We start from the raw sequence: 57,164 nt of genomic DNA on the forward strand, positions 1-57,164 counted from the left end.
GGCGTGATCAGCACCTCGATCGTGCCGCCGCAGGTCAGCCCCACGGCGAAGGCGTCGTCGTCGCTGTAGCCGAAGCGCTCGGTGAGGGCCTCGCCGGTCCGGAGCGCCTCCTGGCACAGGTCGTAGACCGCGCCCTCGACGCAGCCGCCGGAGACCGAGCCGACGACGGTGCCCGCGCCGTCGACCGCGAGGGCGGCGCCGGGGCCGCGCGGCGCGCTGCCGCCCACCGCGAGCACGGTGGCCACGGCGAAGTCCCGGCCCTCCGCGGTCCAGCGCAGCAGCTCCTCGGCGACGTCAAGCACCGGGGGCTCCCTCCTCGATGACGCGGTCCGGCCGGATCGGCAGGGCCCGGTGGCGTACACCGGTCGCGTGCCAGACCGCGTTGGCGACGGCGGCCGCCGCGCCGACGATGCCGATCTCGCCGATGCCCTTGATCCCGACGGGGTCGCTCGGGTCGTGGTCCTCGATCCAGTCGGCCTCCACGAAGGGCACGTCGGCGTTCGTGGCCACGTGGTAGCCGGCGAGGTCGGCGCCCACGTGACCGCCCGAGGCGCGGTCCCTGACGGCCTCCTCGTGCAGGGCCATGGAGATGCCCCAGATCATGCCGCCCGTGAACTGGCCGCGCGCGGTGAGCGGGTTGACGATCCGGCCCGCGGCGAAGATGCCGAGCATCCGCCGCACGCGCACCTCGCCGGTGGCCACGTCGACGGCCACCTCGGCGAACTGCGCCCCGTAGGAGTGGCGTTCGGCGGCGGACAGGGCGCCGATGGCCGCGGTGGTGTCCGACCGCACCGTGATCCCGTCGGCGGGGATCTCGGCGCCGAGCGCCAGCCGGTCGCGCAGTTCGTCGGCCGCGGCGGTGACCGCCCAGGACCAGGAGCGGGTGCCCATGGAACCGCCCGCGATCATGGCGGGCCCGAAGTCGCTGTCACCGATGCGGACTTGGACCCGGTCCGGGGTGGTGTGCAGGGCGTCCGCCGCCACCAGGGTGAGGGCCGTACGGGCGCCGGTGCCGATGTCGGCCGCGGAGATCCTGACGGTGTAGGTGCCGTCCGGGTGGGCGGTCACGGCGGCCGTGGACGGCGCGGCGCCCGCCGGGAAGGAGGCGGCGGCGGTGCCGGTGCCGAGCAGCCAGCGGCCGTCCCGGCGCTGCCGGGGGCGCGGGTCCCGGTCCGCCCAGCCGAACCTGCGGGCGCCCTCGCGGAAGCAGGCGGGCAGGTTGCGGCCGGCGAACGGCAGACCGGAGACCGGGCCCCGGTCGGGCTCGTTGCGCAGGCGCAGCTCGATCGGGTCGAGGCCGCACTTCTCGGCGAGTTCGTCGAACGCCGACTCCAGCGCGAAAGACCCCGGCGCCTCGCCCGGCGCCCGCATCCAGGTCGGGGTCGGCACGTCGAGCCGTACGACGCGGTTGGCCGTGTGGTGGGCGTCGGCGTCGTACATCGCCCGGGACGCCCCGGCGCTCGACTCGATGAACTCGTGCACGGTGGAGGTGACGCTCAGCGAGCGGTGCTCCAGGGCGCGCAGCCGTCCGTCGGCGTCGGCGCCGAGCCTGAGGCGCTGGGTGGTGGGGCTGCGGTAACCGGCCAGGGAGAACATCTGGCGGCGGGTCAGGACCACCCGGACCGGGCGCCGCAGGACGGTCGCGGCCATCACGGCGGTCACCTGGTGGACGCGGACGCCCTTGCTGCCGAAGCCGCCGCCGACGTGCTCGGAGCGTACGCGCACGGAGGCCGGGTCGAGCGAGAAGAGTTTGGCGAGTTCACCGACGACCCAGGTGGCGCCCTGGTTGGAGTCGACCAGTTCGAGCCGGCCGTCCTCCCAGCGGGCGGTGGCCGCGTGCGGCTCCATCATGTTGTGGTGCTCTTCGGGGGTGCTGTACTCGGCGTCGACGACCACGGCGGAGGCGGCCAGTTCGGCGTCGAGGTCGCCCTTGCCGGTGACCGCGGGGCCGTGGTTGTCCAGCGGGTAGGCGTCCGGGTGGTCGCCGGTGAAGTCGACGTCGTGGGGCTCCTGTTCGTAGTGCACCACGAGGGATTCGGCGGCTTCCCTGGCCTGTTCGGACGTCTCGGCGACGACCAGTGCCACGGGCCAGCCCAGGTACGGCACCCGGTCGTGCTGGAAGGCGGCGCAGGTCGGGTCCGGGCGCGTGCCCAGCAGGCCGATGTAGTCGGTGTCGACGCGGGGGGCGTTGCGGTGGTCCAGGACGGCGAGGACGCCCGGCATGGCGAGGACGGGCTCGGTGTCGAGGGCGGTGATGCGGCCGCGGGCGACGGTGGACAGCACCAGCCAGCCGTGCGCGAGGTCGGCGAAGGGGATCTCCCCGGCGTAGCGGGCCGCGCCGGTGACCTTGTCCCGGCCCTCCACCCGGGTGTGGCCGGTGCCGACGGAGCGCGTCGGCGCGGCCGTCGCGGTGGTGGTGGTCATCGGGCGGCCTCCTCGGCGAGTTCGGTGAGCACGGCCACCAGGAGATTGCGCATGAGGGTCACCTTGTATCCGTTGTGCGGCAGCGGCCGGGCCGCGGCGAGTTCGGCGTCCGCGGCTGCGGCGAAGGTGGCGGCGTCGGCCGGCGCGCCGGTCAGGACGCGTTCGGCGGCCAGGGCGCGCCACGGGTGGGAGGCGACGGCGCCGAGGGCCAGGCGAGCGTCGCGGACGGTGCCGTCGTGGACGTCGAGCGCGGCGGCGACGGAGCCGATGGCGAAGGCGTATGAGGCGCGCTCGCGGACCTTGCGGTAGCGGGAGCGGGCGGCGACCGGGGCGGGCGGCAGGACGACTCCGGTGATCAGCGCGCCCGGCGGCAGGGCCGTCTCGATGTGCGGGGTGTCGCCGACGGGCAGGTAGAAGGCGCTGATCGGTGATGCGCCCGGTCCCTCGGCCGTCTCGTAGTGGACGACGGCGTCGAAGGCGGCGAGAGCGACGCCCATGTCCGAGGGATGTACGGCCACGCAGTGGTCGCTCGCGCCGAGGATCGCGTGGTTGTGGTGCTCGCCCTGGACGGCCGGGCAACCGCTGCCGGGGGCGCGCTTGTTGCAGGGTTTGGTGATGTCGGTGAAGTAGCCGCAGCGGGTGCGCTGCAGCAGGTTGCCGCCGACCGTGGCCATGTTGCGCAGCTGCCCCGAGGCGCCGGCGAGCACCGCCTGGGCGAGCGCCGGGTAGCGGCGCCTGACCTCGGGGTGGGCGGCCAGGTCGCCGTTGGTGACCGTGGCGCCGATGCGCAGGCCGCCCTCAGGCGTCGACTCGATCTCGTCGAGCGGGAGTTCGCGGATGTCGACGAGCCTGGCGGGGCGTTCCACGCCGGTCTTCATGAGGTCGACGAGGTTGGTGCCGCCGCCGAGGAAGCGGGTGTCCGGGTCCGCGCCCAGCAGCGCGACGGCGCCGGCGACGTCGTGGGCACGCTCGTAGTCGAACTCCCTCATGCCACGGCCTCCTCGCCCTGCGTGGCGGATCCGCCGTGCGCCGCCGCACTCCCCGCCGTCGCGGCCGCCGCCCGGGCCACCGCCTCGACGATGGAGACGTAGGCGCCGCAGCGGCACAGGTTGCCGCTCATCCGCTCGCGGATCTCCTCGGCGGTCAGGGGTGGTGGCCCCGCCTCGGGCCGGACGTCGCCGGTGGCGGCGCTGGGCCAGCCGGCCGCGTGTTCCTCGATCATCCCGATGGCCGAACAGATCTGACCAGGTGTGCAGTAGCCGCACTGGAAGCCGTCCAGATCGAGGAACGCCTCCTGCACCGGGTGCAGTCGGTCGCCGTCGGCCACGCCCTCGATGGTGGTGATCTCCCGGCCCTCGGCGGCCACGGCCAGTTGCAGGCAGGCGACGGACCTGCGCCCGTCGAGCAGCACGGTGCAGGCGCCGCACTGCCCTTGGTCGCAGCCCTTCTTGGTGCCGGTCAGATCGAGGCGCTCGCGCAGCGCGTCGAGCAGCGTGGTGCGGTGGTCGACGGGCAGTGTGAACTTCTCTCCGTTGATGTTCAGGGTGATGACACTGGACGTCGATCGGGCCATGAGCAGCTTCTTTCGCGTTTCCAGGACAGATGGGGGGTTGTCCGGCGGTCCGGTGTGCCGGTCTTCCGTGGACGGTGCGGGAGCGAAACGGCTGTGCGCGGTGCGGTGCGGGGGCCGAGGGGGCAGCCGACGGCTGCCGCGGGGCCGTGTCCACGGCTATCGTGGACGTATCCGGACAGCTGTCCGTTACCCGGAAACCTACCGGACAGCTGTCCGCTTAGCAAGGACAGGGTTCGGCCACGGACCCGCGAGGAGGACGAGTGCAGCAGAAGAAGGGCGCACCCCTGCGCTCGGACGCCCAGCGCAACCGTGAGCGCATCCTGGACGTGGCACTCACCGAGCTGACCCGCTGCGCCGGCGCCCCTCTGAGCACGATCGCCAAGAAGGCGGGCGTCGGGCAGGGCACGTTCTACCGCAACTTCCCCAACCGCGAGGCGCTCGTCCTGGAGATCTACCGGCACGAGATGCAGCAGGTCGCCGACGCCGCGCCCCTGCTGCTCGGCACCCGGCCGCCCGACCTCGCCCTGCGCGCCTGGATGGACCGGCTCGCCGAGTTCGCCATGGCCAAGGCCGGTCTCGCCGACGCGATACGACTGGTCACCGGCGCCCCCGGCGGACCGGCGAAGCCCTCCCCCACACCGGTGGCCGCCGCGGCCGGACTCCTGCTCCGCGCCAACGAGGAGGCCGGCACCATCCGCCCCGGCGTCACCGCCGAGGACTTCCTCATCGCCATCGCGGGCCTGTGGCAGCTCGACCCCCACGACGACTGGCGCCCCCGCGCCACCCGGCTGCTCGACCTGGTCATGGACGGCCTGCGGGCGGGGGCACCGGGGCGCTGAGGGGGCACTGCGGGGAAGGGTGAAGGGTGGGCTCACGGCACCCGTCCCCGGGTCCCGGCCGAGATCCGGCGGTAGCCTGCTGCTGAGGGCAGCGATGGGCGAGGACGTGTGCATCCGGCTCCTCGGCGGGTTCGCCGTGACGGTCGAGGGCCGCCCGGTCGCCGCCGGGGCGTGGCGCCTGCGCAAGGCCCGTAGCCTGTTGAAACTGCTGTCCCTCGCACCGGGGCACCGGATGCACCGGGAGCGGATCTACGACCTGCTGTGGCCCGAGCTCGACCGGGCGGCCGCCGCGAACAACCTCCACCAGGTGCTGCACGCCGTACGCCGGGCCCTGGCGTCCGCGGGCGCGCGGGGCGAGGTCGTGGTGCTCCGCGACGACATGGTCCTGCTCGGCGGCGACGACGGTGACGGCGGGGTGCGGATCGACCTCGACGCGTTCGACGCCGCGGCACGGCGGGCCTCGGACGGCGGCGGGGTGGCCGACCACCGCGCCGCGCTCGCCCTGGCCGCCACCGGGCTGCTGCCCGAGGACCGCTACGAGCCCTGGGCGGACGAGGCCGCGGGGGCCCTGGAGACCCGGCTCACCGCGCTGCGGCTGGGCCTGGGCGAGGCTCTGGAGCACGAGCACCGTACGGACGAGGCCGTCGACGTGCTGCGGGTCCTGACCGCTCGGGACCCGCTCCACGAACCCGGCCACCGGGCCCTCATGCGGGTCCTGGCCGACGCGGGACGGCGCCCCGAGGCGCTGGCCGTCTACGAGCGGCTGCGGGACACGCTCGGCGAGGCCACCGGCGCCGATCCCGACCCGCGGACCCGCCGGCTGTACCGGGAACTGCTGACCGACTCGGTCGAGGCCCCGGACCCGCGCCCGCGGCCTCCGCGGCACAACCTGCCCGCGCCGGCGACGGCCCTGGTGGGCCGTGAGCGGGAGATGGCCGAGGTGGCACGGCTGCTGGGGCGGAGCAGGCTGCTGACCCTTACCGGAGCCGGCGGCTGCGGCAAGACCCGGCTCGCGCTCGCCGTGGCGGCCCGCCGGGTCGACGGCTTCCGGGACGGGGCGTGGTTCGTGGACCTCGGCGGTCTCGCCGAACCGCACCTGCTGCCCGAGGCGGTGGCGGCCGCCCTGGGGCTGCACCTCCCGCCGACCGGGGCCGCGCGCGACGCGCTGGTCGCACAGCTCGCCGGCCGGGAGACTCTGCTGGTGCTGGACAACTGCGAGCACCTGATCGACGCGAGTGCCGCGCTGGCCTCGCAGGTGCTGGCCCGCTGCCCCGGCGTCCATGTGCTGGCGACCAGCCGCGAGTCGCTGCACAGCTACGGGGAGTGCACATTCCGGGTGCCCTCGCTGGAGCTGCCGGACCCGCGTCGGCTGCCGTCCGTGGAGGAGCTGGGCCGCTTCGCGTCCGTACGGCTGTTCGTGGAGCGGGCCGCGGACGCGGCCCCCGGCTTCGCGCTGACCCCGGGCAACGCGGCGGCCGTGGCCCAGATCTGCTTCCGGCTCGACGGAATGCCGCTGGCCCTGGAGCTCGCGGCGGCCCGGGTGCACGTGCTGGCCCCGCTGCAGATCGCCGAACGGCTCGACGACGCGCTGGCCCTGCTCGGCCGCGGGAGCCGGTACGGCGCGACCCGCCAGCAGACGCTGCTGGCGACCCTGGAGTGGAGCCACCGGCTGCTCGACGACGACGAGCGGCGCCTGTTCCGGCGGCTCGCGGTCTTCTCGGGCGGCTTCTCCCTCGTCGCGGCCGAGGAGGTGTGCGCGGACGGCTCCCCCACGGTCCCGGTGCTGGATCTCCTCGGCCGGCTGGCCGACAAGTCCCTGGTGTGGGTGGAACCCCGGCAGGACGAGGTCCGCTACCGGCTGCTGGAGACCATCCGGCAGTACGCCGCGGAACGGCTGCGGGCCGCCGGGGAGGACGCGGCCACCGAGGCCCGGCACCGGCGCCACTACCTGGCCCTCGCCGAGTCGCGGGACCACGAGCGGGCCACCGGGGTGTCGGGCGCGACCTCGCTGGAACTGGAGACCGACTACGGCAACCTGCGGGCCGCCCTGCGCTCCTTCCTGCGCCACGAACCGGCCGACGCGCTGCGCCTCGCCGTCGCCCTGCGGTCGTTCTGGCCGGAACGGGGACGGCTCGCCGAGGGCCGCTGCTGGCTCGACGACACCCTGGCCGCGGCGCCCGAGCCGACGCCGCAGCGGGCTAGGGCGCTGATGGGCCAGGCCGTGCTGGCGATCCGGCTCGGGGACGGAGCCCCGCTCGAGGACATCGCCGAGCAGATCGTCGCCATCCACCGGCTGCGCCGGGACCCGGCGGCGCTCGCGTACGCCCACTGCCAGCAGGCCGTCCTGCTGTGGATGCGCGGCACCCCGGACCGCGCCCGCACCGCCCTCGACCTGGCCCGTGCGCTCGCCGAGGAGGCGGGCGACCCGTCGGTGTCGGCCGCCGCCGCACAGCTGGAGGGCGTCTGGGCCGTCTGCCGCGGCCAGGGCGCCGCCGCCCGCGACGCCTGTACGGCCGGGCTGCGCCTGCTCGACGAGGTCGACTCCGCGAGCGAGCGGTTCTTCCCCGTCATGACACCGGGTTATGCGGTCCAGGACGACGCGGCGGCCGGGCAGGTGTCGCTGTTCTTCGAGGAGACGGTGCTCGCCGGCCGCGCGGTCGGCCCGTCCCGCGCCCGGGGCTACGCCCTGGTGAACCTCGCGTGGGCGAGCCGCCTCGACGGCGACACCGGCGCCGCCGCCGCGGCTGCCGAGCAGGCCGCCGACCGCTTCCGCGCGCTCGACGACCCGCACGGCGAGTCCCTCGCGCTCAACGCGCTCGGGAACATCCACCGGGGCCGCGGCGACTTCGACGCGGCGCGCAAGTGCCTGGACGCGGCCCTCGCGATCCGGGGCCGGCTCGGCGACCGCCGGGAGGAGGGCATCACCCTCGGCTGCCTCGGCCTGCTGCACCTGGCCGAGGGCGACACCGAGGCCGCCCGGGCGACGCTGGCCCGGGTCCTCGCCGGCTTCGAGGAGACCGACGACATCCCGGGCACCGTCAACAGCCTGCTGCACCTGGGGCTCGTGGCCCGGCAGGCCGGGGACACGGGGCGCGCCCGCCGCCTCCTGGACCGCGCCCGGCGCCTGGAGCACGTCGCCGGGTCGACCTCCGCGGCGGGCTGGGTCGGCCTGATGCTGGCGCGGCTGCTGTCGCAGGCGGGCGAGCGCGAGGACGCCCGGGCGGCGGCCGACTGGGCCGGTGACCTCTTCGCACGGCTCGGCGACACCCGGGGCCCCGCCCTGCTGCGGCGCGCGGTGCCGCCGGAACCAGCCCGCAAAGCGGCTGCTGAGTGAGTGCTAAGAGCCGCTGCCTACGGTCCTTGGTGTCGGTCAGAGCACATTCGACACGAGGAGCCGACCATGTCCATCGACACCGCACGGGGCGTCCTGGGCGACGCCACCATCGCCGAACTGGAAGCGGGTCTGCGCGGCAGCGTCGTCCGCCCGGACGACGCCGGGTACGACGAGGCCCGCGCCGTCTGGAACGGGGCGCACGACAAGCACCCGGCGCTCGTCGTGTGCTGCGCCGGGACCGCGGACGTCATCCGCGCCGTGGAGTTCGCCCGCAGCCAGGACCTGCCCCTCGCCGTGCGCGGTGGCGCCCACAGCATCGCCGGGTTCTCCACCTGCGACGACGGCATCGTCATCGACCTGTCGCGGATGAAGGGCGCCCTCGTCGACCCCGTACGCCGGCGGGTGGTCGCCCAGGCGGGCATGACCTGGGGCGACCTCGACCACGAGACGCAGGCCTTCGGCCTCGCCGTGACCGGTGGGCTGGTGTCCAGCACGGGTATCGCCGGCTTCACGCTCGGCGGCGGGGTGGGCTGGCTGCTGCGGCGGCACGGGCTGGCCTCCGACAACCTGACGGCGGCCGAGGTCGTCACCGCGGACGGCCGGGTGGTGCGCGCAGACCCGACGGAGCACTCCGAGCTGTTCTGGGCCCTGCGGGGCGGCGGCGGCAACTTCGGGATCGTCACCTCCTTCGAGTACCGACTGCACCCGGTGGGCCCGCAGATCCTGGGCGGCCTGATCGTCTATCCCGCGGAACAGGCCCGGCAGGTGGTCACGGGCTGGCGCGAGCTGACCGGGGACATGCCCGACGACCTGACGACCCTGGTCAACCTGACGACGGCACCACCCCTGCCGTTCCTGCCGGAGGAGGTCCACGGCACCCGGATCGTCGCGCTGCTGGGCATGTACGCGGGCGACCTCGCGACCGGCGAGACGGCCGTGGCCCCGCTGCGGAAGCTGGGCACGCCCCTCGCCGACGTCATGGGCCCCATGCCGTACACCGCGATGCAGTCGCTGATCGACCCGCTGTGGACGGCCGGTGCCCACAACTACTTCACCTCGGCGTTCATCGACCCCTCCGACACCGCCCTGGAGTCCGTACTGCGCCACCACCGGGAGACGCCGACGCCGTCCAGCGAGCTGCATCTGCATCAGCTCGGCGGTGCCTTCGCCCGCGTGCCCGCCGACGCCACCGCGTTCAGCCAGCGCGAGCAGGGCATGCTGTGCAACGTGATCGCGCGCTCCCCCGACGCGGCGGGCTTCGACGCGCACGTCGCCTGGGCGCGCGCCACCCGTGACGACATCGCGCGGCACGGCCGTGGCACGACGTACGTCAACTTCACCGGTGACGGCGCCGAGGACAAGGTGCGCGCCGCGTATCCCGAGGGGGTGCGCGAGCGGCTCGTCGCGGTCAAGGACGCCTACGACCCGACGAACCTGTTCCGGCTCAACCAGAACATCCGCCCGTCGGCCGCCGCCTGACCGCGGCCGGCCGTCGGGGACCAGGCGCTCGGCACAGGAGCCGGCGGGCCGGGGTGCGCGCGACCGCGTGCCCCGGCCCGCCGGCTCCTGTGCCGGTGTGTCAGGCCCTTCCGGTGTCCTGCACCCGCTCGCCCTCGGCCTGGGACGGCTCGGACCGGGGGACGTCCGGGTGCTGTTCCACGCCGGTACGTTCGGTCGGCTCGTCGCGCTCGCCCTCGGCCTGGGAGGGCGTGTGCGAGTACAGCCCTTCGTCGTACTCCGAGGCTCCGTTTCCCATGACGGCCCCCTTCGCTCGCTCACCCTCCATACTCCTCCGGCAACCCCGGCGGGGCGACACCGCTCAGGATTCCGCGAGCCGGGCCCCGATGCGCTCGGCATCGGGGTGGGACAGCTCGGTGTAGAGGGCGAGGGCGCTCCGCCAGGCGGCCCGGGCGGCATCGTGGTCGCCGGTGGCGCGGTGGACGTCGCCGATGCGGACCAGGGAGCCGGCCTCCTCGGCCGGTACGCCCGCCTCCTGGTAGAGGGCGAGCGCCCGGCGGTAGCCGGCGAGGGCCCGCGGATGGTCGCCGAGGTGGTGGTGGGCGTAGGCGATGCTGTCCCAGGTGGCGGCCTGCCCGACGGGGTCGCCCAGCTCCTCCAGCATGGCCAGGGCCTCGGAGCAGTGGTCCAGGGCCTGCCGGTACTCCCCGAGCGTCGCGTGGGACCAGCCGACCGCGTTGAGGGCGGAGGCCCGAGCGGCCGGGCTGCCCGTGGCGCGGAGCACGTCGAGCGCCAACTGGTCGTGCCGCAGCGCGCCGTGCAGGTCGCCGCGCTGCTCGGCCTCCCAGGCGAGGCTGCGGTGGACGCTGGCCCGGCCTGCGTCGTCCCCGAGCCCGGTGAAGAGTTCCAGGGCGCGTGCGAGGTGGACGGCGGCTTCGTCGGGCAGGTTCAGCCGGCCCTCGGCGCGGGCCAGGCCACGGACGCTGTGGGCTTCGAGGACGGGGTCGGCGAGGCGCAGCGCCGCGGTGTGAGCGGTGTGCTGGACGGCCACCCAGTCGTGCCAGTGCCCCTGCCGGTCGAAGTACCGTTCGAGGGACGACACGAGCAGGCAGGCCAGGCGGTCCGCACCGGAGTGCGCGGCCGCGTGGACGACCGCGAGCAGCACGGCGTGCTCGGCGGTGAGCCAGGCCAGGGCCCGCTCGTCGTCGGCGAGCGGCTCGGGGCGGGTGTCCTCGGGTGCCGGGCCGGGCGGTATCCCGTCCGCGTAGGGCGCGATCAGCAGACCGGCGGTGTGTGCCGTGTGCAGGTAGAACCCGGACAGCCGGTCCACGGCGGCCCGGCGGGCGGGGCCGTCGTGCTCGGCGTGGGCCAGTTCGGCGGCGTGGGCGCGCAGCAGGTCGTGGAAGGCGTAGCGGCCCGGGGTGTGCTCGTTGATGAGGTGCAGCCGGCTCAGTTCGGTCAGCAGTGCGCGTGCGGCCGGTACGGTGAGCCCGGCGAGGGCGGCCGCGGCGGGTGCCGTGACGTCCGGGCCGGGGTGCAGGCCGAGCAGCCCGAACAGGCGGGCGGCTGCGGGTGAGAGGGCGCGGGAGGACCAGGAGAAGACCGCGCCGACGTCGGCGGACGTGTCGGCCCTGCTGAAGGCGTCGAGGCTGCCGTGGGCCTCACGGAGTTCGGCGGCGACGGCCGACAGGGAGAAGTGCGGGTGGGTGGCCGCACGGGCGGCGACGCAGGCGAGCGCCAGGGGCAGTCCGGCGCACAGTGCGGTGATCTCGGCGACGGCGTCCGGCTCGGCGACGGTGCGCTCGCCGCCCAGGCGGCGGACGAGGAGTTCGCGTGCCTCCGCCACGTCGAGGGGCCGCAGGGTGAGGGCGTGGGCTCCGTGCGCCGTCACCAGGTCGGTGAGCTGGTCGCGGCTGGTGACGATGGTGAGGCAGCCGGGCGCGGCGGGCAGCAGCGGCCGTACGTGCTCGGTGTCCCGGGCGTTGTCCAGCAGGATCAGGAAGCGGCGGCCGGCGAGCATGTCGCGGTACAGGGCGGTCTGGGCGTCGAGGTCGCGCGGGACCCGCTCGGGGGGCACTCCCAGCGTGTCCAGGAAGCCGCGGACGGCTTCGGCGGGTGACATGACGGCGCCGGACGGGTCGAAGCCGCGCAGGTTGACGTAGAGCTGTCCGTCCGGGTAGCGGTCGCTGACCCGGTGCGCCCAGTGCACGGCGAGCGTGGTCTTGCCGACACCGGCCATCCCGCCGATCGCGTTGACGACGACCGTGTCGGCGGCCCCCGTGCTGCTCGACAACAGGTCGAGCGCCTGGCCGAGTTCGGCCCGGCGGCCGGTGAAGGTGTCCAGGTCGTAGGGGAGTTGGGCGGGTACAAGGACCGCCTGCTGGACGGTGGGAGGGGTGTTCGCCGGTCCCCCGCCGTCGTGCGTCCCGGTGGAGGGTGCTCCGGGGGCCGAGGGGGGTGTGCGGCCGAGCACGGCGGTGTGGGCGTCGCGCAGTTCCGCTCCGGGGTCCATGCCCAGCTCGTCGGCGAGCCGGGACGCCACGGCGCGGTAGGCGGCCAGTGCCTCGGCCCGTGCGCCGGTGGCCGAGAGGGTGAGCATCAGCCGGGCCAGGAGCGGTTCGTCGAGCGGGTGGTCCGCCGCCGCCGCGCGGAGCCGGGGCAGGACCGTGGCGGGCAGGCCGGCGCCGAGCGCGGCGTCGGCGGCGTCCTTCAGGGCCGCCAGGTACTCACGGTCCAGAGTGCCGAACGCCGCGTGGGCGCGTACCTCGGCGGGGATTCCGGTGGCGGCGGGGCCCTGCCACCGGGACAGGGAGCCGGTGAGCAGTTCCGTGGCCCGCGCCGGGTCCCCCGCGGCGGCGGCCCGGCGGCCCTCGTCCAGCAGCGCGCGGAACCGCAGCAGGTCCAGGGAGTGACTGTCGGTGACCATCCGGTAGCCGCCGGCGCCCCGGAGCAGCCAGCGGCCCGCGCCCCGGGCGGGGAGCCCCGGCTCCAGCAGGCGGCGCAGGGAACCGACGTGCCGACGGACCATGCTGAGGGCGGTACCGGGTGGGCTCGGGCCCCACAGCACGTCGATGATCTCGGCCGTCCCGACCGGCTGACCTGCACGGACCAGCAACAGGGCCAGCAGCGCCCGTTCCCGCGGGCCGCCGAGGTCGAGCTCCGTGTCCGCCCGCCAGGCACGGACGGGTCCGAGCACCGCGAACCGCACTGTCTCCGGCGTCACGCCTCTCCCCCTCCGCACCCCTTCCCGTCACTCTACGTCATTCCGTGACCCTCAGTCACAAGGTGTATGTTCGTCCCGCGCACCGAGGAGGCCCGCATGATGTCGCTCGATCTCCATCCGATCTTCCGCAACAACCGCGACATCGAACTCGCGCTGCGGCAGTTCCTGTTCAGGGCCAACCACTCGGGTGAGACGGTCGTGGAGATCATCCCGGGCAAGGGGTCGGGCCGGCTCAAGGAGCGCGTGCTGGCGTTCCTCGACCAGAAGCAGATCAGGAGGCTGTACGTCCGCCGTGAGGTCGATTCGGGCAACGCGGGGCGGGTTCTCGTCTATTTCAAGTGACGGTCACCTGACGGTCGCTCGTCATCGCCCGCCGGTGACGGCGTAGTCGCTGATCACGTACCGCGCCTCGTCGTCGACGGCGTCCGCCGACCGGTCCAGGGTGATCCGCAGTGGGTGCCCGGCGCCCGCGTACCGCACCTCCGCCGTGTCCGCGCCGTCGCGCCGCGCCTCGGCCAGCTCCTTCAGCAGTCCGCCGAGGGTGGGCACCGCGTCCGGCGCCCGGCGCACCACGGCGCGGCCCTGCTCGTCCAGCCCCACCGCGTGTGCCACCTTCCGGTCGCGTACGGTCACCCGGAACGTGCCGATCAGCAGCCGCTCTCCCCCGGTCGACGTCAGGGTGTAGGTGTACGCGGAGGGCTCCGTCCAGGCGGTGCTCCCGGCCTGTTCGGCCGGGCTGGGCCGGGCCTGCCCCTGGCAGGCGGCGGCCGCCCAGCCGAGCGCCGCGACCAGCACCAGGCGCGGCAGCGGAAAACGGTGTGCGGAACGGGCGGGTCTCATCTGGGCCTCTCACCTTCGCCGGCGGTTTCTCCTATGACGCCGGTGGACGACGAGACGTTCATCCGCTGTCACGCCTGCGCCGGCTCCGGAGGCAGGTTGTGCCGCAGCCACGCCCCCACCGCCGCCACGAGCAGCACCGCGCACCCGGTGAACACCAGCCCGGCACCGCGCAGGCTCAGCGCCAGCGTCATCGCGCCCACTGCGACGACCGGCAGCGAGATCCCGATGTACGCGACGACGAAGAACGCCGAGATGGTGGCGCCCTGGTGGGTCTCGGGGGCCGCGGAGCTGACCTCGGTGAGTCCCGCGCGGAACGCCATCCCCTGACCCACGCCGCCGGTGGCCGCCCCGATCAGCAGGAGCGGGAAGGACTTCAGGAGCAGCGAGGCGCCGATGAGGAGCAGTCCGGCGACGAGCACTGCGCAGCCCCAGGGCAGGGCTCTGCGGGAGCCGATCCGGCCCATGAGGAGCTGTCCGCAGGTCGAGGCGCAGAACACGCAGAAGACGACGGCACCGGCGACCGCCAGGTTGTGCTCCCCGAGCGTCTGGTCGAGGAAGGCCGGGGCCACGGCCGTGAACAGGCCGAGCACGGAGAAGCCGGCGAAGGCCGCCAGGGCGCACGGTCCGAAGACCCCGCGCACCTCCGGCGGGACGGTCATGCCCTGGGGCCGCAGCGACGGCCGCGGGTCGCGCTTGGGCACGGTCTCGGGGAGCAGCAGGACGGTCAGGGTGGCGACGGCGAGGAGCCCCAGGTGGACGGCGAACGGGAGCTTGAGCGGCGCCGGGGCGTACTGGGCGAGGATGCCGGACACGAGGGGGCCAAGACCCAGGCCGCCCATGTTGGCGGCGGTCGCCGCCAGTCCGGCGCGGCCCCGCCTGCCGGGTGGGGCGAGGTCGAGGACGGCCGCCGTGCCGGTGCCACTCAGCACTCCGGCCGAGAAGCCCGACACCACCCGGCCCGCGAACAGCAGCGGCAGACCCCCCTCGGCCAGGAAGCAGACGGCGCTGAGCCCGCCCAGCCCCAGCGCGGCCAGCAGCAGCGGCCGCCGCCCCAGCACGTCGGAGAAGCCGCCCGCGACGAGGAGGGCGACGATGACGCCGACCGCGTAGGCCGCGAACACCACCGTCACGACCAGTTCGGAGAAGCCGATCTCCTCGCGGTACAGGCCGTAGAGCGGCGTGGGCAAGGTGGTGCCCATCATCCCGACGGCGAACACGCCCGCCGCGGCCTTGTACCCGGGCCGAAGCCGCCCCCGCCGGTGTCCGTCGTCTGTCTCGCTGCTGCTCACGCTTCACCTTAGCCACAGGTCAGGGGCATCCCTGTGCGATCGCAACGCCGCGCTCCGCCGTCGGGGGACGCGTCGGGCCTCCGGGCCGGCCCCGGCCGCGCCGGTCCAGCGCGACCGGCTCAGGCCGGCACAGCGCCGTCCCGCATCATCTTGGCGAGCAACGCCTGTCCCGGTGTGCGGAGTTCGTCGGCTATCCGGCTCAGGCCGGCCTCGTCGAGGCTGACCGTCGCGGGGTGTCGCGGGTGGTCCGCCAGGCGCGTCACGCGCAGCGCGTCGAAGGGGTCACGGCCGGCGTCGGACGCCGGGGCGGGAGCCTCGGCTCCGGTGGGCCGGTCGCTGTCACGAGTCTCGCGCAGAAGTGCCGCGTGACAGGCGATGGCCTCCCAGAAGTCCGGCTGGGACGCAGTGGCGGGCCGTTTCCTGGAAAGCGTCTTCGTCTCGATCACGAGACGGTGCATCTCCACGCCGATCGCACGGGCGAGGCGCTGGTCGTTCAGTGCGGCGATGGCGGCCTCCGAGGAAGCCGTGCGGGCGGTCGCGTCGTCCGCCTCCAGCTGACTGTTCCGGGTGGCCGGCAGCGTGAGCCGGAGCAGCAGGCGCGCCGTCGCGGTCATCGCCGTCCTCGGGATCCACAGCAGCCACTCGCTCGACCTGGCCCGGGCGTTGAAGCGCCGTGCTCCGCCCGCCACGTCGCCCGCGCGCCAGGCCGTGGGGTCGTTGGTCCACTCGATGTACGCGTCGCCGTTGGCGCGCAGCGTCCGCAACCCCGCGGTGAGCGATTCGAGTGCCATGCCGACGAACGCGCCGGACCGAATGTCGTGCGGGGCGGTGCGGGCGAGCGCCTGGGCCACGGCGGCGACGCGCTGCTGAGGAGGGCAGGCGACCCAGAGCGGGAGACCGAGAACCAGGCAGCGCCTGCGCCGGATCCCGTAGCGGGTGACCGTCACGGAGAACGCCGTACTGAACTGGACCGCGTCGACGTGCCGTACCCCGCTCGCGTCCGCCACCTCGTCCAGCAGCCGGAACAGGGCGGGTGCGTCCGAGGGCCGAAGCGTGGGGAGGTCGGGATCCAGACGTCCGACGCGCGGGCGCATCGCGAGCGCCAGGACCAGCAGCACGAAGCCGATCAAGGGCTGCGTCACCGTGTGGAACCCGACGACGATCAGCAGCAGGCTACCGGTGAACAGCGCCCCGGTGACGAGATGGACCAGGCCGGCGACGGCGTACGCGGCCGCGCCCGGCATACCGACGTGGGCGGAGCCCGCTGGTCTGTCATGACGCACGTGTTCCATGTGCTTCCCCCTACAGGTGAACGGTCGTTGCCGCTCGAACAGGTGCCGATCCGATCACCGTGACGGAAGGCGGGGCAAGCGGTCTGAGCTACATCTGAGCTGCCGCGGTGCGCGGATCGCGTCGCATGCGTCGGCCGTCTGGACCTTCCCGGCGGGACAGGGCACCGTACTGCCCCGGAGAACGGTTCCCCCACACCAACCGAGGGCTGTCCACATGTCGATGGCACCAACTGTCCTGCGTCTGGCCGGAGCGGTCGCCGGCCTCGTGCTCCTGGCCGCGCAGACGACGACGGCGTCCGCCGCGCCGCCGCCCCGTTCACCCGCCCCGGCCGCCGCCCCGGAGGCGGCCGAGACCTGGTACCCGCCCCTGTCCACCCGGGGCCGCTACATCGTCGACGCCCGGGGTGACCGCTTCCGGCTGAAGGGCGCCAACTGGGACGGCGCGCAGGGTTCCTGGACAGGCAGCGGCGACATCGGCGATCCCGCCAGTCATCACGCGGGCCAGGACTCCCACGGGATACCGCTCGGTCTCGACCGCGTGCCGCTGGACGGGCTGCTCGCCGACTTCCACGAACTGGGCGTCAACACCGTCCGGCTGCCGTTCTCCAACGAGATGATCCACAGCACGGCCGCGGTGCCCGACAGCGCCGTGGGCGCCAACCCGCAGCTGCGCGGCAGAACACCGCTGCAGGTCTACGACGCCGTCGTGGACGCGCTCAGCCGGAGCGGGTTCGCGGTCGTCCTCAACAACCACACCAACACCTCCCGTTGGTGCTGCGGGGTCGACGGCAACGAGCGGTGGAACACCGGGCAGTCCTCCCGGCAGTGGGCCGACGACTGGGTCTTCATGGCCCGCCGCTACGCCGGGGTCCCGGGCGTGGTGGGCGCCGACCTGTACAACGAGGTCAGGCGCAACGTCCTGGACGACCCCAACTGGGGCCTGGGCGACGACCACGACTGGTACGCGGCCGCCCAGCTCGCCGCGGACCGGATCCTCACCGAGGCCAACCCCCGGCTGCTCATCGTCGTCGAGGGCATCAACTGGACCGGCCTGCCCGTCGACGGCCTCCCGCACGGACGGCCGCAACTCACCCCGGTGCGCACGCTCTCGCACACCCTCGTGGACGCCCACAAGCTGGTGTACTCGGCCCACTTCTACGGGTACACCGGCCCGCACCACAGCGGCGCCACCGGCATCGGCGAGACGCACGACGCGCGCTACCAGGACATGACCCGCGAGCAGTTGGGCGCCGCGCTGGACGACGAGGCGTTCTTCGTCGAGGAGAGCGGCCGGCACTACACCGCGCCCGTCTGGGTCAGCGAGTTCGGCATCGGGAGCGGCGAGACGAACCCGGCGGCCCGTACCTGGTTCGGCAATATGACCGACTACCTCGCCGACCACGACGCCGACTTCGCGTACTGGCCGCTGGTCGGCTTCGAGGGCCACGACGACTGGGCGCTGCTGCGCTACGACAGCGCCGGGCACCACTCCGGTGTGCTCGACGCCACCGACTGGCGCGGTCCGGCCTGGCGGCACCTCATGTCCGCGCCCGGCACGACCGGCCCCGTGGCATCCGTGCCCGTGTGGCGGATGCTCGCCACCGACCACGGCGACGCGGTGGAGTCGCTGCGCGCACGGGCCACGGGCGACTGGGACTCCGGGGCCCGCAAGGCCGCCTGCCCGGACGGCCTGCGCCTGATCGGCCTGGGCCACACCAGCGGCCGCGGCCTGTGCACCGACGCCGGGCCGGCGGCTCCGGCCACGGACGCGGGGCAGACCGTCGTCACCGACGAGCGGTACGTGCCCGCCGGCGGCGACTGGGCGTCGGGGTACACCAAGCTCCAGTGCCCGCCGGGCGGTCTCCTGACCGGTTACAGCGTGCGCGGGGAGCGGGTGTCGGCGGCGCTGTGCGTGCCGGGCCGCACCGCGCTCGCGGGGGCCGCCCGCACGGTGTGGTTCGACCGGTCCGACAACCGTCCCGGCGGGGCGGCGGGCGGTGACTTCGCCGAGGGCGACCACAAGGGGCAGTGCGCGGCGGACGAGTACGCCGCCGGGATCGCGTTCACCACCCGGTTCGGCAGCCGCCCCGGGCCCGACGCCCTGCTGTGCCGCGCCCTGCCGTGAGCGCGTGACCGGCCGGGCCCGGCGGTGGCGCGGAGGTCGCCGTCGGTGCCCCGTCTTGGCAATGATCGGGGGCGGGAATATCGTCCTGATATGTCGCGTGAGTGCCATACGTCCCATGGTCAGGCGGTCGACACCCAGAGTGACGAACCCGCCGGGCCGTACGCGCGGGACACGGGGCAGGAGGGCGGCCCGCCGGTGGGCGGCGGGGCGCCGGACGACGTGCTCGGGACCGGCCTGACCGACGTCATGCGGCGTACCGGTGCCTCGATCGGCGGTGTCTATCTGATCGACGACTCGGCGCCGACGGCACCGATGCTGCGACTGGTGGCGATCTCCGGGCTGCCGGTGGAGTTCAGCCGGCCGTGGCAGCGCCAGCCGCTCAACGCGCCCGTGCCGGTCGCCGACGCGATCCGGGACGACCGGCTGGTGTGGGTCGGCGGCCAGGAAGAGATGACACGCCGCTACCCGCGCGCGGCGGCCGCCCTGCCGTACCGGTTCTCGCTGGCCGCCGTCCCGCTGAGCGGGGTGCGCCGCCGCTGGGGAGGCATGGTGCTGATGTGGCCCGGCGACCGCCCGCGGGACGCGTCGCCGCGCGAGCGGGGCCACATCGTCGCGAGCGCGCACCGGCTGGCCCGGCTGCTGGACGACTCGCCCCGGCCGCCCGTCCTCCCCGATGAGCCACGGGCCCTCACGCTGGAGACGGCGCGCCAGAGCGGGCACACGCACCTGACCGCCGTCGACTATCTCGAACGACTGCCCGAAGGCGCCGTCGCGCTCGACCTGGAGGGCCGCATCACCTTCGTCAGCACGGCCGCCGCCCGGCTCCTCGGCAGCCCCGCTGAGCGTCTGCTGGGCGCGCGGCCCTGGCAGGCGCTGCCGTGGCTGGACGACCCGGTCTACGAGGACCAGTACCGCACCGCCGTGATCAGCCGGGTCCCCTTCTCCTTCGACGCTCTCCGCCCGCCCGACCAGTGGCTGACCTTCCGGCTCTACCCGGACAGCAGCGGCATCAGCGTCCGGATCACCCGGCGCGACGAGCAGCGCGCGGCGGACACCGCGCCCGTCACCGCCGCACGGCCCTCGGCGGCGCCGACCGGGCGCCTGTACCAACTGGTGCACCTGGCCGCGGCCCTCGCCGAGGCGGTCACCGTCCGCGACCTCGTGGCGCTGCTCGCCGACCAGATCCTCCCCGCCTTCGGCGCCCAGGCGACGGTGCTGTCGGCGGCGGACGCCGGGCGCCTGAAGATCACCGGTCACCACGGCTACCCGGACGACATCATCGAGCGCCTGGACGGCCTTCCCCTCGACACCGACGTCACACCGGCCGGGCACGTCCTGACCAGCGGCATCCCCGCCTTCTTCGGCAGCCCGGAGGACCTCGGCCGCGACCATCCGCGGGCTCCCCGGCTCAGCGACAAACAGGCCTGGGCGTTCCTGCCGCTGGTCATCACGGGCCGGCCGGTGGGCTGCTGCATCCTGTCGTACGACGAACCGCACGCGTTCACGGCCGACGAGCGCGCCGTCCTCACCTCGCTGGCCGGCCTGATCGCCCAGGCGTTGGACCGCGCCCGCCTCTACGACACCCAGCACCGCCTGGCCCACGAACTCCAGCGAGCCCTGCTGCCGCGCACCATGCCCGCCGTGCCCGGCCTGTCGGTCGCCGCCCGCTATCTGCCGGCCGGCCACGGCGTCGACGTCAGCGGGGACTTCTACGACCTGCTGCGCCTGGACGACACGACGGTGGCCGCGGTCATCGGCGACGTGGAGGGCCACAGCATCGCCGCGGCCACGCTGATGGGCCAGGTGCGCACCGCCGTCCACGCCCACGCGACCGCCGGCGCGCCACCGGACCAGGTCCTGGCGTGCACCAACCGGCTGCTGGTCGACCTGGAGTCCGACCTGCTGGTGGCCTGTCTCTACGCGCACGTCGACCTGACGCACGGCCGGCTGACCCTCGCCGGCGCCGGCCATGTGCCCCCGCTCCTGCGCGAGGGCCCCGGGGCGGGGCGCGTCCTGGACGTCGAACCAGGCCCCCTGCTGGGCATCGGCACGGACGTGCGCTACCCGGTCACCTCCGCCGCGCTGCCACCGGGAGCGATCCTCGCCCTCTACACCGACGGTCTGGTGGAACGGCCCGGGCAGGACGCCTCACGAGCCACCTCCGACCTGCTCCGGCATTTCACCGCGGCCGACGACCGGGACCTGGAGCAGCTCGCCGACGGCCTCGTCCACCATGCCTGGCCCACCGGCCAGTGCACGGACGACGTCACGATGCTGCTGCTGCGCGCCGCCCAACTGCCCGCGCAACCCTGACAGTTGATGTGCGAAGCCGTCCTGAACCGTTCGCCGGTGGGGCCGGGACGGGTGTCGTGAACCACCCGGAGGCCCGCCATGACCTGGACTTCGACCGGCCGGTGGCGCTGCGGTTCTTCGACGGGTTCGAACTGGTCGAACCGGGCCTCGCCCAGGTCCCGTTCTGGCGCCCGGACGGCCCGCCGCCGCCCCGCTCGCGGGAGATCGGCTTTCTACGGCGGAGTGGCCCGCAAGCCCGTCTGACGGCCGCGGCCCGGCCCCCGGGCCCGGATCAGGCGGAGTCCCGCACCACCAGTTCCGGGTCGAAGACGACCGAGGTGGGCGCGGTGCGGGTGCCGTGGATGTGCTCGTCCAGGAGGCGGGCCATGTCGGCGGCCATCTCCTCGACGGGCTGGCGGACGGTGGTGAGCCGGGGCCGGCAGGTGAGGGCGACGGTGGAGTCGTCGAAACCGACGACCGCGACGTCCTCGGGCACCCGGCGGCCCTGCTCGCGCAGCACCTGGCAGGCGCCCTGCGCCATGAGGTCGTTGGCCGCGAACACGCCGTCGAGGCGGGGGTGCTGGGCGAGCAGGTCGGCCATCGCCGCCATGCCGCTGTCCAAGGTGAAGCCGCCCTCGGCGACCGGGACGTACGGCTGCCCGTGCCGGGCCAGGGTGTCGCGGAAGCCGGCCAGCCGTTCCTGGCTCGCGGCGACCGCCAGCGGGCCCGAGACCGTGGCGAGCCGCCGGCAGCCCCGGGCGAGCAGGTGCTCGGCGGCCAGCCGGCCACCGTCCCGGTGGGCGAGGTCCACATAACTGAGCGGGACCGGGCGCGAGGGACGGGCGAAGAGCACGGCCGGCAGCCGGGCCTCGGCGAGCAGCGCGGGCAGCGGGTCGTCGGCGTGACTGGAGACGACCAGCGCGCCGTCGGCCCGCCCCTGGCGCAGATAGGTCAGCACCTCCTGGCGGGACTCGGCGGACTCGGCGAACATCAGCACCGGGTGCACCGAGCGCGGCCGGAGGTGGCCGACGATCCCGGCGACCACCCGGCCGAAGAACGGGTCGGCGAACACCCGGGCGGCGAAGGCGGCCTGGGCCTCCTCCGGGGCGTCCCCGACGCCGGAGACCACCAGCGCGACGGTCTCGGCCCGCCGGGTGACCAGGGAGCGGGCGGCCCGGTTGGGCGCGTACCCGGTCCGCTCGATCGCCCGGCGGACGACCTCCTGGATCGCCGGGTCCACGTTGCGTACGCCGTTGACGACCCGGGACACGGTCGCCCGGGAGACACCCGCCTCCCGGGCGACGTCCTCCAGCGTCGGGGCCTGTCTGCTCATGCCCGCACCCTAACGGCCCCGCGGGCCGGGAGCATAGAGCGCTCTCCGCGCCTGCGGCCCGGTACTCGGGGGAGGTGCTCAGGCCCGCTCGTCCACCCATGTCTCCAGGCTCAGCGGCACCTCGCCGGCCGAACGCCCGGCGAGCACCCGGCACGGACCGGGCAGTGTCCGCCACGCACCGGCGCGCACGTCCCAGTGGCGCAGCGCGCGCCCTGGCACCACGACCGTCGCGACGACCGTCTCGCCGGGCCGCGCCCGTACCTCCGCCCACCCGGCGAGCCACCGCCGCGGGTACTCGACGGCGCTCACCCGGGGGCGGGACAAGTAGACCTGCACGACCTCCCGTCCGGCCCGCCGCCCCGTGTTGCGCAGCCGCACCCGGACGGTGAGGTCCTCCCCGGCCGGGGTCAGCGCCGGCCCCGAGATCTCCTCGTACGACCAGGTCGTGTAGCCGAGTCCGTGCCCGAACCAGTAGGCGGGCGTGCGCCCCTCGCGCAGCCAGCCGCGGTGGCCGACGTGCACGCCCTCGTCGTAGCCGAGGCGTCCGGCGTCCGGCCGGGTGCGGGTGACCGGGGCGTCGGCGAGCGCGGCCGGCCAGGTGGTGGGCAGCCGCCCGCCGGGCTCGGCCCGGCCGAGGAGGACGTCCGTGAGGCCGCCGCCCGCCTCCTGCCCGGGGAACCAGGCGAGCAGCAGCGCGCCGACCTCGTCCCGCCAGGGCAGTTCGACCGGGCCGCCGCTGTTGACCACGGCCACGGTGCGCGGGTTGGCCCGGGCGACGGCGCGGACCAGGGCGTCCTGGTCGGCGCCGAGCGAGAGGTGGGTGCGGTCCCGGCCCTCCGACTCGTGCTGTTCGCCGGTGCCGACGACGACCACCGCCACGTCGGCGTCGCGTGCCGCCCGGGTGGCCGCGGCCAGGGCCTCGGCGCGGCCGGGGCCGGGCGGCGCGGCACCGACGACGGTGGCCCGGCCCGTGCCGGGCACGAGTTCCCGGCGGGCGACGAGCAGCGGGGCGGTGCCCGCGGTCAGCCGCACGGTCACCACCTGGGTCGGCGGGCTGACGTGGATCACGGCGGGGTCGTCCGTCGTGGTGCCGAACTCCCCTTCCAGCAGCGGCCGCCCGTCGAGGTGGAGGCCGAGCCGGCCGAAGCCGGCGATGCCGATCCGCCAGGGCCCCGTCACCCGCGGCCGCAGTCGCGCGCTGATCTCCACGGTGTGCGCACCCGGCGGCAGCGGCGGCTCCAACTGACGCCCGCTGAGCCGGTGTTCGGCATGCAGCTCGGCGCCCGAGGCGTCGAGGACGCGCAGCAGGACGCCGGGGGCGCGGGTGCGGGGGTCGGTGCCGAGCCCCGGGTCCAGGGGCGGGGGCGGGCCGTCCGGGGCCGGGCCTGGCACGTGGACCACCCGGGCCCGGCCGCGCAGCCCCGCCCGGACGCCGTCCAGGAACGACACCTCGTCCTGCGGGAACACACCGGCACTGCCCCCGCCCTGGGTGCGGGTGCGGGCGGCCGGAGCGCCGATGACGGCGACCGTGTCGAGTCGGGCGGGGTCCAGCGGGAGGACGCCCCGGTTGGCCAGCAGGACGGCTCCGGCCGCCACGGCGCGCCGCGCCAGGGCCCGGGCCTGCCGCGACCGCAGCGACGCCCGGGCCTGGACGGGGGGCCGGCCGAGGGCACCGCACCAGGCGGCCAGCCGCAGCAGCCGGCGCGCCTTGTCGTCGACGGCCGCCTCCTCGACCTCGCCCGCCGCCACGGCGCGCAGCAGGGCCTCGCCCCACTCCCCGGCCGGTCCCGGCATCAGCAGGTCGAGACCAGCTCGCGCGGTGGTCAGGGTGTCGCGCACGGCACCCCAGTCGGAGACCACGACGCCGTCGAAACCCCACTCGGTCTTCAGGGGCGCGGTCAGCAGCGGGTGGGCGGTCATCGTCGTGCCGTTCACCCGGTTGTACCCGGCCATCACCAGCCGGACGCCCGCCGCCACCGCCGCCTCGAAGGGCGCCAGATGCACCTCGCGGAGCGTGCGTTCGCCGGCCCGTACGTCGACCGTGAGCCGGTCGGTCTCGGCGTCGTTCGCCACGAAGTGCTTGGCCGTGGCGGCGACGCCGTGCGCCTGGATGCCGCGGACCAGGGCGGCGCCCATCCGGCCGGTCAGCTCCGGGTCCTCCGAGAAGCACTCGAAGTGCCGCCCGGCCAGTGGGCTGCGGTGCAGGTTGAGGTTGGGGGCGAGGACGGCGTGGACGCCCTTGCGCCGGGCCTCGGAGGCGAGGAGGCCGCCGAGTTCCTCGACCAGCCGTTCGTCCCAGGTGGCGGCGAGCGCGGAGGTCGAGGGGAGCAGCACGGAGGTGCCGCGTTCGTCCCACGCCTCCCCGCGCACCCCGGCCGGGCCGTCCGACAGGACCAGCTCCCGCAGGGCGATGTCGGGCAGCCCCGCGGTGCGCCACGTGGTGGCACCCGTGAGCAGCCGGACCCGGTCCCGCGGGGTCAGCTTGTCGAGCAGCCGGTCGAGTTCGTCCTCGTCGGTCATCCCCACCCCCTCGTCACCCCTCTTCTGTCATCCGCTGTCACGGCCGCCGCGGGACGTCAGCCGTAGACGCCGAACTCGTACAGCGAGTAGCCGTAACCGGTCCCGCGGCTGGTGCCGTTGATGCGGACGTAGCGGCCGGTGCCGGTGACGTCGAAGTCGTCCACGCCGCCGTTCCCGTCCGTCACCGTGCGCACGGTCTGCCAGGTCCGGCCGTCGTCGGAGGTCTGCACGGTGTACGCCTTCGCGTACGAGGCCTCCCACAGCAGCTGGACGTGGCGGAACGTGGTGCGGGTGCCGAGGTCGACCTGGATCCACTGGGGGTCGCTCCAGTCGCTGGCCCAGCGGGTGTTCTGGTCGCCGTCGACGGCCTTGGCGGCGGTGCAGGGGCAGTCGCCGTAGCTCGGCTGGTAGGAGGAGGCGGTGGCCGCCTTGCCGAGGGCGAGGTTCGTGCCGTTTGGTACCGGCGGGACCACCCTGACCGAGCGGCTCTCCACACCGACGTTGCCGTGGCCGTCCTTGACCTTGACGTACATCTTCCACACCCCGGGCCGGTCGGGCGCCGTGACCTTCAGGCGGCCGCCGCCGAGGTCGGTGAAGGCGAGCGGGTTCAGCTCCTTGCTCTGGTCGACGTACATGCTGTTGTCGAGGACCTCGTAGGACATCGCGTCCCCGTCGGGGTCGGTCGCCCGCACGTCGAGGACCAGGTCGTGGCCGGCCTGGACCTTGCCGGCGTCGCCCTCGACGCTCAGTCCGGAGATGACGGGCGGGGTGTTGTCGTGGGAGGTGTCCGCGCCGTAGGCCCTCTTCACCGCGTAGTACGACAGCCGTTTCTGGCCGGCGGGCAGCAGGTTGAACCAGATGCCGCCGAAGTCGTACTCGGTGCCGTAGTGGAACAGGGTCGCCCCGAGCGCGACGCCCCGGTGGCCGGTGACGCAGTTCCAGGCGCGGGTGTAGCCGTCGGCCTTGGCCCGGTCGGTGGGCTCCTGCGGCACGCCGTTGGAGTCGTCGGGCACCTCCCACTCACCGGCCGGACCGGTCTCGGTGATGAGGTACGGCTTGGTGTAACCGCCCTGCTCCCAGGCCGACTTCACGTCACAGACGGCGTTGTAGGAGTTGACGGCGTACAGGTCGAGGTCGGGTGCGTTCCTCTTGAAGTAGGGCCAGGCGCCGACCCAGGCGTCCGTCGAGGTCACCGGATGGTCCGGGTCGACGGCGTGGATCCGCTTCGTGACGTCGTTGACGAACGTGGTGTAGGCGTCGCGCTGCCGCTCCAGCTCGGCGCCGCTGTAGCAGTTCTGCAGTCCGAGCACCGACTCGTTGCCGACGTCCCACATGAGCACGCCGGGGTTGTCCTTGTAGGTCTGCGCCCACTTGGGGAACTCGTCGAGCATCTGGTTCTTGTAGGCGGTGTCGGTCAGGTAGTTCACGCAGCCGCCGCTGCCCGGTCCGCCGCCGGGCTGCAGCCAGAATCCGGCGACGACCTTGATGCCGTGCGCCGCGGCGGAGTCGAACAGGGTCTTGCTGCCGGCGTCGGTGCCCCAGGTGCGGATGGTGTTGACGCCCATCGACTTCAGGTCGGTCAGGTACCGGTCGGCGTCGGCCGGGGCGGGGCCCCAGGTCAGGCCCTTGATCTGGTAGGGCTGCCCGTCGACGGTCAGCTGCCAGTTGCCCTGGGTGCCGGTGACCTTGACGACGCTGCCGGCCGCGTGGGCCTGGACGGCCGGCAGGGCGGTGAGGGCGCCGACGGTCAGCACGCCGGCGATCAGGGGCGCGGCCAGGCGGCGCGCGCGGGGGGAGGGTGTGGAGGGCGGGGTCATGGCGGTGGGGGTCTCCGAGGTGGTGGGGGCGGGCGGCGGTGGGGGCGGATCCGGGTGTGTTCTCCGCTACGGCAGGCGGTAGTCGGTGTTCAGGGCCGCGCCCGCCTCCGGGTGCGTCTGGTCGTAGCCGCGCGCGTCGCACTGCAGTCCGCCGACGATGCAGTGGTCGACGAGCGCCTTGAGCGTGCGGTCGTCCCAGGCGTTGAAGAAGTCGTAGTGGAAGCTGTGGCCGGGCCCGCTGGCCAGCCGGACCTGGGACATGTCGCCGTTGACCGGGAACGCCATCTTGAACTCGATCATGGGCAGGGCGACCGGGTGGTCGGCGGGGCACATGTTGTCGTTGGTGCCGGGCTTGACCACCGGGTAGGCCATGTGGCTCTTGTGGTCGGGGGTGTCGAGGTACTTGCCGTCCCAGCAACTCGGCGCCTGGAAGCGGATGTTGAGTTGGACGTCGGCCCGGTCGGGACAGCTCGCCGGGAACTCGGTGTTGAAGTAGCTGTCACCGCACTCCCAGCCCTCCACGAAGCCGCGGTGGTGGCGGAACTCGTCGGCCGTCTGCATCGGGTTCCCGACGACGAACCGGAGGCCCTTGGGGAAGGGCCGGACGCTGGTGTAGTCGGTGACGCCGGCCTTGTAGTAGATGACCTGCGGGCCGACGGGCAGGATCTGCCGGTCGCCGTTGTAGAGGGTGGGCATCCAGTAGCCGGACAGGTCGCCGGGCGCCTTGCAGGTGGTGCCGCCGGCGCTCAGCGACGCCGTGGTGCTGCCGGCATTGGTGGTCGTGTTGCCCATGAAGGTGTGGTCGTGGGACTTGCCGGGCTGCTGCGGGTAGACGATCGGGTCGTCCGGCCTGGTGTGGCTGACCGAGCAGTTGGCCTGGAACTCGTGGAAGTAGCGGTGCGGCGGGTCCTGGGTGGACGGGGCCGCGCCGGTGACCGGCGGGTTGGCCGGGATGTAGCCGTCGCCGTCGGGGTCCTCCGGGGAGGCGGCGGTCGACACGGCCGTCCCATGGCCCTGGTGGGCGGCCGTGGCGGTGGCGCGGGGCGCCGAGGCCGCGCCGACCGTGCCGAGACCGATCGAGGTCAGCAGCAGGGCGGACGTGATCAGCACGCCCGGCAGGATCTTCGAACTCCGTGACATGGGGGCTCCTCGTGGCGAGGGAGGTGGGGGCTTGAGTCCGTACGGAGACGGGAGAGCGGGAAGCCTGTGGGAGAGCGCTCTCCCACGGCTGGAGTGTTGGGGCGGCGACGTGAACGTGTCAAGGGAATCGACCAAAGGATCAGACGCGACCTTCGCTCACTTCTCGAAGGCGGGGGACGTAACATGACGGTCACTCAGGCGGTGGGCGCGGTAATTCCGTCGTAACTCTTGACGCATCGTTCACGCCAATGAAGCATCCAACGTCGAGAGAGCGCTCCCCAGCCCCACTTCGTTCACTTCCTGAACAAGGAGAGAGCCGCGCATGCCCCCCTCCTCCCCCGCTTCCCCCACGCCCTCGTCGTCCTCGCCGTCGTCACCGTCATCGGGGTCCGCCGCGTCGCCGCCGGTCGGCCGCCGGACCGTGCTCGGCGCGGCGGCCGCCGCCGTGCCCGTGGTGGCCGGCCTGGCCACGCCGGCCCACGCGGCCACGCCCGCACGCGCGGCGAAGGCGGCCCGCAAGTCCCCGCGCGCCCTGCCGGGCGGTGGCGACCTGGGTCCCAACGTGCTGGTCTTCGACCCCGGCACGCCCGGCATCCAGGCCAGGCTCGACCAGGTCTTCCGGCAGCAGGAGTCGGCCCAGTTCGGCACCGGCCGCTACGCGCTGCTGTTCAAGCCCGGCACGTACAACGGCCTCAACGCCCAGATCGGCTTCTACACCTCGATCTCCGGGCTCGGCCTCTCCCCCGACGACACGACGATCAACGGTGACGTGACCGTCGACGCCGGCTGGTTCAACGGCAACGCCACCCAGAACTTCTGGCGTTCGGCGGAGAACCTGGCCCTCGTCCCGGCCAACGGCACCAACCGCTGGGCGGTGGCGCAGGCCGCGCCGTTCCGCCGGATGCACGTGCGCGGCGGGCTCGATCTCGCCCCGTCCGGCTACGGCTGGGCGAGCGGCGGCTACATCGCGGACAGCCGCGTCGACGGCCAGGTGGGGCCGTACTCGCAGCAGCAGTGGTACACCCGCGACAGCGTCATCGGCAGCTGGCTCAACGGCGTGTGGAACATGGTGTTCTCGGGTGTCCAGGGCGCCCCCGCGCAGAGCTTCCCGAACCCGCCGTACACCACGCTCGACACCACCCCGGTCTCCCGCGAGAAGCCGTTCCTCCACGTCAGCGGCAACGAGTTCCGGGTGTTCCTGCCGGAGAAGCGGACGAACGCCCGGGGCGTCACCTGGGGCAACGGCACACCCAGGGGCACGTCGCTGCCGCTGTCGCAGTTCTACGTCGCCAAGCCCGGGGTGAGCGCGGCGACCCTCAACCAGGCGCTGGCGCAGGGGCTGCACCTGCTGCTCACCCCGGGGGTCTACCACGTGGACCGGCCGATCCAGGTCAGCCGCCCCGACACCGTGGTGCTCGGCCTGGGTTACGCCACCCTGGTGCCGGACAACGGCACCACGGTGCTGAAGGTGGCCGACGTCGACGGGGTACGGCTCGCCGGGTTCCTCATCGACGCGGGTCCGGTCAATTCCCCCACCCTGCTGGAGGTCGGCCCGGCGGGCGCGGCCAAGGACCACTCCGCCAACCCGACCACGGTGCAGGACGTCTTCGTGCGCATCGGCGGCGCGGGCGCGGGCAGGGCGACCACCAGCATGGTGATCAACAGCCGGCACACCGTCGTCGACCACACCTGGGTCTGGCGCGCCGACCACGGCACCGGCGTCGGCTGGGAGACCAACCGCGCCGACTACGGGGTGGTGGTCAACGGCGACGACGTGCTGTGCACCGGCCTGTTCGTGGAGCACTTCAACAAGTACGACGTGCAGTGGAACGGCCAGCGGGGCCGCACGGTCTTCTTCCAGAACGAGAAGGCCTACGACGCCCCGGACCAGGCCGCGATACGGAACGGCTCGGTGAAGGGCTACGCGGCCTACAAGGTCGGTGACCACGTCACCTCGCACGAGGGCTGGGGCCTCGGCAGTTACTGCTACTACAACGTGGACCCGTCCATCGTGCAGCACAGCGGCTTCGCGGCGCCGAACCGCCCGGGCGTGAGGTTCCACGACCTGCTGGTGGTCTCCCTCGGCGGCAACGGCCAGTACGAGCACGTCATCAACAACACCGGAGCACCGACCTCGGGCACCTCCACCACCCCGTCGACCGTGGTGTCCTATCCCTGACACCGTGGCACCTTCGACGCGGTACCGCCCGCGCTGCAACGGCTCCACTTCGAGCGCTACGCCGGTGAACTGCGCGCCGCCCGTCCGGACTGGTCGCCGGACCGGGTGCGGGCGGCCGCGAGCCGGTACGTGTCGCCACCGGAGATCGCACCCCGCGGCGCGGGCGCCGCCCTGGACCTCACCCTGGTCGACGCCGACGGGCGGGAACCGGACAGGGGGACCCGGGGTCGACGCGAGCCCCGAGGAGAGCGACGGGGCCTGCTGCACGGACGCCGCCGGGCTGAGCCCGCGCGCACGCGTCAACCGGCGGACACTCGGCGCCGCGCTGACCGTCGCGGGGCTGGTGAACCACCCCACCGAGTGGTGGCACTGGTCCTACGGCGACCGCTACTGGGCGCTCGCCACCGGCGCGGGCAGCGCGCTGGAGGGGCCCCGGGAGCGCGCTGAGCCGGATCCGCACGAGTGGCGCCGCCGGGGCCGAGCAGTATCGTGAAGGTGTCCGCGCGCCGCGGCTCCCCGGCACGCCCCGCGCCGGGGTCGGGCTGTCCCCCGCCCCGGCCGGCAGCGCACGGCCACCGGCTCTCCCGCGTGACGGCTCGTCAACCGCGCCCGAGCGCCGCGGTCTCGGGGCCGTCCCGGGACCCGGTGGCGGGCGGGACGCCGCGGGCACGGCCCCGAGAACGGCAGGAGGGCTTCCCATCGTGGACATGAGACTCGAGGTCGTGGTGATCCCGGTCGCCGACGTCGACCGGGCACGGGGCTTCTACGAGACGCTGGGCTGGCGGCTGGACGCCGACTTCGTCGCCGAGGACGGCCTGCGGGTGGTGCAGCTGACCCCACCGGGCTCCGCGTGCGCGGTCATCTTCGGCGACGGCGTCAGCGCGGCACCGCCCGGCTCCGTCGAGGGCCTGCACCTGGTCGTCACGGACATCGAGGCGGCCCGCAAGGAGCTGGAGGGCAACGGCGTACAGGTGAGCGAGGTCTTCCACGACGCGGGCGGGGTGTTCCACCACGCGGGCACCGCGCAGCGGGTGCCCGGCCCTGACCCCGAGCGGCGCAGCTACAACTCCTTCGTCTCGTTCAGCGACCCGGACGGCAACGGCTGGATCCTCCAGGAGATCACGGAGCGGCTCCCGGGCAGGTGAGACGTAGGGGTGGATCAGCCCGTCCCGGTGGCGTGTGACCACCGTTGCGGGTCGGTCCTGCGCCACACGAACACCTCCGTGCTGGGGGCGCGTTCGCTGAACCGGCCCGTCGGGGAGTACGTGCGCAGTGTGCGGCGCAGGTCGGTCTCGAAGGCCGCGCGGTGCGGGCCGAACAGGCCGGGGGCCGACCAGGACATGGAGAAGACGCAGGCGACGACGGTGTCCTCATCGCGTTCGAGGGCCCGTCCGCCGGGGACGACGTGCCGTTCGGGGTCGAGGAAACCGGCCCGGGCGAGCACGGCGGCCTCGCCGTCCGGTGTCCCGTCGGGCAGGACTCCGCGCCCGGCGCGGCGGACCGGCCCGAGATACGCCCTGACCAGCTCGTCGATGGCCGCGTACGGCACGGCCGGGTACGACAACCCCGCGGTGTCGCGCCGCTCGCCCTTCAGGTCGGAGACGTGCACCAGCGCTCCGCCGGGCCGCAGCATGCCGTGCACGGTGCGGGCCACCAGGTCGCGGTCCATCCAGTGGAAGGACTGGGCGAAGACGGCCACGGTGAACGTGCCGAGCCCGGCCGGGAGTTCCTCGGCCCGCATCCGCACCCAGCGCGTCCTCGCGGCCACCGCCCCGCCGGCCGCCCGGCGCACCGCTTCGGCGATCATGCCGGGATCGGGGTCCACGCCGACGGCCTCGGCGAACAGCGGCGCCAGGGGCAGGGCCAGGGTGCCGGGCCCGCAGCCCACGTCGAGCAGCCGCCCGGTGCCGTCGAGTCCGAGCACGTCGGCGAGCAGCGGCACCAGGCCGGGCGCGTACGGCAGCCTGCCCCGCTCGTAGTGGGTGGCGGCCCCCGCGAACAGGGTCTCGTCCCACTCCCAGCCGTCGGTCACCACAGGCTCCTTCGTGTTCCGGGTGTACGGTCGTAGGGGCGACACCAGCCGCCCAGGGGGACCCTTCCGCACGTCGCGGCACCGCTCGACGGTAGGTTGATCGCCATGAGTGACAACGTGTACTTCGACATCACGATCAACGACGAGCCGGCCGGCCGGATCGTCTTCAAGCTTTTCGACGACGCCGTGCCCAAGACCGCCAAGAACTTCCGTGAGCTGGCCACCGGCGAGCACGGCTTCGGTTACGCCGGTTCCTCCTTCCACCGGATCATCCCGCAGTTCATGCTGCAGGGCGGGGACTTCACCCGGGGCAACGGCACCGGTGGCAAGAGCATCTACGGCGAGAAGTTCGCCGACGAGAACTTCTCCCTCAAGCACGACCGCCCGTACCTGCTCAGCATGGCGAACGCGGGCCCGAACACCAACGGCTCGCAGTTCTTCATCACCACGATCGTGACGGACTGGCTCGACGGCAAGCACGTCGTCTTCGGCGAGGTCGTCGAGGGCTCGGAGCTCGTCGACCGCATCGAGGGCCTGGGCAGCCGCAGCGGCTCGCCGAGCGCGAAGGTCACGATCGCGTCCAGCGGCACGGTCTGACCGAGGCCCCGCCTCCGCCGTCGGGCGACGCCACGACCCGGTGCCGACGCCGGCCCCTGCCGGCCGGCCGTCGCACCGGGCGTCCGCCCCCGTCCTCGCGCGTGGCTGCCTGCCGGCGCTTGCCGCGTCCGGCCCCTGGAAGTCTCGTCGGGTTTCGCGGCGGGCGGGCAGGGCATTCGGTGCGCGTGGTCTCGTACGGACCGGATCGGCGCGTGTACCTGCCCGCGCTGCGGGCCGGCCGGCTGCTGCAGCGCCTGCTGCCGGACGGCCTGGCGCTGGACACGTACGACGGAGCCGTGTGGGTGAGCCTCACGCCGTTCGTCACGGCAGGGGTGCGCCCGCTCGGGCTCCCGGCGGCCGTGCCCGGTCTGCCCTGCTACCCCGAGACGCGTCTGCGTACATGGGTGCGAGGTCGGGAGGGGCGGGACGAGGTCCGGCGGGCGCGCTCGGGCGACTCGCGACCGGTGGGACGGGCCCACGACCCTGCGGACCGGCTGCGCGCCCGGTCCGCCGCCGCCCGATGAACCGCCCCGCCGCGGCCGCACCGGGGCCCGGCCCGCTGCGGTTCGACGGCTGGATCGCCGGTATCGGCACCACGTCCGGCACCCGTCTGGTGCTGGGGCACTGGCTCGGCTCGCCGTTCGGCGGGTTCAGCGACGTCATGGTGGAACGGCCCGACGGTCACCGGTTGCTGCTGGCACCGACCCCGGAGACGGCACGCTTCGTCGCGCGGACCTACGTCTTCGACGAGGTGCGGGTCGTTCCCGTACGAGTGCGCGTGGACGAGGACCGCTGGACCGTCGACGCCGGAGCGCTGCTCCGGCTGCGGTTCGCCGTCGGACGGCGCGGTCTCACGGGGCTGCTGCTCAGGGCCGTTCCGGGGACGCTGGCCGCACGTCCGGCATGGACCGCCGTGACGGACCCGGCGGCCCGCCTGCTGATGGGCGTGCGGACACGGGGAAGCGCGGTCGGGAACCGGCGCGAGTACTACGGCGCGCGTGATCTGCGCCCCGTGACCGCCGCGACGGCCCGGTTCGAGGGCCGGGAGCTCGGCATGCTGGCGACCATCGTGCCGCCGGTGCGCTTCGGCTTCGGCTCGACGCCGCGCCGGCCGTCCCTGGTCCGGGTGACCACCACCGTCCTGGCCGCGCACGAGGGCCACGCCCGGTGACGGTGCGGGCGGCCGGGCGAGGGGTACCCGCAGCGGCAGTCGGCGGGGCACCGGCCCCGCCATCCGGCGAGACGGACGAAGGCGGCACGTCATGGAGGACCCTCCGCGCGCCGAAGCCCGGCCACGGCCGCAGGCCGACGGCACCGGCTCAGGAACCGGCACCAGCACCGGCTCAGGAACCAGCACCAGCAAGACCGGTTCCGGCACCGATGTGGACCTGCTCGGCATCTACCTCGACGACCATCTGGCGGGCGCCACCGCGGCCACGGAGCGGGCCCGCCATCTGGCGCACACGACCGGCGACCGGGCGCTCGCCGACGTGCTGGTTCCCGTCGGCGCGGAGATGGCCCGGGACCGGGTGGCGTTGCTCGGCGTCATGCGCGCCCTCGGCGTCCCGGTGCGCCGCTACGAGGTGTGCGCGGGGTGGGCGGCGGAGAAGCTGGGGCGGCTGAAGGGCAACGGCCGCCAGGTACGGCGCTCCCCGCTCGGCGCGGTCGTGGAGCCGGAGGCGCTGCGGCTCGGGGTGGAGGGCAAGGCGGCCGGGTGGCGGACACTGCGCTGCCTCACGCCCGCGGAGGGGCGGCTGGACGTCCGGCAGCTCGACTCCCTGCTCGAACGGGCCGAACGGCAGCGGGACGTGCTGGAGGAGTGGCGCGTCCGGCGGGCCGGACGGCGTTGCGCGGCGGCTAAGCAGGCGTAAGCCGGGGACCGCCGGTCCGCCGACGCGTGTACCGCGGTCGGCGACGGGGACCCGGCAATGGGCCGACGGGCCGGGGCGGCATGCGGTCCCTGCCGTACGGCCGCTGTCCGGGCCGGGTGGCAGCGAGCCGGGAGGCGGCCGACCGAGGGTTGGTGGCCGACCCGGCGGGCCGGTGACCGGGCCGTGCGGTGGGCCCGTCCGGTGGGCCGGTGCGCCGGCCGGACGGTTCTCGGCATGTCCGGCCGGGCAGGTCGGGGCTTTCGTCCGATCATGGCACCGGAGAGCTGTCGAGGGCCGCCCGGCGCGGTGCGGGCGCACGGCCGTCGGCGGCGAGAACTGGTGCGGCGAGCACGGGAGGGACCCGTGAGGCAGTGGCGGCGCGGCCTCCACCGCGCGTGGGAGTGGCTCGGGGTGCACGCCCTGCTGAGGCGTGGCCGGGATCTGGAACTGCTGCACCGGGCCATGGGCTTCGCCACGCTGGCCCTGGTCACCCTCGCGCCGCTGCTGATCGTGGTCGCCGCCGCCGATCCGCTGGTGCGGGGAGGGTTCGCCTCCTGGCTCACCGACGGCATGGGGCTGTCCGGGCAGTCCGCGGACGCGCTCACCGGGATCATCAGCCCGCCCCGCAAGGTCATCGGCACCACGAGCGCGCTGAGCCTGGTCCTGCTCGCGGTGTTCGGGGTGTCCTTCGCGGGCAGTGTGCAGAACGGCTACGAGCGGATCTGGGGCCTGGCGTCCGGGCCCTGGCACCGGGTCTGGCGGCAGCTGACCTGGCTGATCGTGCTCACCGCCTATCTCTACCAGGAGGTGCAGACCCGTACCGCCGTGCACGGGACGCACCGGATCGTGGTGTCCCTGGTGAGCACGGTGCTGTTCTTCTGGTGGGGGCAGCGCTTCCTGCTCGGTGGCCAGGTGCACTGGCGGACCCTGCTGCCGGGCGCCCTCGCCACCGTCGCCGGGCTGGCCGGCCTCAGGGGTTTCTCGTACCTCGTCTTCACCCCGCTCATCGTCACCAACGCCCTGAACTACGGCGCGGTCGGGACCGTGCTGGTGGTGGAGTCCTGGCTGATCGGCGTCGGTTTCGTGGTCTACGGCGGCGCGCTGTTCGGCCGCTGGTTCGTGGAACACCACTGGATGCCGTCCCACGTGAACTCCGAGGAGCCGGACGAGCCCGCGGAGCCCGGGCGGGAGGACACCGAGCCCGAGGACCGGGAGCGTCGCGACTAGGGCCTCATGCCGAGGCGGATTCCGTCGAGGCGGGTTCCGCCGGGGCCGGGGCGAGCAGGGCGGGCCAGTCCTGGGCCGCGGCCCAGTCGGCGAAGGTGTGCCAGCGCACCTCGGGGTGGGCGCGGCGCAGCCCGGCCACGTCGACGTCGAGGCCGGTGGTGGCGAAGTAGGCGAACATCGCCGCGAGGTCGTGCGAGTGGCTGCGGACCTGGTCCAGGGGAAGCGCCTGGTGCGTGACGGTGCGCCGGGCGGCGGCCGAGAGGGCGGCGGCGATCCCGGCGGGGGTGAGCGTGTCGGAGGCGATGTCGATGCGGCGGCCGGTGAAGTCGGCCGGCCGGCCGAGCACCAGGGCGGCGAAGGCGCCGATGTCGACGGCGGGGATGAGGGTCAGGGGCGTCCCGGACGGCATGGGCCAGGCGAAGGTGTGCTCGCGCAGGCCCGCCAGGCTCCAGCCGCCCGCGAAGTTGTCCATGAAGGCCGCGGGGGCGATGACCGTCCAGGGGACGCCCGTCGCACGCAGGTGGCGTTCGATCTCGGCCTTGCTGTCGTAGTGCGGGATGCCGGTGCCGCGGTCGGCGTGCGCGGCGGAGGTGAACACGATGTGGCGGACCCGGGCGGCCGCCGCAGCGTCGTGCAGCGCCTGGCCCTGGCGGACCTCGGTGGCCGTGTCCGTACCGAAGGGGGTGGTCACCGCGAAGAGGGAGTCGGCGCCCGCGAGAGCGGGGTCGAGGGAGGGCGGGTCGTCGAAATCGGCGTGCCGGACGTCGGCGCCGAGCCGGCGCAGCTCCTCGGCGGCCGGTGCGTCGGGGGTGCGGGTGAGTGCGCGGACCCGGTGACCTGCGACGAGCAGGGCGCGGGCGGTGGCACCGCCCTGGGCGCCGGTGGCACCGGTGACGGCGACGGTGAGCATGGGGGCTCCTGGGGTGGGTCGGGGCATGGACGGATGGCGCGCTCCGACGCGCAGCGACGAGACTGCACGACGCATTGACTGCGCCGCGCAGCAGCATAACCCCTTTTGGCTGCGCCGCGCAGATTAATGAGGCGTGATCACGTCCCCGCCCCTCCCCCGCCGACGGTGGCGCTCCGCGCGTCGGGGGCGCCGTCGCACTGCCACTAGCGCGGCGTCATCCCGTAGGTGGCGCGGAAGGCGCGGCTGAAGTGGCTGGGGCTCACGAAGCCCCAGCGGCGGGCGACGGCCGCCACGCCGCCCGACTGGGCGTCGGGTCTGAGCAGGTCCCACCGGCTGCGCTCGAGGCGCCGCAGGCGGATCCAGCCGCCCACCGTCGGCCCCTCGGCCCGGAAGAGCTTGTGCAGGGAGCGCACTGGACGGGGCGTGCTCGTCAGCTCGTCAGCCGGTCAGCACCTCGGCCGGTCGCGCGGACCGCGTCGCGGATCAGCGCGGCGACCTCCTTGGGCTGGGAGACGGCGACCGCGTGCGAGGCGCCCGGCAGTTCGACGACGCTCGCCCCGGCACGCTGCGCGCCGAAGCGCTCCACCTCGGGGTTGATCGCCTCGTCCGCACCGGCGACCAGGGCCCAGGAGGGCCGGGTGCGCCACGCGGCGGCGGAGGCGGTCTCGTCGAACGCGGCGGCGGCCAGCGGGCGCTGCGCCACCGCGAGCACCTTGGTGACCGCGGGGTCCACGTCGGCGGCGAACACCGACGGGAAGGCGTCCGCGGCGACGGTGACCTCCACGGCGTCCTCGCCGCCCGGGACGGGGTACGTCCACTGCTTCAGGCTGCCGACGAGCGGCGAGAGCGGGAAGCGGCCCTGGAGCTCACCGAGGCTCTCGCCCTCCTCCAGGACGTAGGCGGCCACGTAGACCAGGCCGACGACGTTCTCGGTGACGCCGGCCACGGTGATCAGCGCACCGCCGTAGGAGTGGCCGACCAGTACCACGGGGCCCTCGATCTGGGCGGCCACGGAGGCGATGTAGGCGGCGTCCGAGGCGAGGCCGCGCAGGGGGTTGGGCGGGGCGACGACGGGGATGCCCTCGCGCTGGAGTTCCTCGATCACCCCGGACCAGGAGGTGGCGTCGGCGAACGCCCCGTGGACGAGGACGACGGTGGGAGTGGGAGCGGTCATGTCGATGGTGTCCCTCGTGCTCAGGCGGTGTGCAGGGCGGCGCGCAGCGTGCCGACGGCCAGGGTGATGGCGGCCTGGGCGGCGTGGGTGCCGCGCAGGGCGTCGAGCATCACGAAGTCGTGGATGATGCCCTGGAAGCGGACGGCGGTGACGGGCACGCCGGCCTCGCGCAGCTTGTTGGCGTACGCCTCGCCCTCGTCGCGCAGTACGTCGGCCTCACCGGTGATGACCAGGGCCGGGGGCAGGTCGGCGAGCTGCTCGACGGTGGCGCGCAGCGGGGACGCGGTGATCCGCGCGCGCTCCGCCTCGTCGGTCGTGTACTGGTCCCAGAACCACTGCATGCCGTCGCGGCGCAGGAAGTAGCCGGTGGCGAACTGGTGGTAGGAGGGGGTGTCGAAGGCGGCGTCCGTGACCGGGTAGAACAGCACCTGCTGCACCAGCGCGGGGCCGCCGCGCTCCTTGGCCATCAAGGTGAGGGCGGCGGTCATGTTGCCGCCGACGGAGTCGCCGGCCACGGCCATCCGGGAGCCGTCCAGGCCCTTGGCCGCGCCCTGCTCCACGACCCACCGGGCCACCGCGTAGTTCTGCTCGATGGCGACCGGGTAGCGGGCCTCGGGCGACAGGTCGTACTCGGGGAAGACGACGGCGGCGTCCGCGCCCACGGCCAGCTCGCGCACCAGGCGGTCGTGGGTGTGCGCGTTGCCGAACACCCAGCCTGCGCCGTGGATGTAGAAGATGACCGGGAGGGTGCCGGTGGCGCCGGCGGGCTTCACGATCCGGGCCCGGACGCTGCCGGTCGGACCGCCGGAGACGGTGATCCACTCCTCGTCGACGGCCGGCTTCTCGATGTCGCCGGACTGCACCTCGTCGACGGCCTTGCGGCCCTCGGCGGGCGGCAGGTCGAACAGGTAGGGGGGATTGGCGGTCGCTCGCGCGAACTCGGCTGCGGCGGGCTCCAGAACCGGCTGGACCGGTGCTGCGGCGTCGGACATCGCGTTCTCCTCGCAATTCACAGAGTGCCGGAAGGTCCGGCGGGCGGACCGGAATTCACCGCACGTGCTCCGGCGCCGCCGAACGCCACCGTAAATCCGCCGGGCGCGCGGCAATCGCCCGTGAGCGTACGGGCGGTGTACCGACAGTGCACTGCTCCGCTCCCGGGGGACGCCCCCTGGGTGCGGACCGGGCCCTGAGACCCGCCGCTACCTGACGTCCTGCCCCGCCGCGTCCCGCCACTCGCGCGGGGTCAGGCCGTACGTGGCCCGGAAGACGCGGCTGAAGTGCGTGGCGCTGGCGAATCCCCAGCGGCCCGCGACGGCCGCGATGGTGCGGGTGCCGCGGGAGCGGTCGGCCAGCTCGCGCCGGCACTCCTCGAGACGGCGCGACAGGATCCGGCGGCCGACCGTGGTGCCCTCGTCCGCGAACAGTTTGTGCAGGTAGCGCACCGATATGTGGTGGGCGCGGGCGATCCGTTCGGGGGACAGGTCCGCGTGGCCCAGGTTGAGGTCGATGTACCGCAGGATCCGGGACACCGTCGACGACTGGTCGTCGGCGGCGGGCCTGCCCTGTTCCCGCAGGTGCTCGGCGGCGAGTGTGGCGAGCAGGTTCACGGCGTTCCAGGCGAGCATGTCGCCGACCGCGGACCTCGCCGTCACGGCGGTGTCGGCGAGGTCGGAGAGGAAGGGCGAGAGCAGCGAGCCCATCCGGGAGCCGCGGCTGACGGGGACGCCGGTGAGCCGGTGCAGGTCGCGGTCGGCGAGGCCCAGCAGGTCGCGGGAGAGCAGGAACGTCTTGGTGCGGGACTGCTCGGGGAGGTCGAGCGAGGGCGGGCGGTGCACGTCGTAGAAGCAGATGTCGCCCGGGGCGAGCATCCCGTTCACGGAGGGTTCCTGCAGTAAGGCGGGGCCGCCGCCGCGCACGCCCACGAAGAGGTACTCGCCGCCGTCCCGGGCGCTCCACCGGTGCGGGCCGCCGGCGATGACCGGCTGCGCGTGCGGGGCCCGCTCGCGGGGCAGCCGGGCCGGACCCGCCCCCGCTACGAGGATGTCGAGCCCCATGGCCCGCCGCCGCCCCACGTCCGGCCGCACCGCGCCCGGGCGCCCGCCGTCCACCTCGATGCCGGTCGTCGCCGTCATCCGCCGTCTCCTTCGCTCGCTCCTGCCACGAGGGGACGACCGGATCGTCCGCCTCGCCCGGAGCGTAGGTCGGCGGATGTGCAAAAAGAGTGACACCCGAGTGACGACGACGGCTCCGCCGGTCACGAGGCTGGTGGCGCCCTCGGTCAGGGGGTGGCCGTGGCGAGGGATCCGGCCGGGCCGCCGTCACCCGTGACCCCGGTCACCGCGCTGGAGCGGGGACGAGTTCGGCCACCGGGCCGGTTCCGGGGTCGAGATCGGCCGCAGGGCCGGCACGGGGGGGCGAGTTCTGCCACGGGGTCCGGGACGACGTCCGTGAGTCCGGCCGCCGAGCCCAGAACATCGCCGGTTCAGCCGCCGGGTCGGCTTCGCAGGCGCGTCCGCCCGCCGGGCCGGCTTCGCAGGCGCGTCCGGCCGCCGGGCCAGTGTCACCGGCCGGTCCGGCCACCAGGCCAGTGCCACCGTCCGGTCCGGCCACCAGGCCAAGGTCACCGACCGGTCCGGCCGCCAGGCCAAGGTCACCGGCCGGTCCGGTCACCGGCTCGGCCACATCCGTGAGTCTGACGCCCGGCCAGGGACAGCGCCGAGTCCGGCCGCCAGGCCGGCGTCACCGGCGGGCCCGGCCAACGGCTCGGCCTCGTCCGCGAGTTCCGCCGCGAAGGCGTGCAGCAGTTCGTGGAGGACGTAGCGGCCCGGGGCGGCCTCGGTGACGAGGTGGGACTCGGAGAGTTCGCCGAGGAGGATGCGGGCCGTGCGGGCCGGCAGGCCGGCGAGGGCGGCGGCGGCCGCGGGGGTGAGCGCGGGGCCCGGGTGCCGTCCGAGCAGCTGGAACAGCCGGGCGGCGGGAGGGGTCAGGGAGCGGTGGGAGGCGGCGAACGCGGTGCGGACGTCGGGGGTGCCGGGGGCCGCGATGAAGGCGTCCAGGCTGCCCTGGGCGTCGGCGAGTTCGGCGGCGAGGGCGGCCAGCGGGAAGTCCCGGCGGCCGGCCGCGCGGGCGGCGACGGCGGCCAGGGCGAGGGGCAGGCGCCCGCACCGGGCGATGATCTCCCCGGCCGCCTCGGGCTCGGCGGCCACGCGCCCGGCGCCGAGCCGCAGGGCCAGCGCGGCACGGGCGTCCGCCGCCGAGGGAAGCCCGAGGCGCAGCGGACGGGCGCCGGAGGCGATCAGGCTGGGCAGTGCGTTGCGGCTGGTGACGACGGCCAGACAGCCGGGTGAGGCGGGCAGCAGGGGGCGCAGTTGTGCGGCGCCCGAGGCGTCGTCGAGCAGGACGAGCATGCGGCGGCCCGCGAGCAGGCTGCGGTAGAGCCCGGCCAGGGCGTCCACGCCCTCGGGCATCCGCTGCTCGGGCACACCGAGGGCGGCCAGTACCTGGTGCAGCGCCCCGGCGGGTCCCTGGGCGGTTCGTCCGGGGGCGAACCCGCGCAGCGCGACGTGGAGTTGGCCGTCCGGGAAGCGGTAGGCCGCACGGTGCGCCCAGTGCACGGCGAGGGCGGACTTGCCGATGCCGGGCATGCCGCTGATGAGGACGGCCGCGGGCGCCCCGCCGGTGGTGGCGGCGTCGACGGCGGTACCGGCGAGGGCGTCGATCGTCTCCAGCTCGGCCGCGCGGCCCGCGAAGACGGCGAGGTCGGGCGGCAACTGGGCGGGCCGCACGAAGGGGTGCGGCGGCCGCGGCCGCTCCGGCACGCTCTCCGGCGCCGAGCGGTGGGCGGCGGGCCGCACCTCCTGGCGCAGGACGCGGGCGTGGGCCGCGGCCAGTTCGGGGCCGGGCGGGACGCCGAGCTGCGCCGCGAGATCGCGGCGGACGCCGTCGTACGCGGCGAGCGCCTCCGCCTGGAGTCCGGCGGCCGCGAGCGACAGGACCAGGCGGGCGTGCAGCGGCTCGTCGAGCGGTTCGAGCGCGGCGGCCCTGCGCAGGGTGGGGAGCACCGCCTCGGGCCTGCCGCACAGGAGGGCGGCGTCCGCGGCCATCTGCGCGGTGCGCACGAGTTCCCGCTCGACGGCGGTGAAGTGCGGGTGCTCCCGGGTGGCCGCCGGTGCGCCCGCGGCCACCGGGCCGCGCCACAGGCCGAGGGCGGCGGCGAAGTGCCGTACCGCCGTCTCGGGCCGTCCGGTGGCGGCGGCCCGCATGCCGCGCTGGGCGAGGTCGCGGAAGCGCAGCAGGTCGACCTCGTCGGTGTCGGCGTGCAGCAGATAGCCCCCCGTGCGCCCCGGCAGCCGCCGTCCGGGTGCGCGGGGCGGCAGTCCGGGTTCGAGGAGCCTGCGCAGGGCGCCGACGTAGCGCCGTACGACGTTCGGGGCGCTGGCGGGCGGCTGTCCGGGCCAGAGCACGTCGACGATCTCGGCCATCCGCACGGGCCGCCCGGTGTGCACCAGGAGCAGGGCGAACAGGGCCCGTTGCTGCGGGAACCCGAGGTCGAGTTCGGTCTCCCCGCGGGTCACCCGCAGGGGGCCGAGCACGTCGCACCGCAGCACGTTCACACCGCGCCGAACCGGGCGTCCGGCCCGTCGAGCCTTGCCCTGACCCGGTCGGCGTCCGGGTGCCCGAGGTCGGTGAGCAGGGTGAGCGCCTGCTCCCAGGCGGCACGGGCGCCCTCGCGGTCGCCGGTCGCCAGGTGGGTGTCGCCGATGCGGGAGAGGGTGTCCGCCTCGGGGTAGGGCGCGCCGAGGGCCCGGTAGAGGGTCAGCGCGTTGCGGTAGCCGAGCAGGGCGTGCGGGTGGCGGCCGAGGTGGTGGTGGGCGTAGGCGATGCTGTCCCAGGTCGCGGCCTGGCCGTAGCGGTCACCGAGTTCCTGGAGCAGGGTCAGGGCTTCGAAGCAGTGGTCGAGCGCCTGCCGGTGCTCACCGAGCAGGGCGTGGTACCAGCCCACGGAGTTGAGGACGCTGGCCTGGGCCGGCCGGTGTCCGGCGGTGCGGTACAGGTCGAGGGCGAGGGTGTTGTGCCGCAGCGCCCCGGCCAGGTCGCCGCGCTGCTCGCTCTCCCAGCCGAGGCTGCGGTGGGTGCCCGCGAGGCCGGTGGTGTCGTCGAGGCCGGTGAACAGGTCGAGGGCGCGGGCGAGGCGGGTACGGGCGGAGTCGTGCCGTCCGAGTCTGCCCTCGGCCCGGGCGAGGCCGCGCTGGGCCCGGGCTTCGACGGCGGGTTCGGCGAGCCGCAGCGCGGCGTCGAGGGCGGTGCGCTGGGCGGCGAGCCCTTCGTGCCAGTGGCCGCGCCGTTCGAAGTGCGGTTCGAGCGACCAGGCCAGCAGGCAGGCGAGCCGGTCGTGCCCGGTGGCGGCGGCGGTCGTGACGAGGGCGGTCAGTACGGCGTGCTCGGCGGTGAGCCAGGCCAGGGCGCGGCTGTCGTCGGCGAACGAACCGGTGCACGTCTCGGCGGGTGTGTCGCGCGGCGGGGGCGGCAGGGCCGGCCGGTCCCCGCCGGGGTCGAGGAGCGCGGCGGCGGCATGGGCGGCGTGCAGGTGGTGGCGCAGCAGCCGCTCGGTCGCCTCGTGCCGTTCGGCCTCGGTGTGGTGGGTGTGCAGGAGTGCGGTGGCGTGGGCACGGAGCAGGTCGTGGAAGCCGTACCGGCCGGGCACGGGTTCGGTGAGGAGGTGGACGCCGGCGAGTTCGGCCAGCAGGGGCCGCGTGCGGCGCGGTGACAGTCCGGCGAGCGCTGCCGCGGCGGCCGGCGATGCGTCCGGCCCGGGGTGCAGGGCGAGCAGCCGGAAGAGCCGGGCCGCTTCGGCGGACACGGCGCTGACGGACCAGGAGAAGACGGTGGCGACGTCCACCGAGGTGTCCGGGCGGGCGAAGGCGTGCAGGCCGCCGTGGGCCGCGCGCAGTTCGGCGGCCACGGCGGCCAGCGGGAAGTGCGGCTTGAGGGCGGCCCGGGCGGCGACGCAGGCGAGGGCGAGGGGCAGCCCGGCACACCGGGTGATGATCTCGTCCATCGCCCGGGGTTCGGCGGCGGTCCGTCCGGCGCCGAGCCGGGCGGCGAGGAAGTCCCGCGCCTGGGCGGTGCCGAGCGGGCGCAGGGTGAGCGAGTGGGCCCCGTGGGCGGCGACCAGGCCGGTGAGTTCGTCCCGGCTGGTGACGATGGTGAGGCAGCCGGGGGTGCCGGGCAGCAGCGGCCGTACCTGGTCGGCGTCGCGGGCGTTGTCGAGCAGGACGAGCACCCGGCGTCCGGAGAGCACGCTGCGGTAGAGGGCGGACCGGGCGTCCGGGTCCCGCGGCACGCGCTCGGGCGGTACGCCGAGGGCGTCGAGGAACTGGCGCAGGACCTCCCCCGGTTCGGTGATCGCGCCGGCCGGGGCGAAGCCGCGCAGGTCGGCGTAGAGCTGTCCGTCGGGGTAGCGGTCGGCGACGAGGTGGGCCCAGTGGACGGCGAGCGTGGTCTTGCCGACCCCCGGCATGCCGCCGAGCGCGGAGATGAGCACCGTCCCGGTGGGTTCCGGGCCGCAGCCGAGCACGCCCAGCACCTCGTCGAGTTCGGCGTGCCGGCCGGTGAAGGAGGGCAGGTCGTGCGGCAGTTGGGCGGGCACGGCCGGGCCCGGCGCCGGGGTTCGCGGGTGCGGTACGGGGCCGGTCCCGGGCGCGGGGTCCGTGCCGTGCAGCACCGTGCGGTGGGCGTCGCGCAGTTCGGGACCCGGGTCGATGCCCAGTGCGTCGGCGAGGCGGTCGCACGCGGTGCGGTAGGCGGCGAGTGCCTCGGCGCGCCGGCCGGTGGCGGCGAGGGTCAGCATCAGGCGGGCGAGGAGCGGTTCGTCCAGCGGGTGCGCGCCGGCGGCCCACCGCAGTTCGGCCAGCACCGTGCCCGGCAGGCCCGCGCGCAGCGCCGCGTCGGCGGCCTCCCGTACGGTGGCGAGGCGTTCGCGCTCAGGGACGCCGAGCGGCAGCCGCGCCCGCACCTCCTGGGGTATCCCGGAGGCGACGGGACCGGTCCACACGGACAGCGCTCCGGCGAACAGTTCGGCCGCGCGGGCGGCCGGGCCCGCGGCGGCGGCCCGCACGGCCGCCTCCCGCAGTTCCCGGAACCGTACGAGGTCCAGGTCGTCGCCGTCGGTCAGCAGACGGTAGCCGCCCGCGCCCCGCACCAGCCGGCGGCCCGCCGCGCGGGCGGGCAGACCGGGTTCCAGCAGCCGGCGAAGGAGGCCGACATGGCGGCGTACGACGTTGACGGCCGTGCGGGGCGGCTCGCTCCCCCACACGGTGTCGACGATCTCGGGGACGGGGACGTGCTCACCCGCCCTGAGCAGCAGAAGTGCCAGGAGCGCCTGGGCCTGGGGGCCGCCGAGGTCTAGTTCCCGCTCCGCCCGCCAGGCCCGTACGGGCCCGAGCACCGCGAACCGCACCGCGTCGTCCCCCGACATGCCGCACCCCTTCGGTCGTACTCCCCGGAATCGACCCTAATCCATCGATGATCCAGCACTTCGATCACCGAGAGTCACAGCTTCGCCGGTCACGCGGAATACGCGCGGATTCCATGGGCGGCCTGTGCAACCATTCGCCACACCTGCGTGTCCCCTCACATAACAGCATCGATCGACCAAGGGGGACATCATGCGACGAATATGGGCGGCGATGGCGGCGCTCGCGCTCGCGGGCACCGGGGCGGGGGCGGCGGCGACCGCGGACGCCGCGCCGGCGGCCACCGCGCGGGCCACGGCCTGCCCCACGGGCTGGGGCAGCGGAGACAAGGGCGGCGACGCGACCGGCGCCGTACCGCTCAAGGACATCAGGACCGGTCGGCACGCCTGCTACGACCGCATGGTGTTCGACGTGCCGGGCGGCGGCTCCTCCCTCGGCTACCGGGTCGGCTACGTGGCCCGGCTGCACTCGGGCGCCAGCGGCCGTTACATCCCGGTCGGCGGCGGTGCCGTGCTCGACGTCCGGGTGGGCGCGCCCGCCTACGACCCGGAGACCGGCGCTCCCACGTACCCGGGCCGGGTCGGCCGCACCCTGCCCGGCGTGCACCTCGCGGGCTACCGCACCTTCCGGGACACGCGGTACGCGGGCAGCTTCGAGGGCGAGACCCAGATCGGCCTCGGGGTCCGCGCCCGCCTGCCGTTCCGGGTGGTCCGGTTGCCCGGCCGGCTGGTGGTCGACGTCGCCCACACCTGGACCGGCAGCCGCTGAGCGCGGGCCGCGGCGGCGGGGCTTGCCGCCCGCCCCCCGACTCTGGTTGGGTACCGGCGCCGCACCCGCACCGGGCGGGTGGGGCCGGAGGGGCGGACGGCGTGCGCACGACGACACGGCAGGACACCAGGGGCCCGTTGCCCGAAGGGCTCGGGCAGGCGATACGCGGGACCGCCTGCGACATCGCCGCGCTGCTGCGGGGCGCGCGCGACACGGCGGTCCCCGTGCCGGGGTCGGAGTGGACCGTCGGCGAGGCGGCGGCCCACCTGGCCCTGGCCAACGAGCTGATGGCCGACCTCGCCGCCGGGCGTGAACGTCCCTACGGCGACGGCACCCCGCAGAGCCTCGCCGGGGCCAACGAGCGGTCCCTCGCCGACTTCACCGAGCGCCGGGCCGAGCCCCTGGCGGTGATGATCACGGAGCAGGCGGAGGCGTTCCTGGACGCCATGGCGCGCCCCGCGGCCGAGGGGGTGGACGTGGGGACGCCCACCACTCCCCTGGGTCCGATGGGGCGCGACGTGCTCGCGTCGTACCTGCTCACCCACATGCTGGGCCACGGCTACGACCTCGCCCTCGCGCTGGGCCGCCCGCACATGATCGACCGGGCGCGGGTGGGCCTGTGCATGCCGTTCATGCGCGCGGTCATGCCGCGGGTGGCCGACGCTTCGGCCACGGCGGCTCTCACGGCCCGCTACACGATCCGGCTGCGCGGCGGCGAGGCGTTCGCCGTGTCCCTGGCCGACGGCACGGTGCGGGTCACGGCCGGGCCGCCGGACGGCTCGGACTGCACCATCCTGATCGAGCCCACGGCCTTCCTGCTCATCGCGCTGGGACGCCGCGACCCCTGGCGGGCCATCGCCCGGGGCCAGATCGTCGCCTGGGGCCGCAGGCCGTGGCTCGCGCCCCGGTTCCCGACCCTGTTCAAGGCGCCCTGAACGGGCTCATTCCGAGCTCACTCCCGGCTCACTCCCGGCTCACTCCGGGGAGCGGGTGGCGCCGAAGTACGTCTCGTGGGTCCAGACGTGGGTGCAGGACGGGCACTGCAGATGGAGCCGGCTGCCGGTGTTGGAGAGCAGGTAGCGCCAGTGGCCGTGGCAGGTACGCCCCTCCTCGCAGGGGGCGCAGCCACGTCGGTCGTCGCACTTCGGGCAGTCCACCCAGGCGCGCCGTCCGATGTCGGCCTGCGGGTCAAGCGGCAGCATGCCCGCCCCCGCGGCGCGGGAGCACTCCGGCCGCGACCAGCTCGTCGTACACGCGCTGCTGCTCGGCGTCGAGGCCGGAGTACAGCAGGTCGTAGGCCTCCTGCTCGCCGCGCAGCGCCGCCACGGGGTCCCAGTCGGGGCCCAGGGCGGCCAGCGCGTGGGTGCGCCGGAGCATCTCGTGGGAGGTGAGGTCGACGGTGAACTCGACCGGTTCGGAGCCGACGGCGCGGTCCGCCGCGGGCTCGCTCGCCCCGGCCGGCTCGCTCGCCTTGGCGGGTTCGTCCGGCTCACCGGGGAGGACAGGGCCAAATGAGGACATACGACCGAACGTAGGCAAGGCCGCGCCGCCCGGGCAAGGGTGGGTGGGAGAAGTCACAGCAGGTCGGCGCCCCCGCGGGGGTCACCTCAGGATGTTCACGGCCCGCGCGACGACCAGGACCACGGTCACCAGCGAGACCGAGGACTGGAGCATCATCAGCATCTTGGCCCACCGGGACAGGGGCATCACGTCGGTGGGGCTGAAGGCGGTGGAGTTGGTGAAGGACAGGTACAGGTAGTCCAGGAACGCCGGCTCCCAGTCCGGTGGCGCGGACTCCGGACTCTGCATCTGCACGAAGAGGAAGTCGGCGTACTGCCGCTGCCCGAGCACCCGCGCCATGGGACCGCCGCGGTCCCACTCCCAGTACCAGAGGGCGAACACGATCACGTTCGTCGCCCAGATGCCGCCGCCGGTCAGCAGCAGCGGCACCGCGTCGGTCCCGGCGCGGCCGGCCACCAGGTCGGCGACGAGCCGGACCGCGGCCCAGCCGTTGGCCAGGCTGATGAGGCCCATGAGGGCCAGGCCCAGCCAGCGCAGCGGGCGGGTCCGGGGCTCCACCCGGTGCGGGTTGGCGGCGACCAGACCGGCCAGCAGCACCAGCTCCAGCACCGGGAGCACCCAATAAGGCTGGAGCGCGAGCCGGTGCGGCAGCATCAGCTGGATGCCGACCGCCAGCAGGATCACGGCGGTCACCGCCCAGCGCGGCTCCCCCCGCGTCGCCCGCCGCCACGCGGGACCCAGATCCCGCTCCCCGCTCTCCAGCAACCGCTCGATCCTCGCCAGCCGCCCCTCGGCGTCGCCCGTGTCGTGCGTCATGGCGAGGATTGTCCCGGGGGGAGGGGGTGGGGTGCGGACGGGGGGTGTGCGAGGCCCTGGGGGCCGCGTCCCGGCCCGGGGTCAGCCGCCGATGATCTCGGTGAACCGCTCCGCGTCGATGTTGCCGCCCGAGGCGATGACGCCGATCCGGCTCGGGAGGTCGCTGACGCGGCCCGCCAGGAGCGCCGCGAGGCCGGTGGCGCCGCTGGGTTCGAGGACGATCTTCAGCCGCTCGAAGGCGAACCGCATGGCGTGGACGATCTCCTCGTCGCTGACCAGCGCGATGTCGTCGACCAGGCGCTGGTTGATGCCGAAGGTGATCTCGCCCGGGGTGGGCAGCGCCTGGCCGTCGGCGATGGTGCGGGGCACGGGGATGGTGACGCGCTCGCCGCTCTCCAGGGAGCGCTTGGTGTCGTCGCCCGCTTCGGGCTCCACACCGATCATCCGGATTCCGGGGTGCAGCGCCTTGGCCGCGGTCGCGCTGCCCGCGATGAGGCCGCCGCCGCCCACGGGGACGACGAGCGCGCCGAGTTCCCCGGTGTCCGCCAGGAGTTCGAGGGCGGCGGTGCCCTGGCCGGCGATCACGTGCGGGTGGTCGTAGGGCGGGATCAGGGCGAGGCCCCGGTCCCTGGCGAGAGCCTCGCCGAGCGCGGTGCGGTCCTGGGTGTAGCGGTCGTACGTCACGATCTCCGCCCCGTATCCGGCCGTCGCCCGCGCCTTGGAGCGGGGAGCGTCCTCGGGCATCAGGATGACGGCGCTGGTGCCCAGCTCCCGGGCGGCCAGGGCGGTGGCCTGGGCGTGGTTGCCGGAGGAGTAGGCGGCGATGCCCTTGGCGAGCTGTTCGGGGGCCAGTCGGGCCGCCGCGTTGTAGGCGCCGCGGAACTTGAACGCGCCGATCCGCTGGAAGTTCTCGCACTTGACGAAGACCTCGGCGCCGACGAGGGCGTCGAGCGTGCGGGAGGTGACGACGGGGGTGCGGTGGGCGATGCCCTCGAGGCGGGCGGCGGCCTCTCGGACGTCGTCGAACGTTACGGGCGAAGCGGCGGCCATGGCGTGTCCTTGCGGTGAGGGGACGGGGCGGGTGCGGGCGGAACCGGGGGCGGGAGTGAGGGGCGCGTGGGGCCGGTGTTGCCGGTCAGGAGGCCGCGGCCGTGGCGCGAGGGGCCGGTCACCAGCCGTTGACGCGTGGCCAGACCGCCTCGATCGTCGGCGCCGGTCCCGTGCCCCGCGCGCTGTCGACGACGTGGTAGCCCTGGTGCTGGGCGGCCGTGGCGCAGGCGTGGTTGGGCAGGACGCGCAGCCGGGTGCCGACCGGCAGCTCGGGCAGGCGGGCGCCGTCGCGCGCGATGAGGGTGCCGTGCTCCTGGCTCGCGGCGGTCATGACCAGCCCCGGAAGCAGCCGGCCGGTCAGGTCGGTGACGAGGCCGTAGCCCTGGTCCTGGGGCTGGGCGGAGGTGCCGCGGTCACGGGACATCGCCATCCAGCCGCCGTCGGTGATGATCCACCCGTACTCGGGCCGGTGGCCGATGACGGTGACGACCACCGACAGGGCCAGGTCGTCGACGGCGCAGACGCCGAGCCCGGCCATGACGAGGTCGAAGAAGACGTAGTTGCCGGCGCGCAGTTCCGTGACGCCGGTGAGGTCCTCGGCCGCGTGGGCGGTGGGCGTGGAGCCGACGCTGACGACGTGCACCGGCAGACCTGCGGCCCGCAGCCGGTCGGCGGCGGCGACGGCCGCGTCACGCTCGTTCCTCGCCGCCAGGCGCTGCTCCTGGCCGCCGTGGGCGAAGTAGGACTCGCCCGCGTGGGTCAGCACGCCGTCGAGGCAGCCCGCCTCGTGCAGGACGCGGCCGATGCCGACGAGTCCGGGCGCGTCGGGCCGCAGGCCGCCGCGGTGGCCGTCGCAGTCGATCTCGATCTGCGCGGGCACGGCGATGCCCGCCGCGCGCGCGGCCTCGGCGACGCACGCGGCCTGTTCCGAGCTGTCGAGCAGGACGCGCAGGGTGACGCCCCGGCGCAGCAGGGCGATCACGCGGGGCAGTTTGTGCGGGGCGATGCCGACGGCGTACGTGATGTCGGTGTAGCCGCCGTCGGCGAACGCCTCGGCCTCGGCGAGGGTCGAGACGGTGACCGGGCCCGGGGTGCCGTCGTGCAGCAGCGCGGCCACGTCGAGGCTCTTGGCCGTCTTGACGTGCGGGCGCAGGGCGACCCCGAGGCGGTCCGCACGCCGGGCGAGGCGTTCGATGTTGCGGCGCGCCCGGTGGACGTCGACCACGGCGAACGGGGTGTCGGGGTCGGCCAGGGTGCCGGGGCGGTCCGTGGGCGGAAGGGCGCGATGGGCGGCCGGCGGGGTGGTGGTCACAGCGTGATGTCCATCTTCTTGAGCAGGGCGAGGCCGAGGCAGAGGTCCTGGAGGCCGATGCCGGAGCTGTCGAAGACCGTGATGTCGCGGTCGTCGACGCGCCCTTCGGCCCGGCCCACGAGGACGTCGCCGAGCGGGGTGAGCACGGTGTCCCCGGGCGCGTGCTGGCTCTCGCCCATCCGGCGGGCCTGCTCGGGCAGGTCGCAGAAGACGCGTGCCGAGGCGAAGAGGGCGGGGTCGAGTTCCCGCTTGCCGGGGGCGTCGGCGCCCATGCAGGAGAGGTGGGTGCCGGGCCGCACCCACTCGGCCCGGACGAGGGGCGGGGAGTCGGCCCGGGCGGTGGTGGCGGTGACGATCACGTCGGCCCGGGCGCACGCCTCCTCCGCGCCCACGACGGTCGCGGTACGGCCGTCCGCCGTGAGTCCGGCGGCCAGCCGCTCGGCGCGGCCCTTGTCGCGGCCCACGACCAGCACCTCGCGGACGGGCCGGACCCGGCCGACGGCCCGGACCTCGTGGGCGGCCTGGTGCCCGGTGCCGAAGACGGCGAGGGTCGTGGCGTCGGGGCGGGCCAGCAGGTCGACGGCGAGGGCGTCGGCGGCCGCGGTCCGGTAGGCGTTGGCGGTACCGAGGTCGAGGACGGCGGCGATCCGGCCGGTCGTCTGGTCGAGGAGGAGCAGGGTGGAGTGGTGGCGGGGCAGTCCGTGGTCCGGATTGTCCGGCCAGAAGCTGCCGATCTTCACCCCGGCATGGGTGGCGGAGGCCGACGGCTTGAGGGTGAAGCGGTTGCGCGGGTCGGACCCGTGCACGGCCATGCTGGGGAAGACGACGCCGTCGACGGTCGCGGCGAACGCCTCACGGGCCGCTTCGAGGGCGAGGTCCTCGTCCACGAGTGCGGCCGTCTGTTCCTCGGTGATGTGCAGCAGGGCGCGCACGGCGGGCCCGGGGCCCGGCTGCCTCGTCCCGGCGGTCATGCGGCCCCTCACTTGGTGTAGTTGTAGACGGTCGCCCGGGAGACCCCGAGCAGGTCCGCGATGGTCTGGGCGGCGTCGCGCGAGTCGAAGTAGCCCTCACCGTGCAGGTGCCGTACGAGGGCCCGCTTGGCGTCCCGGCCCAGCGACCTCGGGGTGCCCCCGCGTTCGGCGGCGAGCGTCTCGACGGCCGCGCGCAGTTCGCGCGCGTTGCGGTCCCGCAGCGTCTCCAGCGGCTGCTCCCGGTGCTCGGTCCCGGTGGCCACGAGGTTGGCGAGGGCGAGCGTGACCGGGGACAGCACGGAGACGTCGAGGTTCAGGCAGAGCGCGGCGATGTAGTCGCCGGAGCCGTTCTTGATGCCGATCGAGGTGCTCTTGGCGGGGCGGCCGTCGGGGAACCGGTTGGGGTAGTTCTGGATGACGCTGGGGTACTGGGGGTCGGCGATCCGGGCGAGGCCCAACTCGGTCGCGGAGTCCCCGATCCGGCGGCCGGAGAGGTTGTTCTCGATCGCCCGGATCGCGTGCCGCGGGTCGCGCAGGTCGTGCAGGACGACCTCGCACAGCCCGGGGAACATCCGGCCGAGGGCGACGGCGATCTTCTCCGCTTCGCGGATGAGGTGCTCGTCGGCGTCGGACCCGGTCCCGCCGTCGGACCCGGCCCCGGCGGGCTCGGCCTCGACCCCGGCCGCCGTGGCTTCCGTCTGCTGCTCCACCCGGTCCTCTTCCACGCTCTCGCCGATCTCGCCGCAAGCGCCGGTCTCGCCGGCCGCGACCGACCTCGACGGTTTTTCCAATTCTGGACTCGCAGCCTAAGTGATCGCTCCGCCGCCCGTCCAGGGCCCCTCACTTCCATGCGCGGTCGAGGAAGTCGGCGATCAGCGGGGCGATCTCGGGCAGGTGGGTCTCCAGGGCGAAGTGGCCGGTGTCGAAGAGGTGGACCTCGGCGTCGGGCAGGTCGCGGAGGTAGGCGCGGGCGCCGGGCTCGGGGAAGAAGGGGTCGCGGCTCCCCCAGGTGACGAGCGTGGGCGGGGTGTGCCGGCGCAGCCACGCCTGCCAGGCGCCGTAGCGCTCGACGTTCGAGCGGTAGTCGAAGGCCAGCGCCCGCTGGGCCTCCTTGCGGCCCGGCAGGTCCAGGAAGTACTGGTCGAGGGTCCAGCCGTCCGGCGCGATGAGCTCGGGGTCGGCGACGCCCGTCTCGTACTGGCCGCGGGTGCCGTCCAGGGTGAGCAAGTCACCGATGGCCTCTTGGGCGCCGGGAGTCTCGGGGGTGAGGGCGATGAAGCCGCGGGCCGCGTCCGAGAGCCCTTCCTCGTAGGCGTTGCCGTTCTGCACGACCAGGCCGGCGATCCGCTCGGGGTGGCGTTCGGCCACGCGGAACCCGACGGGCGCGCCGAAGTCGAAGACGTACAGCACGAACCGGTCGAGGCCGAGGCCCCGCACGAAGCCCTCGACGACGCCGGCGAGCCCGTCGAAGGAATAGGTGAAGCCGTCCGGCGCTCGGGTGTGGCCGAAGCCCGGGTAGTCCGGGGCGATCAGCCGGTAATGGGAGCCGAGGGCGTCGATGAGCCGGCGGAACTGGTGGGAGCCGGACGGGAATCCGTGCAGGAGCAGCAGGACGGGGGCGTCGGCCCGGTCGGGCAGGGACTCCCGGTAGAAGACGCGGACGCCGTCGACGTCCAGGTGGCGGTGGGCGGTGCGGGCGATCGAAGCGAACACGCTAACCCCTTGTTCATCGTCTGATGCATTAGGTATAGGCGGCCGGCGGCTAACGCGTCAAGACGGAGATGTAGCATTAGGCGCATGAGTGATCTCGTGCCGCTGACCGGAGAGCCGCTGGCGCTCGACCTGGTCAACACCCGGTCCGCCACCGGTGATCTGCTCGCGAGCCCGGCCGGCCTGCGGGCCTGGTGGACGCTGGAGGCGGACCGCCTCCCGGACGGTCCGCCGGCCGAGGTCACGGCGGCCGACCTGGCCGACGTGCTGGCCGTGCGGGACCATGTCGCCCGGGCGCTCGCCCAGGTCAGGCTCGGAGCCGAGCCGCCCGCCGCCGACCTGGCGGCGCTGAACCGGGCGCAGCGCGCCGCGCCGGCGATCAGCGAGCTGGTGTGGACCGGGTCGGCGGTGGCCGCCACCCGGCGGCGCGACGGCACGCCGGGCGCGCGACTGGCCGCCCGTCTCGCGGAGGCCGCCGCAGAACTGCTGGCCGATCCCGCCGTCGCCCGGATCCGGGAGTGCGAGGCCGACGACTGCGTGATGCTCTTCGTGGCCACCCACCCGCGCCGCCGCTGGTGCTCGGCGGCCCGGTGCGGAAACCGGATGCGCGTGGCCCGCCACTACCAGCGCCACAAGCCCCGCTGACGGGCACCCGGGCGGCCCCCGACGAACGCGAGCGGCCCCGCCGGAACACCGTCCGCCGGGGCCGCTCGTCGCGCTGCCCGCCAGGCCCTAGTTGCCGCGGCCCGCGGGATCGTGGGCGATGCTGTCCCGGCCCTCGTCCGCGTGGGCCGGGGCCACGCCGGCGGAGCCGGTGCCGGTGTCGACGGCCCGGTCACCGTGTCCCGGCCACCACGCCGCGTGCCCGATGAGCGCGGTCAGACTGGGCGTGAAGAACATCGACATCACGAAGGCGGCGACCGCGATACCGAAGGAGACGGCGAAACCCATCTCCGTGAGCAGCGCGTTGCCCGCCAGCATCATCGTGGCGAAGGTGGCCGCCAGGATGAAGCCGGCCGCGGCGACGGTCGGCCCGGCGTGCCGGAGCGCCATGCCGGCGGCCTCGCGCGGCTCGCGCCCCTCGCGGGCCTCCTCGCGCAGCCGGGCGATCATGAGGATGTTGTAGTCCGTGCCGATGGCGACCACGAAGAGATACATGATCACCGGCAGCATGAACATCAGGCCCGAATGCCCCTGGCCCTCCTGGAAGATCCACACGGTGGCCCCGAGGGTGGCGCCGAAGCCCAGGCCCACGGAGGCCATCAGGTACCAGGGCGCGACCACACTGCGCAGCAGCAGCCCCAGAATGACCATGATGAGGAGCGCGGCCACGGGGAAGACCGTGCGGTAGTCGTGGCTGACCGCGGCGTCGATGTCCTTGTAGATCGAGGACATGCCGCCGACCAGGGCCTCCGTGTCATGGGGGGCGTCGGCGTGGGCGACGTCGCGCACCCGGCCCACCGCGTCGATGGCCTTGTCCGTCGACGCCTCGTACTTCAGCGTGACGGTGAAGTCCGCGGTGGTGCCCGCCTTGTTGACCTGGGTCATCCGGGCGTCCGCGACCCCGTCCACGGCGCCCAGCCTGCGCGCGTAGGAGTCGAACGCGCCCCGGTCCAGCGGCTTGCCGTCGGTGCTGGACAGGTAGACGTCGGTGGGGGCGGCCGCGCCCGCCGAGTACGCCTTCTGCATCTCGTCCTGGGCGACCATCGACTCCTTGGTCTTGGGCATGGAGCCGGACGCCAGGTCGAAGGTGGCGTTGAAGTTGAGAATGCCCAGCGACAACACGACCAGCACGAGTCCGGACAGTCCGGCGGTCAGCGCCGGGCGGCGCTGCACCCCGCGGCCGAGGGCGGCGAAGCGGGCGTTCTCCGGCTCGCGCTGCCAGGACTTGGACGGCCAGAAGACCTTCGGCCCGATGAGCGAGACCACGGCCGGGATCAGGGTCAGCCCCGCGACCAGCGTGGCGGCGACCGCGATGGCGAGCGCCGGTCCCATCTGCTTGAGGAAGCCGAGCGTGGACAGCACCAGCGCGAGGAAGGCGATGATGACCGCCCCGGCGGCCGAGGCGATGGCCTCACCCACCCGGTCGACCGCGTTGACCATGGCCTGCTTGGGTTCGTCACCGGCGCGCAGGCGTTCCCGGTAGCGGAACATCAGGAACAGGAAGTAGTCCGTACCCACGCCGAAGAGCACGACGATCAGGATCGACGAGATCGAGCTGTTGGCCTGGAGGTCGAACAGCTTGGTGGCGTAGGCGATCAGCCCGTTGGCGACGGCGGACACCAGGCCGATCAGGATCAGCGGCAGGATGGCGAGGATCGGCGCCCGGAAGATGATCAGCAGCGTCACCAGGATGATGACGAAGGTGCCGATGCCGATCAGTGCCTGTCCGCGTTTGGACGAGTCCTGCTGGTCGAGTGCCTGGGCCGCTGAGCCGCCCAGTTTCACCTCCAGGTGCGTGCCCTTGGCGAGTTGCTTGACGTCGTCGCGCAACACCTTGGCCGCGTCGGCCTGTTCGGGCTGGCCGGCCTTCTTGCTGTCCATCTGCACCAGGGTCAGGTCGTACCTGCCGTCCTTGGACGGCTGGCCGGGGACGACCTTCTGCACCTGGTCGATGTGCTTCTTGCCCAGCTCGGTGGTGATCCGGGCGACGTCCTGCTTGTCGGCGTCGGTCAGCCTGCCGCCGTCGGTGCGCTGGTACAGCGCGATGGCGGACGGCGTGAAGGCGCTGGGGAACGCCCTCTGCTGCAGGTCCGCCGCTCTGATGGACTCGTAACTCTTCGGCAGGAAACTGCTCTCGTCACTGTTCGAAGGCAGGCCGGGAGCGGTGGCCACGATCGCCACCGCGGCGATCAGCCAGGCCACGATCGTCCAGACGGGATGTCGGACGACAGCGTTGCCTATTCGTCGGAACATGCGGGGGGTCCTCCTGGACAGGAAGATCACCGCAGCCCGGGGAGCGGTCCCTGGCATCGGCGACCCCGGCCGGCGCGCGTCCAACGCACCGGCCGAATGGTTGTCTTAGGGTCACATGGTAGTGACCACGTAAAGGGATCATTCCAGCAGGCGCGCCCAGGCACGACCGGATATCGGGCGGCCGCCGCGGGCGGGCCGGAAGGAGCACCGGACATGACCACGAACAGCGTCCCGGGGCCGCCGCACCACACTCCCGAGGGCATCCTCTGGGAGCCCAGCGGCCGCTGGGTGCGCGGCCGTACGGCCGGGGTCATGGTCGTCGACAGCCGCCACCCGGTCCTCGTGTGGGAACCCGGCGTACCGGTACCGCTGTACGCCTTCCCGCGCGGCGAGGTCCGCGAGGACCTGCTGCGTCCGGCGCGGAACCCGCCCACCGGCACCCACACCGGGTCGACGGTCTTCTACGACCTGGAGGCGGGCGGCGAGTGGCGGGCGAACGCCGCCTGGACCTTCCCCGCGGACGCCCTGGCGGACCACATCGCCTTCGAGTGGGCCCGGCGCACCGGCACCGGCCTCGACCACTGGTACGAGGAGGAAGAGGAGATCTTCGTCCACCCCCGCGACCCGCACAAGCGGGTCGACGCCCTCCCCAGCAGCCGGCACGTCCTGGTCGAGATCGGCGGCACGCCGGTCGCCGAGACCCGCCGCCCGGTCCTGCTCTTCGAGACCGGTCTGCCCACCCGCTACTACCTCCCCCGCGAGGACGTCCGCCTGGACCTGTTCGAGCCCACCGACCACAGCACCGGCTGCCCCTACAAGGGCACAGCCGCGTACTGGTCGTGGCGCGGCGGGGGCGACGTCCCGGCCGACGTACTGTGGAGCTACGCCGATCCGCTGCCCGCGGTGGGCGCGGTCAGGGGACTGCTCGCGTTCTACAACGAGGCGGTCGACATCACCGTGGACGGTGAACGACTGGAGCGCCCGGTCACCCACTTCACCCGCCGCCCCTGAGGCGCCGGCCGCCGGACGGCTCGGGTCGGGGTACCGGCCGGTGGATCTCCGGTGCGATGATCCCCGCGGGGTTCGACGAACCCGGCCGGGTGTGGGAGCTGGCGTGACCGCTCCGGGAGACTCCC

The 57,164-nt window shown here is 74.4% G+C and carries 46 protein-coding genes and 2 pseudogenes (1 of these 48 only partly in view); 18 read left to right on the forward strand and 30 right to left on the reverse strand.

The window, feature by feature from the left end:
• The 4 genes in view from PV343_RS12790 to PV343_RS12805 are tightly spaced (each overlapping or abutting the next) and all read right to left on the reverse strand, a layout consistent with a single transcriptional unit that may run on beyond the window.
• Positions 1-302, reverse strand: the start of a protein-coding gene (locus tag PV343_RS12790; protein ID WP_319146991.1) for an XdhC family protein. It extends 841 nt beyond the left edge of the window; only the first 302 of its 1,143 coding nucleotides appear in the window; the start codon lies at positions 300-302; its stop codon lies beyond the left edge, outside the window.
• A complete protein-coding gene (locus PV343_RS12795) occupies positions 295-2,424 on the reverse strand; it encodes a xanthine dehydrogenase family protein molybdopterin-binding subunit (RefSeq protein ID WP_319146992.1) in 2,130 nt (709 codons plus the stop codon). Before PV343_RS12795 ends, PV343_RS12790 begins: the two co-directional genes overlap by 8 nt.
• Positions 2,421-3,413, reverse strand: coding sequence for a xanthine dehydrogenase family protein subunit M (locus tag PV343_RS12800; protein WP_319146993.1), 993 nt, complete (start codon positions 3,411-3,413; stop codon positions 2,421-2,423). Before PV343_RS12800 ends, PV343_RS12795 begins: the two co-directional genes overlap by 4 nt.
• On the reverse strand, positions 3,410-3,997 hold the full coding sequence (locus PV343_RS12805; RefSeq protein ID WP_319146994.1) for a (2Fe-2S)-binding protein: 588 nt from the start codon (positions 3,995-3,997) through the stop codon (positions 3,410-3,412). The genes PV343_RS12800 and PV343_RS12805 overlap by 4 nt, the downstream gene beginning before the upstream one ends.
• A gap of 260 nt (positions 3,998-4,257) precedes the next feature.
• Here PV343_RS12805 and PV343_RS12810 point away from each other — a divergent pair, with 260 nt between their 5' ends.
• From PV343_RS12810 to PV343_RS12820, 3 genes are all read left to right on the forward strand, one after another.
• Positions 4,258-4,836 carry a TetR/AcrR family transcriptional regulator gene (locus PV343_RS12810; protein WP_319146995.1) on the forward strand — a complete coding sequence of 193 codons (579 nt, stop codon included), beginning with the start codon at positions 4,258-4,260 and terminating at the stop codon, positions 4,834-4,836.
• A gap of 94 nt (positions 4,837-4,930) precedes the next feature.
• On the forward strand, positions 4,931-8,170 hold the full coding sequence (locus PV343_RS12815) for a tetratricopeptide repeat protein (protein WP_319146996.1): 3,240 nt from the start codon (positions 4,931-4,933) through the stop codon (positions 8,168-8,170).
• Between the two features lie 66 nt (positions 8,171-8,236).
• Entirely contained in the window at positions 8,237-9,649 is a 1,413-nt protein-coding gene (locus PV343_RS12820; RefSeq protein WP_319146997.1) for an FAD-binding oxidoreductase, read from the forward strand.
• 100 nt (positions 9,650-9,749) lie between these two features.
• Here PV343_RS12820 and PV343_RS12825 read toward each other — a convergent pair whose 3' ends face one another.
• Both PV343_RS12825 and PV343_RS12830 read right to left on the reverse strand, forming a co-directional pair.
• Positions 9,750-9,926, reverse strand: coding sequence for a hypothetical protein (locus PV343_RS12825; protein WP_319146998.1), 177 nt, complete (start codon positions 9,924-9,926; stop codon positions 9,750-9,752).
• Between the two features lie 63 nt (positions 9,927-9,989).
• Complete coding sequence (locus tag PV343_RS12830) at positions 9,990-12,851, reverse strand: AfsR/SARP family transcriptional regulator (RefSeq protein WP_319146999.1); 2,862 nt, start codon at positions 12,849-12,851, stop codon at positions 9,990-9,992.
• A gap of 66 nt (positions 12,852-12,917) precedes the next feature.
• On the opposite strand from PV343_RS12830, the gene PV343_RS12835 reads away from it, so the two are divergent.
• Positions 12,918-13,193: a Smr/MutS family protein gene (locus tag PV343_RS12835; protein WP_319147000.1), complete on the forward strand. Its 276-nt coding sequence runs from the start codon at positions 12,918-12,920 to the stop codon at positions 13,191-13,193.
• 21 nt (positions 13,194-13,214) lie between these two features.
• Here the strand turns inward: PV343_RS12835 and PV343_RS12840 are convergent, their stop codons facing one another.
• The 3 genes from PV343_RS12840 to PV343_RS12850 all read right to left on the reverse strand — a co-directional run bounded on the left by PV343_RS12840 (position 13,215) and on the right by PV343_RS12850 (position 16,272).
• Positions 13,215-13,691 (reverse strand): DUF6174 domain-containing protein, encoded by a 477-nt coding sequence (locus tag PV343_RS12840; RefSeq protein ID WP_319147001.1) that lies wholly within the window; start codon positions 13,689-13,691, stop codon positions 13,215-13,217.
• A gap of 68 nt (positions 13,692-13,759) precedes the next feature.
• Positions 13,760-14,980, reverse strand: coding sequence for an MFS transporter (locus PV343_RS12845; protein WP_365015328.1), 1,221 nt, complete (start codon positions 14,978-14,980; stop codon positions 13,760-13,762).
• Positions 14,981-15,099: 119 nt separating this feature from the next.
• A complete protein-coding gene (locus PV343_RS12850) occupies positions 15,100-16,272 on the reverse strand; it encodes a M48 family metallopeptidase (RefSeq protein ID WP_319147002.1) in 1,173 nt (390 codons plus the stop codon).
• 214 nt (positions 16,273-16,486) lie between these two features.
• Between PV343_RS12850 and PV343_RS12855 the strand changes: the two genes are divergently transcribed.
• Both PV343_RS12855 and PV343_RS12860 read left to right on the forward strand, forming a co-directional pair.
• The gene (locus tag PV343_RS12855) at positions 16,487-18,397 is read left to right on the forward strand and encodes a glycoside hydrolase family 5 protein (protein ID WP_319147003.1); all 1,911 of its coding nucleotides are present in this window, start codon (positions 16,487-16,489) and stop codon (positions 18,395-18,397) included.
• Positions 18,398-18,643: 246 nt separating this feature from the next.
• Positions 18,644-20,710: a SpoIIE family protein phosphatase gene (locus tag PV343_RS12860; RefSeq protein ID WP_319147087.1), complete on the forward strand. Its 2,067-nt coding sequence runs from the start codon at positions 18,644-18,646 to the stop codon at positions 20,708-20,710.
• Positions 20,711-20,981: 271 nt separating this feature from the next.
• On the opposite strand, the gene PV343_RS12865 is transcribed toward PV343_RS12860, so the two are convergent.
• The 4 genes from PV343_RS12865 to PV343_RS12880 all read right to left on the reverse strand — a co-directional run bounded on the left by PV343_RS12865 (position 20,982) and on the right by PV343_RS12880 (position 27,499).
• Positions 20,982-22,022, reverse strand: coding sequence for a LacI family DNA-binding transcriptional regulator (locus PV343_RS12865; protein WP_319147004.1), 1,041 nt, complete (start codon positions 22,020-22,022; stop codon positions 20,982-20,984).
• A 78-nt stretch (positions 22,023-22,100) separates the two neighbouring features.
• Positions 22,101-24,542, reverse strand: coding sequence for a glycoside hydrolase family 3 C-terminal domain-containing protein (locus PV343_RS12870; RefSeq protein ID WP_319147005.1), 2,442 nt, complete (start codon positions 24,540-24,542; stop codon positions 22,101-22,103).
• A 56-nt stretch (positions 24,543-24,598) separates the two neighbouring features.
• Positions 24,599-26,359, reverse strand: coding sequence for a discoidin domain-containing protein (locus tag PV343_RS12875; RefSeq protein WP_319147006.1), 1,761 nt, complete (start codon positions 26,357-26,359; stop codon positions 24,599-24,601).
• Between the two features lie 66 nt (positions 26,360-26,425).
• Positions 26,426-27,499: a DUF1996 domain-containing protein gene (locus tag PV343_RS12880; protein WP_319147007.1), complete on the reverse strand. Its 1,074-nt coding sequence runs from the start codon at positions 27,497-27,499 to the stop codon at positions 26,426-26,428.
• Between the two features lie 322 nt (positions 27,500-27,821).
• Here PV343_RS12880 and PV343_RS12885 point away from each other — a divergent pair, with 322 nt between their 5' ends.
• The 3 genes and pseudogenes from PV343_RS12885 to PV343_RS12895 all read left to right on the forward strand — a co-directional run bounded on the left by PV343_RS12885 (position 27,822) and on the right by PV343_RS12895 (position 30,823).
• Positions 27,822-29,678, forward strand: coding sequence for a coagulation factor 5/8 type domain-containing protein (locus PV343_RS12885; RefSeq protein ID WP_319147008.1), 1,857 nt, complete (start codon positions 27,822-27,824; stop codon positions 29,676-29,678).
• Positions 29,679-29,702: 24 nt separating this feature from the next.
• Positions 29,703-30,171 (forward strand): annotated as a pseudogene (locus PV343_RS12890) (M15 family metallopeptidase); the annotation flags it as partial.
• A 208-nt stretch (positions 30,172-30,379) separates the two neighbouring features.
• Complete coding sequence (locus tag PV343_RS12895) at positions 30,380-30,823, forward strand: VOC family protein (protein WP_319147009.1); 444 nt, start codon at positions 30,380-30,382, stop codon at positions 30,821-30,823.
• 14 nt (positions 30,824-30,837) lie between these two features.
• Here the strand turns inward: PV343_RS12895 and PV343_RS12900 are convergent, their stop codons facing one another.
• Positions 30,838-31,710: a class I SAM-dependent methyltransferase gene (locus tag PV343_RS12900; RefSeq protein ID WP_319147010.1), complete on the reverse strand. Its 873-nt coding sequence runs from the start codon at positions 31,708-31,710 to the stop codon at positions 30,838-30,840.
• Between the two features lie 105 nt (positions 31,711-31,815).
• Between PV343_RS12900 and PV343_RS12905 the strand changes: the two genes are divergently transcribed.
• From PV343_RS12905 to PV343_RS12925, 5 genes are all read left to right on the forward strand, one after another.
• A complete protein-coding gene (locus PV343_RS12905; protein ID WP_319147011.1) occupies positions 31,816-32,307 on the forward strand; it encodes a peptidylprolyl isomerase in 492 nt (163 codons plus the stop codon).
• Between the two features lie 212 nt (positions 32,308-32,519).
• The gene (locus PV343_RS12910; protein WP_319147012.1) at positions 32,520-32,831 is read left to right on the forward strand and encodes a DUF2071 domain-containing protein; all 312 of its coding nucleotides are present in this window, start codon (positions 32,520-32,522) and stop codon (positions 32,829-32,831) included.
• A complete protein-coding gene (locus PV343_RS12915; RefSeq protein WP_319147013.1) occupies positions 32,828-33,478 on the forward strand; it encodes a hypothetical protein in 651 nt (216 codons plus the stop codon). Before PV343_RS12910 ends, PV343_RS12915 begins: the two co-directional genes overlap by 4 nt.
• 91 nt (positions 33,479-33,569) lie before the next feature.
• Positions 33,570-34,178 carry a hypothetical protein gene (locus PV343_RS12920; RefSeq protein ID WP_319147014.1) on the forward strand — a complete coding sequence of 203 codons (609 nt, stop codon included), beginning with the start codon at positions 33,570-33,572 and terminating at the stop codon, positions 34,176-34,178.
• 363 nt (positions 34,179-34,541) lie between these two features.
• Positions 34,542-35,405, forward strand: a complete 864-nt coding sequence (locus PV343_RS12925; RefSeq protein WP_319147015.1) for a ribonuclease BN — start codon at positions 34,542-34,544, stop codon at positions 35,403-35,405.
• A gap of 4 nt (positions 35,406-35,409) precedes the next feature.
• Here the strand turns inward: PV343_RS12925 and PV343_RS12930 are convergent, their stop codons facing one another.
• From PV343_RS12930 to PV343_RS12960, 7 genes and pseudogenes are all read right to left on the reverse strand, one after another.
• The gene (locus PV343_RS12930; protein ID WP_319147016.1) at positions 35,410-36,315 is read right to left on the reverse strand and encodes an NmrA/HSCARG family protein; all 906 of its coding nucleotides are present in this window, start codon (positions 36,313-36,315) and stop codon (positions 35,410-35,412) included.
• A 203-nt stretch (positions 36,316-36,518) separates the two neighbouring features.
• Positions 36,519-36,728 (reverse strand): annotated as a pseudogene (locus PV343_RS12935) (helix-turn-helix transcriptional regulator); the annotation flags it as partial.
• Positions 36,729-36,745: 17 nt separating this feature from the next.
• A complete protein-coding gene (locus PV343_RS12940; RefSeq protein WP_319147018.1) occupies positions 36,746-37,489 on the reverse strand; it encodes an alpha/beta hydrolase in 744 nt (247 codons plus the stop codon).
• Between the two features lie 20 nt (positions 37,490-37,509).
• Entirely contained in the window at positions 37,510-38,481 is a 972-nt protein-coding gene (locus PV343_RS12945) for an alpha/beta hydrolase (protein WP_319147019.1), read from the reverse strand.
• A gap of 207 nt (positions 38,482-38,688) precedes the next feature.
• Positions 38,689-39,621 (reverse strand): helix-turn-helix domain-containing protein, encoded by a 933-nt coding sequence (locus PV343_RS12950; RefSeq protein WP_319147020.1) that lies wholly within the window; start codon positions 39,619-39,621, stop codon positions 38,689-38,691.
• Positions 39,622-40,155: 534 nt separating this feature from the next.
• Positions 40,156-42,102: an AfsR/SARP family transcriptional regulator gene (locus PV343_RS12955; RefSeq protein ID WP_319147021.1), complete on the reverse strand. Its 1,947-nt coding sequence runs from the start codon at positions 42,100-42,102 to the stop codon at positions 40,156-40,158.
• The gene (locus PV343_RS12960; protein WP_319147022.1) at positions 42,099-44,966 is read right to left on the reverse strand and encodes an AfsR/SARP family transcriptional regulator; all 2,868 of its coding nucleotides are present in this window, start codon (positions 44,964-44,966) and stop codon (positions 42,099-42,101) included. Before PV343_RS12960 ends, PV343_RS12955 begins: the two co-directional genes overlap by 4 nt.
• A gap of 190 nt (positions 44,967-45,156) precedes the next feature.
• On the opposite strand from PV343_RS12960, the gene PV343_RS12965 reads away from it, so the two are divergent.
• Positions 45,157-45,732 carry a hypothetical protein gene (locus PV343_RS12965; protein WP_319147023.1) on the forward strand — a complete coding sequence of 192 codons (576 nt, stop codon included), beginning with the start codon at positions 45,157-45,159 and terminating at the stop codon, positions 45,730-45,732.
• Between the two features lie 101 nt (positions 45,733-45,833).
• Positions 45,834-46,667, forward strand: a complete 834-nt coding sequence (locus tag PV343_RS12970) for a maleylpyruvate isomerase family mycothiol-dependent enzyme (RefSeq protein WP_319147024.1) — start codon at positions 45,834-45,836, stop codon at positions 46,665-46,667.
• A gap of 39 nt (positions 46,668-46,706) precedes the next feature.
• Here the strand turns inward: PV343_RS12970 and PV343_RS12975 are convergent, their stop codons facing one another.
• The 8 genes from PV343_RS12975 to PV343_RS13010 all read right to left on the reverse strand — a co-directional run bounded on the left by PV343_RS12975 (position 46,707) and on the right by PV343_RS13010 (position 53,115).
• Positions 46,707-46,934: a hypothetical protein gene (locus tag PV343_RS12975; protein WP_319147025.1), complete on the reverse strand. Its 228-nt coding sequence runs from the start codon at positions 46,932-46,934 to the stop codon at positions 46,707-46,709.
• Positions 46,921-47,253 (reverse strand): DUF6400 family protein, encoded by a 333-nt coding sequence (locus tag PV343_RS12980; RefSeq protein WP_319147026.1) that lies wholly within the window; start codon positions 47,251-47,253, stop codon positions 46,921-46,923. The genes PV343_RS12975 and PV343_RS12980 overlap by 14 nt, the downstream gene beginning before the upstream one ends.
• Positions 47,254-47,334: 81 nt before the next feature.
• A complete protein-coding gene (locus tag PV343_RS12985) occupies positions 47,335-48,069 on the reverse strand; it encodes a hypothetical protein (protein WP_319147027.1) in 735 nt (244 codons plus the stop codon).
• Between the two features lie 81 nt (positions 48,070-48,150).
• Positions 48,151-49,119, reverse strand: coding sequence for a threo-3-hydroxy-L-aspartate ammonia-lyase (locus tag PV343_RS12990; protein WP_319147028.1), 969 nt, complete (start codon positions 49,117-49,119; stop codon positions 48,151-48,153).
• A gap of 118 nt (positions 49,120-49,237) precedes the next feature.
• Positions 49,238-50,431 (reverse strand): alanine racemase, encoded by a 1,194-nt coding sequence (locus PV343_RS12995; protein WP_319147029.1) that lies wholly within the window; start codon positions 50,429-50,431, stop codon positions 49,238-49,240.
• Positions 50,428-51,402, reverse strand: a complete 975-nt coding sequence (locus tag PV343_RS13000; RefSeq protein WP_319147030.1) for an ornithine cyclodeaminase family protein — start codon at positions 51,400-51,402, stop codon at positions 50,428-50,430. Before PV343_RS13000 ends, PV343_RS12995 begins: the two co-directional genes overlap by 4 nt.
• Positions 51,403-51,410: 8 nt before the next feature.
• On the reverse strand, positions 51,411-52,013 hold the full coding sequence (locus PV343_RS13005) for a transcriptional regulator (RefSeq protein ID WP_319147088.1): 603 nt from the start codon (positions 52,011-52,013) through the stop codon (positions 51,411-51,413).
• Positions 52,014-52,242: 229 nt separating this feature from the next.
• Entirely contained in the window at positions 52,243-53,115 is an 873-nt protein-coding gene (locus tag PV343_RS13010; RefSeq protein WP_319147031.1) for an alpha/beta fold hydrolase, read from the reverse strand.
• An 84-nt stretch (positions 53,116-53,199) separates the two neighbouring features.
• Here PV343_RS13010 and PV343_RS13015 point away from each other — a divergent pair, with 84 nt between their 5' ends.
• Positions 53,200-53,757: a CGNR zinc finger domain-containing protein gene (locus tag PV343_RS13015; protein ID WP_319147032.1), complete on the forward strand. Its 558-nt coding sequence runs from the start codon at positions 53,200-53,202 to the stop codon at positions 53,755-53,757.
• Between the two features lie 87 nt (positions 53,758-53,844).
• On the opposite strand, the gene PV343_RS13020 is transcribed toward PV343_RS13015, so the two are convergent.
• Positions 53,845-56,028: an MMPL family transporter gene (locus PV343_RS13020; protein ID WP_319147033.1), complete on the reverse strand. Its 2,184-nt coding sequence runs from the start codon at positions 56,026-56,028 to the stop codon at positions 53,845-53,847.
• A gap of 213 nt (positions 56,029-56,241) precedes the next feature.
• Here PV343_RS13020 and PV343_RS13025 point away from each other — a divergent pair, with 213 nt between their 5' ends.
• Positions 56,242-57,039, forward strand: a complete 798-nt coding sequence (locus PV343_RS13025; RefSeq protein ID WP_319147034.1) for a DUF427 domain-containing protein — start codon at positions 56,242-56,244, stop codon at positions 57,037-57,039.
• Positions 57,040-57,164: the final 125 nt, after the last annotated feature.

Origin of the sequence: Streptomyces sp. WI03-4A (genome assembly GCF_033792105.1) — a bacterium.
GTDB classification, from domain to species: Bacteria; Actinomycetota; Actinomycetes; order Streptomycetales; family Streptomycetaceae; genus Streptomyces; species Streptomyces collinus_A.

What these genes read in the sequence shown, in the direction of transcription:
- PV343_RS12795 (WP_319146992.1), bottom strand. Translation starts at nt 2,424, where the DNA reads ATGACCACCACCACCGCGACGGCCGCGCCGACGCGCTCCGTCGGCACC.
- PV343_RS12800 (WP_319146993.1), bottom strand. Translation starts at nt 3,413, where the DNA reads ATGAGGGAGTTCGACTACGAGCGTGCCCACGACGTCGCCGGCGCCGTC.
- PV343_RS12805 (WP_319146994.1), bottom strand. Translation starts at nt 3,997, where the DNA reads ATGGCCCGATCGACGTCCAGTGTCATCACCCTGAACATCAACGGAGAG.
- PV343_RS12815 (WP_319146996.1), top strand. Translation starts at nt 4,931, where the DNA reads ATGGGCGAGGACGTGTGCATCCGGCTCCTCGGCGGGTTCGCCGTGACG.
- PV343_RS12820 (WP_319146997.1), top strand. Translation starts at nt 8,237, where the DNA reads ATGTCCATCGACACCGCACGGGGCGTCCTGGGCGACGCCACCATCGCC.
- PV343_RS12825 (WP_319146998.1), bottom strand. Translation starts at nt 9,926, where the DNA reads ATGGGAAACGGAGCCTCGGAGTACGACGAAGGGCTGTACTCGCACACG.
- PV343_RS12835 (WP_319147000.1), top strand. Translation starts at nt 12,918, where the DNA reads ATGTTCGTCCCGCGCACCGAGGAGGCCCGCATGATGTCGCTCGATCTC.
- PV343_RS12840 (WP_319147001.1), bottom strand. Translation starts at nt 13,691, where the DNA reads ATGAGACCCGCCCGTTCCGCACACCGTTTTCCGCTGCCGCGCCTGGTG.
- PV343_RS12850 (WP_319147002.1), bottom strand. Translation starts at nt 16,272, where the DNA reads ATGGAACACGTGCGTCATGACAGACCAGCGGGCTCCGCCCACGTCGGT.
- PV343_RS12855 (WP_319147003.1), top strand. Translation starts at nt 16,487, where the DNA reads ATGTCGATGGCACCAACTGTCCTGCGTCTGGCCGGAGCGGTCGCCGGC.
- PV343_RS12860 (WP_319147087.1), top strand. Translation starts at nt 18,644, where the DNA reads ATGCGGCGTACCGGTGCCTCGATCGGCGGTGTCTATCTGATCGACGAC.
- PV343_RS12865 (WP_319147004.1), bottom strand. Translation starts at nt 22,022, where the DNA reads ATGAGCAGACAGGCCCCGACGCTGGAGGACGTCGCCCGGGAGGCGGGT.
- PV343_RS12870 (WP_319147005.1), bottom strand. Translation starts at nt 24,542, where the DNA reads ATGACCGACGAGGACGAACTCGACCGGCTGCTCGACAAGCTGACCCCG.
- PV343_RS12875 (WP_319147006.1), bottom strand. Translation starts at nt 26,359, where the DNA reads ATGACCCCGCCCTCCACACCCTCCCCCCGCGCGCGCCGCCTGGCCGCG.
- PV343_RS12880 (WP_319147007.1), bottom strand. Translation starts at nt 27,499, where the DNA reads ATGTCACGGAGTTCGAAGATCCTGCCGGGCGTGCTGATCACGTCCGCC.
- PV343_RS12885 (WP_319147008.1), top strand. Translation starts at nt 27,822, where the DNA reads ATGCCCCCCTCCTCCCCCGCTTCCCCCACGCCCTCGTCGTCCTCGCCG.
- PV343_RS12905 (WP_319147011.1), top strand. Translation starts at nt 31,816, where the DNA reads ATGAGTGACAACGTGTACTTCGACATCACGATCAACGACGAGCCGGCC.
- PV343_RS12915 (WP_319147013.1), top strand. Translation starts at nt 32,828, where the DNA reads ATGAACCGCCCCGCCGCGGCCGCACCGGGGCCCGGCCCGCTGCGGTTC.
- PV343_RS12920 (WP_319147014.1), top strand. Translation starts at nt 33,570, where the DNA reads ATGGAGGACCCTCCGCGCGCCGAAGCCCGGCCACGGCCGCAGGCCGAC.
- PV343_RS12930 (WP_319147016.1), bottom strand. Translation starts at nt 36,315, where the DNA reads ATGCTCACCGTCGCCGTCACCGGTGCCACCGGCGCCCAGGGCGGTGCC.
- PV343_RS12940 (WP_319147018.1), bottom strand. Translation starts at nt 37,489, where the DNA reads ATGACCGCTCCCACTCCCACCGTCGTCCTCGTCCACGGGGCGTTCGCC.
- PV343_RS12945 (WP_319147019.1), bottom strand. Translation starts at nt 38,481, where the DNA reads ATGTCCGACGCCGCAGCACCGGTCCAGCCGGTTCTGGAGCCCGCCGCA.
- PV343_RS12950 (WP_319147020.1), bottom strand. Translation starts at nt 39,621, where the DNA reads ATGACGGCGACGACCGGCATCGAGGTGGACGGCGGGCGCCCGGGCGCG.
- PV343_RS12960 (WP_319147022.1), bottom strand. Translation starts at nt 44,966, where the DNA reads ATGTCGGGGGACGACGCGGTGCGGTTCGCGGTGCTCGGGCCCGTACGG.
- PV343_RS12965 (WP_319147023.1), top strand. Translation starts at nt 45,157, where the DNA reads ATGCGACGAATATGGGCGGCGATGGCGGCGCTCGCGCTCGCGGGCACC.
- PV343_RS12975 (WP_319147025.1), bottom strand. Translation starts at nt 46,934, where the DNA reads ATGCTGCCGCTTGACCCGCAGGCCGACATCGGACGGCGCGCCTGGGTG.
- PV343_RS12980 (WP_319147026.1), bottom strand. Translation starts at nt 47,253, where the DNA reads ATGTCCTCATTTGGCCCTGTCCTCCCCGGTGAGCCGGACGAACCCGCC.
- PV343_RS12985 (WP_319147027.1), bottom strand. Translation starts at nt 48,069, where the DNA reads ATGACGCACGACACGGGCGACGCCGAGGGGCGGCTGGCGAGGATCGAG.
- PV343_RS12990 (WP_319147028.1), bottom strand. Translation starts at nt 49,119, where the DNA reads ATGGCCGCCGCTTCGCCCGTAACGTTCGACGACGTCCGAGAGGCCGCC.
- PV343_RS13000 (WP_319147030.1), bottom strand. Translation starts at nt 51,402, where the DNA reads ATGACCGCCGGGACGAGGCAGCCGGGCCCCGGGCCCGCCGTGCGCGCC.
- PV343_RS13015 (WP_319147032.1), top strand. Translation starts at nt 53,200, where the DNA reads ATGAGTGATCTCGTGCCGCTGACCGGAGAGCCGCTGGCGCTCGACCTG.
- PV343_RS13020 (WP_319147033.1), bottom strand. Translation starts at nt 56,028, where the DNA reads ATGTTCCGACGAATAGGCAACGCTGTCGTCCGACATCCCGTCTGGACG.
- PV343_RS13025 (WP_319147034.1), top strand. Translation starts at nt 56,242, where the DNA reads ATGACCACGAACAGCGTCCCGGGGCCGCCGCACCACACTCCCGAGGGC.